The organism is Mesorhizobium sp. A623 (genome assembly GCF_054489405.1).
The window spans coordinates 56,124-111,124 of sequence record NZ_JBTMXB010000011.1; the positions used below are offsets into that span (position 1 = coordinate 56,124).

Sequence of the window (55,001 nt, forward strand, 5' to 3'; positions counted from 1 at the left end):
GCTTCCTGGTATCTGGCCACCTCGTCCTTGATGAACTCGGTGGACAATTTCAGGTCATCGGCCGTTTTCTGGAGGTCCTCAGGCGATCTCGGCAACTGGCGCGTCTGGTCGTTCCAATCCTTGAAAACCATGTTCTCGGGTGCCTGGATTTCGATCTCGGCTTTCGGGTTACCCCTCAGGATAGCCGCCGAAATGTTCTTGCAGATCAACCGTCCAGCGAGATCGTTATCCGGGGCGATGATACATTTTGCCTGCGGATTAGCCTTCGCAAGGATTTCGATGCCCTGAGCCGCATGCCCGGAAACCGTGCCGGCGACGGACAGCATGAGCCTGTCCTTCGGAATCTTGCTCACGATATCAGCCTTTTCGGCATCTGGTTTCGTTTTGAATCCTTGCGGCAGCTTGGTTTCCTGCCAGTGGGACAAGGCATCGACGCCGGATTCCAAAAAGACCATGCTCTTCGGGCCGTCCTTCTCACCCTTCATCTTGTTGCCCAGCATGCCGAGACCCTTGCCCTCCCCGTCGGAGAACTTGGTTTTCTTCATGAGTTCACCGCTCGAGGCGTAAGCATCCTGACGCTTGATCTCCAGCCCGGTGACGGTGCCGAATTTATTCACGTCACGATGAGCGATAGTGAGACCTGTCCGCCACTCTCCGGATTTCTGGTCCTTAAAGGATTCGCGCTTCACGTCGCCATCGAAGAACAGGATCGTCTCCCGCTCGAGGCCGCGTTCCTTGGCGTAGGTGTCCGTGGCCCAAGGCTTCTCCATCTGATATTTGAAACGGTATTCATGGCAGGAGCCACCCCTGTCCACGAGCTTGCGGACATCTTCGGCACGCTGCTTGTCGAATTTGTTGGCCTCCGGATCGTCGCCTTTGGCAATGTCGGCCAGCATCCGCTGAGCCGTGTTACCCTTGAGCCGTTCAATGTTCGTCGGCCGTAAAGTCTCGTCATCCGGATTGGCCTTCGAGACCGCCTCTCTCTGTTTCAGGTGATCGACTGCTGCCTGCAGGCGGTCCTCCGCCTTCGGCATCTCCGCGGTCTTTGGGAAGCCGGTCGACGCCAACTGCCTACTTACGGTATCCCGATAGGATTCGTATGTGGATTTTGGCTTCTCAGCCTGAGGTCTCGGCGCGTAATCCTTATCGCGGAGACCATCCGTACCGTAGTGGGCGCGCAGTTTGTGAGCTGCCTCGATTTTCGACGTCGACCCGCCCTTGTTGACCATCCAGTCGAGAATGGTGCCGCCGCTAGCGGGAGACTTGAACTGATTGTAGGCCCAAACGCCGCTGCCAAGTTTCGTGACTGTATATGTCCTCGACTTGTCCCCGCCGTCGCACATCTCATACTGGTTTCCACCATCCCTGGTCGCCAATCTGACCGCGCCGTTCTTCTCCATTACCGAAATCGGGTCTTCACGAACAAACCTGTGGAACTCAGCCTCGGAAATCCTGTTTGAAATACGAGGCTCGGCCTTCGGCGCAACGACATGCTTCTCGCGCTCAACACTCTCAACGACAGGTGCCGCTGCCATCTCGGCTGCGCGCTTCCTGGCAGCTTCCAGCAGGTGAGCGGGCGGCTTGACCTGCGACCGGAGCAGTACTCGTTTCTGGACAGTGTTACTCTCGGTTTCCATGTCATTACCTCCCGTTGACTTGAGTGCATCGATGTCCGGCACCAATGAGGGTGCCTTCAGATCGCGAAATGGATTTTGCGTACCCTCTACAGGCTTCACCGTATTCCGGTCGGCTGCAAGGGACGCGCCCTTCCGCGATGCGTTGTCCAGAATCCGTTGCTGGCGCATATCGATCTCGCCAAGTGTCTTCGCCTGCAAATCCCTGATGTGACCGATCAGCCAGTCATCGGTCTTCGACTTTATCAGGAGATCGGCCAAGGCTTCCGGGTCCTTGTAGAGATCCTGATCCGTGAAGTTTTTCTTGTTGTCCGTGATCGAGGCTTCGTAGACCAGGCGGCCGAACCACTGGTCGGGACCCATCTTGAAGTCCTCGGGCGCGACCATCTGTTCGTCTTTATCCTTATGCGGGATCGATAGCCTGCCGTCCTCCTCTACGATAACGACGCCAGCCTTGGCGAGCATGGTGTCTTCCATCCGGCCGATGTTGGCATATACGTGGACCTCGTGCCGATGCCTGGTCATCCCAACGTAGGAAAGTCGGTAATCCAAGCCATAAACGTCAGCGACAATTGCCCTATTGACTGTCGCGCCCTGCGAAGCGTGCACGGTGACGGCATAAGCGTGCTGGATGACGGGCAACGGCTTCCGATCCGAAAATCGATCATGGCTCACCAACTGGGACGGCTTAACCCGTCTGATGACACCAGGCTGCTTGTCGAACTCGACATCCATGGATGGCTCCTCGCCGTCCTTGCCCGGGTAAACATCGACAACAGTGAACATGTCCGAATTATTGATTTGAAACGGGATCCCAGTCTGTTCCGGATCAAGCTGTTTGCCGCCGAAGATGGCCCTATCCCGTGCCCTGAAACGGATTCTGTGGCCAACCTCGTCTTCCCGGTTATTTCGGGTGTACGCCTGAAAGGCAATCTCCGAAGTCCCCAGGTACCCCTGCTCGATCAGCGTGGCCCGGGCTTCCTTGTTGATCGCATGGATGCAGGAATTCCGATTTGTGATGATCAGGATTTCCTTCGGGTCCTTCTCGATCGCGAGGTACTCTTTATATTTGTCGGCCACAGCGTGATACGTCTTCTGCGCATCATCACAGTACGAAATCCTGCCCTCGTCTCGATAGATTTCGAGCGCCGCCTTAATGTGCGGGTTAATCTTCACACCCTTGGATTTGCCGTCGGGATCGTCGCGGTTTCCCTTCTTTGCCCGATAGATGCCCTCTTCTTCGGCCTTCACGAACAGGGCCGAAGCCTCGCGCATACGTGCTGTCAGCCGCTTGGTTTCAGGCGTGGAATCGTTTTTCTGACGCATGATGATATTCAGGCGATGGGCACCGTTAATGCGCATCGCCAATGTCATCGGCGACCCGGCAGCAACTGGTGCCACCTGCTGAACGTCACCTAGCATGTGAACACGGCCACCCTCAGCGCGCACTGCTCGAAGGATGTATTCGGCCTCTTCGATACCCATCATGCCTGCCTCGTCGATGATGACGACGGTCTTGGCATCGATGTGGACCTTGCCTGCCTTGTGCTGCGCTATCCATTTGGCGCAGGCGGTGGACATCTCTTCCTTCAGCTGAAGTTCGTCGCGCAAAATGCCTGCCGCTTTGTGAGCGGGTGCGATGCCGTAGACATCGAAGCCCGACTCTTCTGCGATCTCTTTCACCAGGGCCATGGTGAAAGTCTTACCCGACCCCGCGGCACCGTTGAAAAGTGTCAGCGGCGATGTCGAACGCAGCAGATATTGGATGCCAGCAACCTGCTCATGATTAAGGCCACGGACACCTTTCTCGGGATCGGGCTTGTGCTTGTCCAGGATCGCGGCAATCTGGGCTTCCGATCCCATCGGCGGAACCTCATCCATACTGGAAACCATCCGCATGAACGAGAGCTCGCGATCTACCAGATCACGGATACCCCAGCGCCGCCGGTCATCGTCATCGTATTCCGCGGCGACCAAGAAAGCCGACTTCACCAAATGAATGAGTTCCGGCACCTGGGCTGGAGCCAGTTCACCGATGGATGCCCGATAAGCGGCAGCCAAAACGTCCCGCTCGTCAACAAGGGTCTGCAGGTTCAGCTTCAGGCGCTGCACGGTCTCGTCGCCAAGGCGCAGCATCTTCTCGTCGTGTGACTCCTTGCTTAACTTCCGTTCCGTGAGCCCGGCGATGATGCCCTGCCCGTCGGTGTGGGTGTCGATGACACGTTTCCAGTGATCGACCAGTTCCGACACCGAAGGCGCGTCATCCTTTGACTTCCGTGAAGCCTTGGCAGCAATCTGGCGATTTCGGCGGGACTGGGTATCGAGACCTCGGGCTTCTAGATAATCGTCGATTTCCTGCGTACGGGTCGAGAACCCATCCACCAGTTCCTGTTTCACGCCGCCGATGCGGATGCCCTTGTCACCCTTGATGATCTCGATGTTTTCGAAACCCTCGATCTGGCGAATCTGATGATACAGCTCGGCCTTGAAGACGGAGTCGAGCACGGGGCGCATGTAATGGATGTCGATGTTGTTGATCGCGCCGACGGTGCCGTCTTCCCTGACACCCATGTTGAACATTAGCGAATGGGTGTGCAATTGGGGTTCATTATTGCGGTTCGTGCAGTGGAGGTAGTCCGCCGTAATGAAGTCGACGACAGGCACCAGAACCTCGACACGCTTGCCGCTTTCGTCCTTGGTGACGCGCCGACCCTTAGCGATCTTGTTGTCCAAAATGTACTGGTTCGTCACCGCTGTGGCCGCCATGATGGCATTCTCAATGGCCTTAGCTTTCTTGTCACCATTGATGACGGTATCGGCCCATATTGCTGACAGATCTTTTTCGACGCCCGACATCGTATTGTCGTAGGCAGCCGTCGGCTTCTTTTTTCCCTTCATCTGCTCGGGATACTTCTCGAATTTCTCATGGAACGCACAGGCCGTCGGGATGATCTTCTCGCCCGTCACAGGGTCCTTGCCCTGTGACAGTTTCCTCGCGTGTTTGGCTGAGATCACCTCCCCTGCCGTCAATCCCTCGGCAAAGCGGCGGCCACGGCCGACCCTCGGCGGCTTGCCGTCTTCAACGCCATCCTGCAATTTTGCGATCTCAGGAGACAGCTTCGGCCGATATATCCTGCCACCTGCGGAGTCCTGGTCCCGATAAGTAGAGCCACCAGGGCGCTTCTTGGAACCAACGCCACCGGATTCACCGCCTTTGGATTCCCTCTCGGTCTCTTCCTGTTTTCCGGACAGATATGCGATGTCGTCTATGGCACCTGAATCAAACACGAGGCCCCCTTCCCGCCAAGGCGAAGTGTTCACCTAGCAGCCTGTCGAATTCTTTCTCCAACGCGAAAACCTGTTCGAGGGCAGGTTCCGCCGAAAGCCGCCTGATCGCCTGGAGTGATCCGGCGAAAGCCGAGCCGCAAACGCTGACATCTTCCCCGAACGGGATGCCTAGATCGCCGGCGATATCCTCGAGATCGATGACGGCATCATTGAAGGCAACGAGCATCATCTCCGCGTCGATGCGATCATCGCGCTGCGCGTCGCGGAACCGTTGCGTATCCACACGGCCAGCCGTCAGAAGAACCCGCCACCCCTCGCGGCAGTCCACAAAGACACGGTGATGATCGCGGATACGGCTCATGGCATCGATTCCTCGACTGCGAAACGGAAAAAGTGATCCGTCATGATCCGGCCGAAGCTGAGCTCCATCGATCGCTTCTTGGCGACCATCCGACCGACGGATTCATGATTTCCGGTCATTAGCATTGAGAGACCGTCGGAGCCGACGATGACACGGCCAACAGCGGCCTTGAGATCGATGCCGAACTCGTTGACCTTCGAAATCATCATCATGTCGGCCGACAGATCGTAACCGGACGGCTCCAGATAAATGCCCACTTTCTCCAGTTTGCGGACGAAATCGGAAACGGCTTCTGCGAACGTGTCGATGAGCAAGGCGGCAAGATCGGGTGACGAATTCTCTTGGCAGACGTATTCATGATTGATTGCAGGCGACGCCCGAAGAACGATGGCGTAATCGCCATCGGCAGTCTGGCTACCGTTACCGCTCGATGTCCATATTCTATCCATTGTCGCCTCCCCTGCCCTTTGTTACGTCAGTATCTATGTTTATTCGTCCCCGCTCTTATTCATACATGTAGACCGAAGAGCGGATTCAAAATCAGCGTGGTCCCTTTATCCGTGCATGTTGACGGACGTCCATTTCAGGCTGCGTCCCAGTTTCCTCGTAGTCGTCATTGTCGCTCCCGAATTCCGGTTCGGCGCTTACATCCACGGATGCGATCTGGAGCACATGGGAGATGACCCCGATTTCCTCGCGCATCGCCAAAGTCTGCGCATTCAACTGCTGGAGGGCACCTTCAACGGCTGCGGTGAATTCCTTCATTCCCGCCGCCGTGATCTCGGGGAGTTCGCCGAAGCTTCTGACGGTGCCGATGACATGTACAAGAGCCTCGCCCTGCGTCATCCCTTTCGCATCGGCGTAAACCTTCAAGAGAGACGACACCTCGGCTTTTGCGGCAGCCGATTTCAGCTTCACCGAGAACGACACTCCGGTTTCCTTCTTCTTCGTCATGCAGCCTCCAATCTGCAGCGGGTCCATTTCGCAATGGAACACGTGCACCAACAAACGGTTTCAAATACAGGCAAGTAGAATACGGAATATGCCCGACTACAGACATGGTTTGTGTCGGCGGAGCAATTTGCAAGGGGTCAACCGCAAATAATTGCAGGAAACCGCATGAAATGCTGGATTCCAAGCCCCCCGCAGGGGACACAGATGCTCATCGCAGGTGCATCCTGTGTCTTCTCCGGTTATCCACGATAACCATCCCTATATATCGAAGACGAAGTACTTCTATTTATGAATCCATTTTCTCATTTTCGATAACTTCCATGTCGTCATCATCGAACAATGGAACCCATCATTTATGAACACGACATCATTCCTTTATCGACGTCATCCCCATCCTTCGAGGAAACCCACCGCCATACGACACCGAACCCCATCAGTTGGCATCTTCCCGAAACATGAAACCCTACCCTGACCAGGAAATCTCAAATCTGTTCGTTGCCTTTCATCTTCCCGACATCGACCTCGCCTCCCGATGCCTTGCCTCATTCCCGATATCGGCCGATACCTTGGGCATCCCTCGCCAGGCCGACACCGGTCATTGCGAATTCGTTTCTGAATCCAGGGGCGGTTTCTTTCGGGCGTGATGGATGCCTGCTGTTTAAATCAGTCGCCCGAACCCGCCCGCTTGAATCCGTGCGTGGTGTGCATTGTTGACATGGAGCCCGTTAGTGCGTGTTGCCGTCGAAATTCACGCCGAAGCCTGCCTCGATGGCTGTCTCCGCAATCGTGTTCGTGAGATCGGCATCCGTCATGGTGCAACCGGGCACGGCTTGGTGGACGGATTTCTTGACCGAGGCGACAGAGATGGCCTTGGCGTCCAGGCGTCCGCGGAGATGGCTCAGAATTGCCTGTCTGACTTCCAGGGAAAGTCTGTTCTTCGGGATCATGGCCGCCACCTCCTCGGACCACATCATATTCCCGGTTTGTGACGAGTCCATATCAACCGAGTCTACCTGACGTAATCTGTCAGCAGGCCGGACATTGTTGACATGGCGGCCGATGAAATTCCGGCTCCGGATACCTACATAGAAGTTGGCGACGTGATTTCGTCGTCATTCGCTTTTTCCCTGTCCCCATCCATTTTTGAAGGATTCCGCATGCAGCTTCGCTTTCGCGAACCCACTCTCATCGAACTCCTGAACGATCCCGTCATGAAGGCGGACGGCGTGTCGAAATCTGACATTCTTGAACTCTTCGATGCCGACCAGGACACCCTTGCCGACAGTCCGCCCGCTTATATCTGCAGCGGCCTTCTCGAGAAACTCTGTCAGGCAAATCTGTAGGGGTCGGCCGCGCAATGTCGTTGTCACCCCTCTCTGATCCTGATGCCGTCGCTCGATATGCGGATGGACCGGTTCGACAGGTTCCGGGTTTCCTCGACCTTCAAAAGATGACCAGGCTGCTTCTGGCTGAACGAGCCGGAGACGATGCTAATGTTCTCGTGCTCGGTGCTGGTGGCGGTCTGGAATTGAAAGCATTCGCCGACGCACAGCCTGGATGGCGTTTCTGTGGTGCCGATCCGTCAAAGGAGATGCTGAAGTTGGCCGAGCGCACGCTTGGTCCGCTGGCATCCCGTGTCGATCTCCACCAAGGCTACATCGATACCGCGCCCGCGGGGCCGTTCGATGCCGCGACGTGCATTCTAACCCTTCACTTCATTCCCGAAGAAGAGCGGCGACGCACGTTGACGGAAGTGCATCGGCGGCTGAAGCCAGGCGCACCCTTCGTTGTCGCCCACCACAGTTTTCCTCAAGAGGACGGCGAGAAGTCACAGTGGCTGGCACGCTATGCCGCATTCGCCGAAGCGTCAGGAATACCAGCATCACAAGCCAGGAGCGCTAGTGCTGCTATCAGTGAACGCCTGCCAACGTTATCCCCCGAGAAGGACGAATCCTTGTTGAAAGATGCCGGGTTCGTTGACGTAGCCCTGTTCTACGCAGGGTTCACCTTCAGAGGCTGGGTCGCCTACAAAGCCTGATTTCCCGAGACAGGACATTGTTGACATGGCGGACGCCCGTGCGCAGACATGTCCTCGGAACAGGGGCAACAGCAGATGGCGAATCCGGAATTGACCGCAGAGGTGCTGCTCAACATTGGCTTCGTCGACGTTGGCCGTTGGCAGCCGTCCGGAGATTTCATCGCCTACCAGCTTGACGGCTATGACGCCGCGGCGAACGAAGTCCTGCTGGACGCCGCGAACGCCCTCTATGCCTTCGTGAAGGGCGACGATGTTCTCTACATCGGGAAGACCGCCCGCTCGATCCGGAAACGGTATTTGGGCTACTGCCGCCCGGGAAAGCGGCAGGCTACGAACCAGCGCTGCCATCGCAACATCAAGGCCGCCATCGCCCAGGGAACCGAAATCCGCATTTTCGTTTTCACGCCGATCTCGCACCTCCGATACGCCGATTTCGAGATTAATCTGGCCGCGGGCCTCGAAGACAGCCTGATCCGTCAATTTGATCCGCCATGGAACGGCCGCGAGAGAGGCAAGCCGATTTCCGAGGAGGCAGAACGTGAAGAGGCCGAAGAAACCGAACCCGTGCAGGCTGGTGTCCCAGCGTCGGCCGATATCCTTCCGGAGGTGTCATCGGCATCTGGCCCGGCCATGGCGACTTTCACCATCGTGCTCGGCCCGACCTACTACAACAAGGGTTTCCTGAATCCCGGCGTCGAGGCCAGCCGTCATCTCGGCAAGGATGGAGATCCGATCCGGATTCGATTCAGCGACGGTAGCCCGATGGTCATCTCGAAGATCAACCGGACGGCCAACAGGACCGGTGCCGTTCGGGTCGTCGGCAACAATCAGCAGATCGCCCATTGGTTTCAGGAGAACTTCCGCGAGGGTGACACAGTGCAGGGGCGCGTGGTTGGCACGCATGAAATTTATCTTTCGTCAGTCTGACGCCTGCAACCTCACTGCGACCCCTGTTAGTCCGGGGTGGTTTGGTTTTTACTTTTATCAGAATCAGGCACTGCTTGTTCGGTACCGCCTGTGTCGACGCATCGCCATGAAGTGCGAATGCAGGCGATACCGGGCGTTGAGCATTTAACACCGTCGGCCGTAACGGCGCAGATACTGCATCCGTCATTGAATTGATGGCAACTTGGATTGGCTCTTATGCGTTCGCCAAGACTCTGTGCCGAGGCCGGAGGAATCAGCAGACCCAGCAAGGCAAAAAGCGCCACCCAGTATCGGGCAACTCTCAATTCGGGAGAGTTCCGCTCACTGTACACCGGAATACCCAATCATCCGGCCATCCGGATCAAGATTGATGAAAGCCCGCTTCCCTCGGCGACCCACAACCATGAAAACCAGACGGCCAGCGTGGGCTTCCAGAAAGCGCAGAGCCAGACCGTCGGGGTCATAATGGGTGATATCCTTCCCCTCAGTTTCCCTGAAGCCTTGGTCGGTCAGAAATTTCTCGTTGGCCTTCCCGACAGCAATCGCTTTCAATCGTTTGGGCCGCTGGATAAATCCAACCACAAGACCGATGCCAGCCATCACTGCGGTAGCTGCGAAACCGCCAAGCAGGGCAAGCGGTAACGGATTTTCGGGGTTGATCTTACCCATGACGACGATCTCAAAAGCCAGGAACGTCGCTGTGCAAAAGCCAACGGCAATCAGACTAATACTTCCGATAATCGTCAGAAAGATTGTTCCTAACACGCCTCGGTCATGCCCCCTGACCAAACCTCGACCGCCGATGAACGGACAGAAGATGACGGCCAGCAGCAAAAGAATGATTTCGAGATTCTTCTTCGACTTTTTGTAAATGTCCCTGCCGAAGGAGAGGCCGAATCCGGCAACTGCCGCTCCTCCAACTCCAGCCGCAACGAGCGCCAGCTTCGACCGCCTTCCAGCAAACATCACGTAGCTCCCCTCACCCGCTTGACCATACGATACGGAGTGCGGATCAAAGAATATAAAAACCACAGCGCACCGAGGACCCACCCCAGCACGCCAATCAGAATGGAAATCACCAGGTAAACCAGTTTGCCGAGTTTGATAGCGCTCTTGCCCAGAACCTTGATTACGGCCGACGTCTTGCCACCCATTCGTGTTGCCAATTTTCGAAACCGGGAGAGTTCCTTAGCGTCGTCGGCATATTTCATGGCTCCAAAGGCTGCTGTCACCCCTCCGGCCGACACGATACCTGTCATGGAACTCGCGAGTACGCCAATCTCGTCCACGGCATCGTTTCGGATTGCTCCGCTGAATGCCTTTTTCGCCGCCGTTATATCGACCGGCATCATCTCGGAGATCGGCTTCTTCAACTCCGAGAAATCGCCTTTAGAGACACTGCGCCAGTTGATGTTACCGAATGCCGCACGGATAGCGGAGAGAGATGGCCTTCTGAATTGAGGCAACGAAACCCTCGACAGGCCCCGTTTCAAGCCATCGATATCAACAAGCTTGGTCGCCGTCACCTTCAAGCGAGTGACCAGTTTCTTCGATAGCCTCCCGGCCTTGTTGGCAGTCTTCAGCAGGGAAAATCCGGCATCGACTGCTCCCGAACCAGGGACAACCGTGGCCAGTCCTGCTAACGCCAGACCAAGGGTAAGCCCGTCGTAGTCGTCTCCCCTGACTAGGCTGTTCCCTTGGATCACGACGTCGCGAACATCACCAACGCCGACATAATCGGCAGCCAGGACACCGCCTACGGAGGCCGTGCTCGTCACCTCACCGGTCGCCGCCCCATTTACGAAATCCAATGTGTTTCGTAGCCCGAACTCAAAAGGGTTTTCCTTTGTGCGTTCCACCAATTCCAATGGCAACTCGCGCCCGTTTTCCTGGGCAATGGCAACCAGAGATTGGGCGTCCGAAATATCACCTTCTTCAACGGATTGCTCGATTGCGGCCTTGTATTCCTCGTCGGAGAGCCTGCTCAGCCGATATTGCGAAATCGAGAATGGATCGTAGAAGCTGAAAGCCAGTTTCAGAGTGGCAAACTGGTTGGAAGAAAAGAAGGCGATGAACGAAGCGACCAGCATGGCCCCGCCGATTGTGCGTCGTCCAATCCGAATAAATCGAAACATGATCAAGCCCGTCCCCAATGAAGTCTTTATCAAATTGGATGGACTGATCAACGAGATAGTCAGGTTTTCATAACCGCTTTCTGTCACTGTTCGAATTCTTCGGGGACTTGGACAAAAGCAGAAAATGGATCAACCAATTGCCACCGATCCGTGGCGGGAGATACGCCTTCAGGTTCTCAAGCGCGACAATTACCGCTGCGTCTCGTGCTCGACCCCGGTAAAATCGTCGGAAGCCGATATCCATCATCTGTTGCCCAGATCGATGGGTGGAACCGACGAACTGTCGAATCTGGTCACCCTTTGCGACGGCTGCCATGCCGCCCATCACCCGAATCTCGCCGGCGGTCTTGCAAGGCGAGTAATCGAAAAATGGGCAGTTCGGTTGGCGCGGTGGTTGGATACAGACGGCCAGGTTTCCGAAGGCGTCGGGAATTTCGGCCCGGCTCTCCGTTTATTTGGGCTGGATCGCTTCCGGCAGGGTCAGTTGCCGATCGTTCTGACTGCGTTGTCCGGAAAATCGATTCTGGTCGTCAGTCCAACCGGATCCGGCAAGACGCTCTGCTTCCAACTGCCTGCCGTACTCCGACGCGGCCTGACCATGGTCGTAAGCCCTCTGAAAACGCTAATGTCGGAACAGGTCTCCGATCTCCTGACGAAGAAAATCCCGGCCACCTTCGTAAACAGTGATTTGAGCACTGACGAGAAGCAAACCCGGTTTTCGTTGCTGGGTCGAGGCGCGATCAAATTGCTGTATCTGGCTCCCGAGCGCTTCTTCGTCCGGAGCGAGGATGAACGCGCTCGCCTGAAACAGACGAAGCCATCATTCATCGTCGTCGACGAAGCCCATTGCGTCGATCAGTGGGGCCGAGACTTCCGGAGGGAATACGGCCGCCTGAAAGAAGTCCGTGAGAAATTGGGTTCACCACCCGTATTAGCATTCACCGCCACAGCGGGGCGCGAGATGCAGCAGCGCATCCTCAAGTCGCTGGGAATCGAGGATGCCGAAGTCTTCGTTAGAGACGTCGACAGACCAAATATCGCGTTGCTCCGGTGGCGGTGCGCGACCGAAAAGCGAGCGGAGGAAATCGCCTCTCTTCTTCGGCTGCCGCAACTCCAAGGACAGAAGGCCATGGTGTTTGTGCCGTCCACGAAGGTCGGCGAGGAACTGCAAGCCACTCTTCGGAATCTCGGGCTGGATGTGCCCTTCTACCATTCCAGATTGGGCAACGCGTGGGAGCGACAGGAACTCGTCAAACGCTTCCTGGGCCAAAGCAAGCCGCCCGTCGGCCAGATCATTTGCACGAATGCGTTTGGCATGGGCCTCGATGTCCCAAATGTTCGCTTGGTCATCCATTGGCAACAGTCAGCATCGGTTGAGGATCAGTTACAGGAATTCGGCCGCGCAGGCAGAGATGGCAAGCCCTCGGTGGCGGTAATGTTCCACAACGGCTCGAGTATCGGTCGCGACATATCGAGACTGCGTTTCATGGCCGAGAAGACGGTTGAATCGGCAAAGGTTCCCACGTTCGACCGGGAGCAGATGCTGGAGCAGCGTTACCATCAGATCGATCAGGTCGCTGAACTGATGAAGGCCCGGTCCTGCATGCGGGCGGCGATCTCCGAATATTTTCAGGGGCCCAAAACGACGAGGCGGCCCAGCCTCTCCGTCAGGATTCTGGATTGGGCGTTCGGTACCAAGGCGAAAATCAGGCATTTTCGGGCTTGCTGCGATCATTGCGACAAGGCGGAGATCAAACGGCGAGGAATGGCCGGATACGTTGCCCGGATCATCTCCAGATAGATTTATAAGTACGCGTTCACGGCGGGAATTAAGGACAGAGTCATTTTGACAAATCGGCAACTACTGGCGTGAGCACCCGCCCGTGCGCAAACCATTCGACGATATTGTCTACCACGAGCTTTGCTACATCGGCGCGTCCAGCGACTGTCGCGGCTGCCACATGAGGCAGGACGGTCACGTTATCCAAGGCCAGAAGATCCGTCGAGATGTCGGGTTCACTTGCAAACACGTCGAGGCCTGCTGCAGCGATCGTGCCCTTGCGTAGACAGTCTATAAGGGCGTGTTCGTCCACGGTTGATCCACGGCCAACGTTGATGAAAACGCCTTGAGGACCAAGGGCCGCAAGCACCTCTCTATTCACAGCCATGTCTGTCGACTTACTTCCTGGAGCGACCGCGATCAAGGTGTCAACTGCTTGCGCGAGCGCCAGAAGAGACGGGTGATAGTGGTAACCGACGTCGTCCAGCGGCCTTCGATTGTGATACGAGACGGGCAGCCCGAATCCCTCTACTCGCCGTGCTATGGACCGCCCAATACGGCCAAGACCGAAAATGCCAACTGATCGCCCTTTGAGCGAAAATGCCGAGAGAGGGTACTGGCTCCCGGGTTTCCATTCACCTTGGCGAAGCCAGGCTTCCGCCTTTGACAAGCCCCGCACTGCGTTGAGCAGAAGCCAGATGGTGGCATCGGCGACATCGTCGTCCAATACGCCTGGGGTGTAAGTCACGACGATGCCCTGTTCCGCGGCTCTATGAACATCGATACCATCATACCCGACGCCGAAACTCGCGATGATCTCTAGATTCGGCAACGTATCCATGAGATCCGAGTTGACGAAGCCCGCGCAAGCAATGGCGCGGATGTTCGCCAATCGCTCGGAAGTCGGCATCGTTGATGCGTTCTTATCCACTTCTACGACATAGAAATGGTCTGCTAATCCGCTCCGCACTCCAGGATGAAGTGAGCCGACGATCAGGACCGTAGGTTTGCTATCGTTGGTTTCCGTTTTCATAGGTAGCCGTTTCTCACCGCATACCGAGAAGATAGAGGGATCCCAAGCTTATGATCGGCACGTAAGTGATGAGAGCCAAGCATAGCAGAATGACCCCAACCAGCGGGACCAGGTAGGGGATCATCCGGTGCAAGGAAATTTTGGCCACGTCGCAGGCTGCGAACAAATTGACGCCGAACGGAGGGGTGATCATTCCCAGCGCAAGATTGGTAATCATGATCATACCGAAATGGATAGGGTCAATGCCGTACCGCAAGGCGACAGGGGCAAGAATAGGTGCAATCACTACGATTGACGCCGATGTCTCCACGAACATGCCAATGAAGAAGAGCAACACATTCACTGCCAGCAGGAAAGTGAACCCACTATTGAAACTGGCGACAATCCATTCGCCAATCGCAGCCGGAATACCCGCCCGTGTGAGAACGAACGAAAACAGGCCTGCCATCGAGATAATAAACAGGATGATTGCAGACGACAGGGTTGAACGGCGCATCACATCGGCTAGATCGCGGAGTGTCATCTCGCGGTAAACCAGCATGCTTACGACGAGAGCGTAGAATACGGCGACAACTGCAGCTTCAGTCGGCGTGAAGATGCCGCCATAAATACCTCCCAGGATAATCACCGGCATCATCAACGCCAGGAAAGCTCTCTGAAAACTTGGCAGGAACGCCTTCCTTGGTGCTGTTGTCGGTAATGGCTTATGTTTGAACCGTGACCAGACGATTACAAACGTACCGAGGGCGAGGGCGATGAGCAGGCCCGGCCCCAAACCAGCGACAAATAGATCACCCACGGGAGCGCCTGCTGACACGCCGTATATGATCATCGGGATGGACGGAGGGATGATGACCCCGAGTTCGGCCGACGTGGCTTGTAGGGAGGCAGCGAAACCAGTCGGATAATTCTGCCGTACCATCGCAGGTATCAAAATGGCACCGATTGCATAGGTAGTTGCTACGCTTGAGCCGGACACCGCCGCAAAGATCATGCAGACCAGAATACACGTGAGAGGAAGTCCACCGCGCACGTCTCCAATAATGCTTTCGACCAGATCGACAAGCCTCTTTGAAATCCCGCCGGCTGCCATGATGTTGCCCGCCACAATGAAGAACGGGATGGCAGCAAGAGGAAACTTATCCAGGGCGATAAAGGCCTGCTGCGGGACGACAATTAGAGGGAGGTTGGAGAAACCGATCGTCCCCATAATTCCGGCCAGCCCAATGGCCACGGCCACTGGAATGGACAATCCCATGAGTACGATCATCACCGCAATCATCGTCAGTAACATGGTCTATCCTAACCAGCATTCTCGATTCGGTGACGATCATCTGAAACATCGGGGTCAAGGGCATGGGCTGTGAGTGCCAGAACCGACAGCAATGATCCTGCTGGCAGCGCGGCGTAAGCCCATGACGCAGAAATACCCAATCCAGCGATGGTCTGGAACCGAACACGCCAAACGAGTTGGCAACCAAACCAGAGGAGAACGAACAAAAGAGAAAGCACCGCCACAAAGATCACAGCGCGAACCAGTTTGCGTAGTGGACCGGTGCTGATACTCAGAAGCAGGTCCACGGATATAAGCGTGCCGGTACGCATCGCTCCGGCAAGCGCTATATATGTCATCCAGATCAGCGATGTCTGAATGAGCGGTTCGGACCAAGACGACGGCGAATGAAGCACGAAGCGTGTGATAACCTGGTAGAACCCTGCCAGGCAGGCCAGCCCCATTCCCGCTGTTCCCAGTATGACGGCAACGCGAGTGATTTGCCTTTCGACGCCAAGAAAAGCAAACCGACAAGTCGTTGCGATGCTCATCAGTGTGTCTCTTCGATTGCCTTCAAACGCTCTTCACCGAAGCGCTTGGCAAACTCTGCATAGATGCCGTCCAGCTTCTTGCGAAACGCTGCCTTGTCTACGTCGGTAACGACAGTCATGCCTTGGGATTTCAAGGTTTCCAGCCCTGTCGTCAGGACCTTTTCAACTTCCTTGCGGTTGCGTACCATCGCGTTTTTTGCGGCAGTGACGAACACCTGCTTGTCGTCGTCGCTCAATGAAGAATATATCGACGGTGAAGTCAGCAACACCAAGGGCGTGAAGGCGTGATCGGTGAGGCTAAGATACTTCTGCACTTCACCGAAACGATTGTTGATGATCGCGCCCACTGGATTTTCCTGACCGTCAACGACACCCTGTTGAAGCGCCGTGTAGACTTCAGGAATCGCCATCGGTGTCGGCAATGCGCCTAGCTCACGCCAAACGGCAATATGCATTTCGTTCTGCTGCGTTCGGATCTTTAGACCTTTGACGTCTTCGGGAGTTTTCACTGGTCGGACGCTGTTCGTCAGTTCACGAAATCCCATGCCGCCAAATGCCAGCCCAACGAACCCCTTTTCCGGGAGCCCGTCCAAGAGCTCCTTTCCGATTGGCCCGTTCAGAACTGCTTCGGCATGGTCGAAATCGCGAAAGAGGAAAGGTATGTCGAAAATTGCAAAATCAGGATCGAAATTGACGAGGATCGACGTGCTGACCACCGTCATATCCACCGTACCAAGCTGAACTCCCTCGATGACCTCCCGATCACCGCCAAGAGCGCCGCCGCCCTGAATGCGTATTTCGATACGTCCGTTTGTCTTTTCCTTTATTTCGTCGGCGAACTGCTTCATGCCGATTGCCTCAGGCGCTTGCGTGCCTCCCACGAAGCCGAGATTGAGTGTCCTTTCAGGCTCGGCAGAGGCATATCCGGTAATGCCTGCCATGATTACGCAGGTCGCAATCAATAACTTTCTCATTGTCATTTTCATTCTCCTCCGTCTTCAATTTTCACAAACGTCAGTGCTCCAGAACCCAATGATCCGTTACGAAGTCGGCCAGTCGGTCGATCTCTATTTTTACGCCCAGTCCAGGACCGTTCGGGATTGAAAGTTTACCCTCCGAATCTGGTTTGGGGTCGTAGACTCGGTCTCGTAGCGGATTGAAACTCATGTCATACTCGAACAGCGGGTGGGGCACCCGTCCGCGCGCAGGCGTTAGCACCGCGGCGAACTGGAGCGAGGCGAGGAAGTTCACGCTCGTTCCCCACACATGCGGTGAGACCGGAACATCAAAGGCGTCAGCCAGGCCCGTGATGCGCATGCCCTCAGTTATGCCGCCACATAATGCAAGATCCGGCTGGATAATATCGAGCGCCCCGTCACGGATCACATCTCTGAAAGCCTGCACGCCGCAAAAAGACTCCCCACCAGCCAAAGGGACAGGCAGCAGTTTTGCGAGCCGTCGATAGGCAGGGAGGTTATCGTGAGGCACTGGCTCTTCTATCCAAGCGAGATTCTCAGCCGCGGCTAGGTGAGCAAGCGAAACTGCATCCTTGACGGTGGAAGACTCGTTCAAATCCACCATTAGCAGAGCAGCCTCACCAAGGAGGCTTCGTGCCTGCTTGATCGCACGTAAATCAGAGGCCGAAGAGATACCTATTCTGATCTTTACCGCTTGAAATCCTTCTTTCGCATAGCGTGCGACCTCTTCCTCGAACCCTGCATAGCGATCGGCCCCTTCAGGCAGAAGAGGGCCACTTGCATAGGTCATCACTCGGTCGCGCAATGCGCCACCCAATAGCTCGTATATTGGCTTTCCGGTTACTTGTCCGAGAGCGTCCCACATGGCGATATCGATAGCGCTGGCCGCCATATGAGCCTGACCACGACGATCAGGGACCGCGGCCCGCAGCAATTTTGCCTGTGCCGCCCGAGGATTGGAGATATCGGCACCGAGGATCATTGGCCCCATCACCGTTTTCAGCATGCTGCTGGCTGGCCCCGGATAGGCCCAGGTTTCCCCCCAGCCATGATGACCGGAGGAGGTCGTTATTTTGACCAGAAGAGCTGTGCGTTCGCGGAAGACTCTGAGAGCATTGCCTGCAACCGTCGGCATTGAGCAGTTAAGCTCAAAACCCTCAATCTTGATAACCCGCTCCCCATTTCCCGACACCCAATCCCTCCAAACTTGCCTTGCAGCTAATGGAATAGCCATTTAAGTTTGTGTCGACAAATGAGAAACACGCCGACAATTGATTGAGTTTCCAAATGAGTCGAGTCACCATCGCCCAGCTCGAAGCTTTCTACTGGACAGCCACATTGGGGTCGGTTGAGAAAGCGGCACGGCGACTGAACATGTCGCAGCCATCAATTTCTCTGAGGTTGAAGGCTATAGAGGCTCAGATAGGCTCACGCCTTTTCGACAGGGTAGGTCGGGGTATTTCCCTTTCATTGAACGGGCATTCGATTCTGCAGGATGCCCGCGACGTCCTGGAGAGTGTAGAGCGGATAAACGGCAGGAAAACAGAATCAGACGTTCGAGGGACTATCCGGGTCGGCTTCGCTGAAGGCTTTGCGTTGATCTGCCTGTCACCAGTCTTGAAAAGAGTCCATGAACTCTATCCTGATCTCCATCTGGAAGTCTCGGTATCCACGACGGCCTTCATCGAGCCTGATCTCCTTGGCCGCAAATTGGATCTTGCTTTCATGGTCGAGCCAGTCGAGCGCGAAGGCTTTACTCTTGTACCTCTCGGAGCGCAGGAGGCTTCGTGGATAGCAGCTGAATCCTGGAACTTGCCGCCTGTTGTCACGCCTCATGACATCGTCGACCACCCTATCATTTCCAACCCCATCGGAAGCATCAACTACAAACAGATACTCAGTTGGTTCGGCAGCGCTGGTCTGACGCCTCGACACCTCGACTTCTGTAACAGCGTGGGCATGCTCGGTCACCTCGTAACGACCGGAGTCGGAATAGGGATATTTCCGAACAAGATGGCGGACAAAGATGTGCGGGAGGGATGCGTCCGTGTTTTGACGACCGCGCCTCCGATCGGAGATACACCGATATTCGCGAATTTCCCGAAAGACGGAGAGGATATTAATATCCGTGCATTCGTGAACACGGTACGCGAGGTTCTTTCTGAAATGGAATACCTTAAATCTATCGGAGCCTGAGACCCATGAGCTGAAGCGTTGACACAGCGCGAGGCCACGGACTGTATCTTTTGTTGGAGACCACAGATGCCGTCAGAAACCCGCTCCCCACGCCTCGCCGTCCTGATCGATGCCGACAACGCCTCGTCGAAGATTGCCGACGGCCTGTTCGAGGAAATCGCCAAAATCGGTGAAGCCAGCGTCCGTCGCATATACGGCGACTTCTCGAGCACCCGCTCCAAGGGCTGGGCCGATATTCTTTCAAAGCACGCCATCATCCCGCAACAGCAGTTCGCTTACGCGACAGGCAAGAACGCCTCAGACATCACGCTGGTGATCGACGCCATGGACCTGCTGCACAGCGGGCGATTTGACGGTTTCTGCCTCGTATCATCAGACAGCGACTTCACGCGCCTTGCCGCGCGCATTCGCGAGCAGGGCGTCGATGTCTTCGGTTTCGGGGAGCAGAAAACACCAGAGAGTTTCCGCCAAGCGTGTCGCCGTTTCATTTATACCGAGAACCTGTCGGTGGCCGAGCAACCCGCCAACCAGGATTCCGTCCCGGTAAGCAAGGCTCTGAAATCGCCAAGTGCCGCGACGCCGACTATCAAGAAGGTGATTGCTCAGATGGAGAGTGAGGACGGCTGGGTCTCACTGGGCGTCGTCGGTAAGCAGCTTGCCAACCTGGCTTCCGATTTCGATCCTCGGACGTTCGGTTTCCGCAAATTGAGCGATCTGGTGCGGAAAACGAATGCTTTCGACATGGAGCATCCCGAAGGCGGTAGCATGCGGATTCGCATCAAGCCCACCACCAGCAACCGATCCTCACCGAAGAAGTCTCCGGGATCACGGCCTCAGGGTTGAAAGCGTGGGGAAGGTGGTAACGCATGACGTATGCCTTGTTCCAGATGTGGGGGGACTTTCGGCAATCCTTGATCAGAGGGCATTTGTTCTATGTCGAGCAAGCACGGAAGCGTTTGCTTACGCAGTTTGACAACAATGAAGCAGATGCCGACCAGGCCGCCCAGGAGTGGTTAGAGGAAAGTGGTCGGTACTTTGATCCAGACCGACATGACGAGGGTAGCTTCTACGAGGCGGCAAACGACGTCCGGATCGAGTTCTACGGTCTCCTGAGTGATATGCGCGAGAACACTCGCTTGAGCGTTGTCGCCGGGATGTTCCATGAGTGGGACAAGCAGTTACGTGGTTGGCTGGCTCGCGAGATTAGGCACTGGCATGGTGGTGATATTGCCGCCGCGAAAATGTGGTCAGTCAACTTCGACCAGATCGCCGAGTTATTAGCATGCTTGGACTGGCCTGTCCGTACCACGGATTATTTCAGCAAACTCGATGCATGCCGCCGTGTGGTCAATGTCTACAAACACGGCAAAGGCGATTCCCTCGATGATCTGAAGAGCCGATATCCGGAATATCTGCCCGATCCGTTCGAGGGTTCAGGGCGGGCTCTCTCAAACATGGAATATCGTGACCACACGCATCTAAAGGTAAGCGACGATCAGATGCAGGCGTTCTCTGACGCCATCGTTTCGTTCTGGCAGAATGTTCCCGAAAACATCTACGACACACAAGTCAACGATCTTCCGGGTTGGTTCGAAAAGGCCATTCAGAAGGATCGTGCCAATTCAAAGTAGGCGAGAAGGAAATGACAGACAGGTTCCCCGCATGATCCAAACGACAATTGCTCTTATCTTCACCACCGCATCGGTCGGCGGGCCGTGGCCGGTGTCGTCAAAACGTGATTGCATATGCAACTACAACCCGATAGAACGCATTCATGTTTGATGAGTGCATCTACTTCAACACGCAAGCGCTGGGTCGACAGCTTGAGCGGATTTGGACGAAGGCCTTCAAGCCATTCGATCTGACGCCGCCTCAGGGTTTCATGTTGCGCGCCATTCTGGCCAAACCCGGGATGCTGCCAAGCGAACTGGCGGCCGAACTGAAAATCGCTCGGGCAACCGCAACGCGTGCGATCGACGGGCTTGAGTCACGAGAACTTGTCGAGCGACATCCGACTAAACGGGATGGCCGTGAATGCGAGATTCGTCCGACAGAAAAGGCGCAAGAAATCAAGGTCGGACTGAACGCAGCAAGCGGTGAGATCACCAGGAGTTTGAAGGCAAAACTCGGCAATTCCGAATTCACGTCGTTCGTGGAACAGGTGAAAACAATTTCGGCCGATGTCGGCTGATTTTTCGGCAAAATAATTGCATAGCTAACTATAGGAGAGCAGAAATGCCCATCATTAACGTAAAAATCGGTGCCGCCCGTTCAGATCAGCTGACCAGCGAGATCGTGAAGCTCCTTACGGATCTCACGTCAAACATTCTCGGCAAAAACCCAGCGGTCACGGCCATCGCTATCGACTACGTTGACCCGCGTGACTGGTATGCCGCTGGCAAAAGTCTCGCAGAGCAGGGAAAGTCGAGCGTCTATTTCGACATAAAGATCACTGATGAAACGAACACGAAGGCCGAGAAGGCTCGCTACGTTCAAGAGGCATTCGATGGATTCTCGCGGCTACTCGGCGAGTTACACGAGGAGAGCTACATCTACGTACAAGACGTCCGGGCGGATGCGTATGGCTATGGCGGCAGGACTCAAGAATGGCGATATCATAATCCATCTGCATGAAGGGTTCACCCTGTCTCCTTCATAATCCTGACGATCTCGGCCACCACAGCCAAAATCCGCCGCCGATCATCCATCAGCCCCGCGTCCATGCCCGCCGTTCAACCGGGGAATGGAACGACTTCCTCGAAGCCTCCGTCGATGATGTGCTCAACATCGCACATGTTAAGGCGAAATCTGCGTGGTAACAATCGGTCGGTTACGATCAAGCAGCACGGGATGATGAAATACGAGTGGAGGATTCTCAGCCAGTCGACTGCCGTGGCTCCTACCATCGCAGCATGCCGAATGCGGCAGTGTGAGCACCCGCATCAAATCTTAGTCTGGCAATCGCCGGCGGCGGCTCCCTAGCCGCCGAAATACTAAATTGAAACCTCATTAAGTTGGCGCGAAAAGCACAATCAAGTGGAAGTTATGTCGTCCAAAGCCTCGTGAAGTTTTTCGATCCGGCTGATGTAGCCGTCCGCACTTTTTCTGTCGCGAATGCCCACCTGACTACAAAGAAAATTCACCAGGCTAAAGGCGGTGACATGAGAATCGAAGATCGAGGTTCCGTGTGAATGACAGCGCAAATGTACGATGTTATCGCCAGCTGGGCGAACAAGGCTGAGATCGCTCATTAATATAATGGGGACGGATTTTTCTGAGAGGGTTTTTATAATCCGGGCAATAACTGGCGGGCGTCGTCGAAAGGCTACAATAACGATGACATCGTCGGGCCCAATGCCCGCAAAGCCTTCGGCAAATTCCATACCTCCGTCCGGCAGTGAACGAACCTGGTGCCTTACATTGCTTAGAATGCTGGTAAGATACCGCGCAATCGAATAGCTGATCCGCAAACCCATAACCCAGACAGTCCGGCCACTGCCGAGCAATGTAATGGCTTGTTCAATGGTCGAGCGGTCAAGCGATGCGCTTGAACGACGCAAATTATCCATTTCGCGCGCCAGGTGCTTCTCAAAGGCATCCACCTCGCTTGGGGTCTCTTGGTCGAGGCCACGTAGTGGTGATCCCCAAGGCTCTTTGGCTGCCAGATACCGCGCATCCTCAAAGCGTTCGTAGCCCAGCCTCTGGAACAGCCGTACGGCCGTTGCCTTGGATACGTTGGCCTCACGCGCCAATTCAGCCGCCGAGAAATTACCGAACTCATTTCGGTGCTGAAGAATAACCTCAGCCAATCGCCGCTGCTGCGGCGTCAACTCGTCATATTGGTCAAGGATCCGGGCATCTATTCGTTGAAGGTCACTCATGGAAATCCTTGTCGCAATTTTGCCAACAGCCTGGAATCGAGGAGCTGTTAGTTCCAATGTCCAAGGTTCACTAACAGCCGATCCCTTGTGTTTTGTCACGCATCTAATCAGCAATTTCGAGGAATTGCTCCAAGATGACCGAAACGGACTTTTTCATCGCAGTTTCACAGGTTATGAAGTTTTGTCAAACCGATGAAACGCCGTTTCATCCACCTTGACAACGATCTTGGACATATACAGTATGAGGTTAAGCGGAATTCTGGTGACCCCGGCACCCGCAAAGAGGCGGGAGTGAAACGCGTTTCACAACTGTCACACCTAGACACGAGTTGCAGGAATAATGATGAATTTCCCCCGTCCTTCGCTAAAATCCTATGTGACGAACCCAAATTTCAGCAATGACCGGAATTATCCGGATAACCTGAAGTCAATATTGAGCGTGGCTCATGGCGAGGTCGCCCTGCAGGAGATCGAGACCTGGGCGGGTTACGAGAAAACGACACTTGTTTCGCTTGACGGATTGGCTTCAAAAATTGGCATCGGAGGCATTTATTACAAGGATGAATCCGGACGCTTTGAGCTCAACAGTTTCAAGGCGCTGGGAGGCGCTTATGCCGTCTTGCGCATTCTACAGAAGCGCGTCGAGGACGAGGCTGGGGTCAAAATTGGTTCAGCCGACCTGATCTCCGGAAAGTATTCCCACATCACCGAAAAGCTCACGGTATGCTGCGCTACTGACGGCAATCATGGCCGCTCTGTCGCATGGGGCGCTCAAATATTTGGCTGCCAATGTGTGATTTTCATTCATGCGACCGTGAGTGACAATCGGAAGACCGCGATAGAAAAATACGGGGCCAAGGTAATTCGCGTCGAAGGAAACTATGACGATTCCGTTCGTCGCGCCGATGCCGAAGCGACGACAAACGGCTGGACGGTTGTCTCTGACACTTCTTATGAAGGCTATATGGACATCCCTCGCGACGTTATGCGTGGATACACCGTTATAGCCGCCGAAATTGTTGAACAAATCGACGAGAATTCGATCCCGACGCACGTGTTCATTCAGAGCGGCGTGGGTGGATTGGCCGCTGCTGTTTGCGGCTATTTTTGGGAAGTTTGGGGAGACAAGCGCCCAACTCTGGTCGTTGTCGAACCACAAAACGCCGATTGCTTCACCAAAAGCGTTGCGGCGGGCCGCCTGACGTCGGTGCATGGCGACTTGGAAACCATGATGGCCGGGCTTTCTTGCGGAGAGGTGTCAACTCTGGCGTGGGATATCTTGAACGTGGGTGCGAATGCTTCGTTGACGGTTTCCGATGAAGCGGTTGCCGCATGCATGAAGCTGTTGTCCCTGGGGCAGGACGGAGACGCGCCAATTGTAGCAGGCGAGTCGGCCGTTGGCGGAGTTGTTGGCCTTCTGGCAGCCCTCGACGACGAAAATGTCAAAGCAGAACTGGGCTTGAACGCGAACTCTCGTGTGCTTTTCATCGGAAGCGAGGGGGCGACAGATCCAGAACTCTATAACGAAATCATCGGTCGAAGCACCAATGACGCATTGGCTGCGGTTTGACGTAAGCCTTAGGCATCTGAACGGCCTATTTAATGTGAATTACCCAACGGGAGGAACGAAAGTGAAGAATACTATTAAGACTATTTTGGCAGGAGCCATTATCGCGATGGGTTCCACTCTTGCGATAGCCCAAGACAAAATAACGGTAGCGGTCGATACAAACTTCAAACCTTTCTCATACAGGAATGACGATGGGAAGTATGTCGGCTTCGATCTGGATGTCTGGAATGCTGTAGGAGAAAAGCTTGGGGTCGAATACGAAGTTCGCCCCATGGACTTCAATGGCATCATTCCGGGTCTGCAATCCGGGAACATAGACGTGGCTGTTGCAGCGATGTCGGTGACGTCGAAAAGAGAACAGGCTATCGACTTCTCCTACCCCTACTACAAGGCTGGCTTGACCATCATGGTTCGGTCGGACGATGAGAAAATCCAAAAGATCGAGGACCTCACCGACAAGGTCGTGGCAACAAAACAAGGCACGTCGACGGTGCCCTTCTTAAAAGAAAACATCGATGCAGGAAGGCTCACTCCTAAGGAAATCAAGGAGTTCCCGAATATCACCGATGCGTTTCTGGAGTTGCGGGCGGGCGGCACCGACGCCGTGATGTTCGATTTGCCTCCGCTTCAGGATTATGCCGCAACAGTTGGTAAAGGCGCGGTGAAGTTGGTCGGGCCGCTATATCTCGGCCATCACTACGGTATCGGATTCCCCCAGGGAAGCCCGCTTCGGGATAAGGTCAATGTCGCTCTTCTTGAACTCCAAGAGTCAGGAAAACTCAACGAAATCCACAATAAGTGGTTTGGTACCGATTCCAAATAACAAGCTTTGACAACATGCGGTGAGAGGCATTGCTTCTCACCGCCACCACGAGGTTTCCATGCCACAATTTGAATTTGAATGGAGCGCGGCAATCCAAGCCGTGCCAGCGCTCCTCGTCGGTGCAAAGCTTACGCTTATCATTACGCTTGGCGGCTTGTTTTTCGGGTTTATTTTGGGTGCGACCGCCGGATGGATGAAGCTATCCGCGAATTCGATCCTGAGATTCATTGCAAATTTCTATATCGAGTCAATTCGGGGAACGCCTTTCTTGGTTCAGGTGATGTTCCTGTACTTTGGTGTCCCAATGGCGATGGGCTTTCGAATTCCGCCGCTAGCTGCAGCGATCATTGCCTTATCCCTAAACGCTGGCGCTTATATTGCTGAAATTGTTCGCGGTGCCGTGCAGTCAATCGATCGAGGTCAAGTCGAAGCAGGCCGCTCGATCGGACTGACGTCTCGCCAAACAATGATGTATGTCGTCTGGCCACAAGCATTTCGGCGGATGATACCGCCGCTGGGAAATCAGTTCATCATCTCTCTGAAAGATACTTCGATACTCGTCGTAATCGGAGTTGGTGAGCTGACCCGCACCGGACAAGAAATCATCGCCAACAACTTCCGTGCTTTCGAAGTGTGGTTCTCGGTAGCTGTCCTATATTTCCTGATGACGTATTCATTAACGCTGCTCCTGAAACGCCTCGAGTATCGAGTGTCCGCTTCTGAGCGTGTAAGGGCTGCTTTGAAATGATCCAAATCAAAGACCTACACAAGACCTTTGGCCAATTGGAAGTTCTTCGCGGCATTGACATCGACATTGCTGCTGGAGAGGTTGCCGTTGTCGTTGGTCCATCGGGGTCAGGAAAATCAACGTTTCTGCGGTGTATAAATCGACTGGAGGACGCGACATCTGGTAGCATTATTGTCGACGGGCATGACTTGTATGACCCAAAGACAAATATCAACCTGGTTCGCGCAGAAATTGGAATGGTTTTCCAATCCTTTAATCTGTTTCCCCATTTGACAGTTCTGGAAAACGTGACACTGGGGCCACGTAAGGTGCGTCAGATGTCGACCAAACAAGCCAATGACGTTGGCTATCAGATGCTCAAGAAGGTAGGACTGGCGGACAAGCTCGAATCATATCCTTCTCAACTCTCTGGCGGTCAGCAACAGCGTGTCGCAATAGCCCGATCGCTCACATTGTCTCCAAAGGCAATGCTGTTCGACGAACCGACATCCGCCCTTGATCCGGAACTGGTGGGCGAGGTTCTCTCGGTAATGCGCGATCTTGCCCGAGATGGCATGACAATGGTCGTTGTCACGCATGAAATGAGTTTCGCTCGCAACGTGGCAGATCGAGTGATCTTCATGGACGGAGGATATGTCGTCGAAGACGGCTCTCCCGAGGAGCTTTTTAAGAATCCAAAAAGCCCTCGCCTTCAGGATTTTCTCCGTCAGGTAGCTCAACACTAGCAACATCGCTCGATAACTGTCGGTTATCATTGCGAATTTACTCACTTGCGAGGCGTTTATGGTCGTTGATTTTCATAGAGTCAAAGAACTGTCAGAGTTTTACAGAGAGGATATCGCTCAGTTTTTGCGTGATATGGTGGCTATTCCAAGTGAAAGCTGCAACGAAGGGGCAATCGTCGAGCGCATCCGTGCTGAAATGGAAAAGGTGGGTTTTGATCGCGTCGAGATAGACCCGATGGGCAACATCCTTGGCTACATTGGCAACGGCAATCGTTTAATCGCCTTGGACGCGCATATCGATACCGTCGGAGTGGGCGACCTCGCGAATTGGGATAGTGACCCCTATGAGGGGTATGACGACAAAGACATCGTTTACGGTCGCGGAACGAGCGATCAGGCAGGCGGCATGGCCGCAATGGTGTACGCTGGTAAAATCATCAAGGAACTTGGGCTGGATGAAGGCTACACCCTAGTCTGCACGGGGACCGTACAGGAGGAGGACTGTGACGGTCTATGTTGGCTCTACCTGATCCAGGAGGGAGGCCTGAAGCCTGAATTCGTGGTCAGCACGGAACCTACGAATTGTAATGTGGCTCTCGGGCATCGTGGACGAATGGAGATCAAGGTAGAAGTGCGCGGCATCAGTTCCCATGGCGCGATGCCGCACCTTGGAGACAACGCCATTCTGAAGATGGCGGCCGTCCTCACCGATTTGGAGGAGTTGGCCGAGCGGCTTCCGACTGATGACGTGCTTGGCAAAGGAACACTGACAGTTTCAGAAATCTTCTCCGGCTCTCCCTCGCGTTGCGCTGTTGCCGATCGTTGCTGGATTTCGATTGATCGCCGACTGACGAAAGGTGAAACCCTGGAGCAGTCATTGGAAGAAATTCGCAGTCTGCCCTCCGTCCAACAGTCCAAAGCTGAGGTATCGCTTTATGATTATGCCAAGGCGTCGTGGACAGGGCTCGTTTATCCGACAGAGTGCTACTTTCCCGCTTGGCGCATCGAGCAAGATCATCCCGCTTGCCAGGCTCTGGTGAAAACTCATGAAGAGATTTTTGGTGAAACACCCAACATTGGGGTGTGGAATTTCTCAACCAACGGCGTTGCCATCATGGGCCGCCATGGAATTCCCTGCATCGGCTTCGGCCCTGGGAAAGAGGAGCAAGCCCACGCGCCGAACGAGATAACGTGGAAAGACCACCTGGTTCGTGCCACCGCGGTCTATGCAACGCTTCCATCCGTCTACGTGTCCACGACGTCAGGCAGCACGAACGCAAAATGAACTGGTGACGTGTGGATAATCGTAATCGAAGCACAAGTTCTGATAGGCGATGCCACAGTGGCTTTATCGCCTATCAGAAGGCGATCCGTCAGCGCTTCCCCTGCCCTGATCTCCACCAATTCTCACTTATTAGATATCTATCCGTCTAAGTCTGTCGCCCAAATCGACCAACGCATCCGCCGCCCTGATATGCCCCTTGGCTACTAGCCGCTGCCCCATCCATGAGGAAGGCATCCTCGCAAGTGCGACCACTTCAGGTCCGTTGAAGATCACATTGCCTTTCAAGTTCTCAAAATCGATATCGAAAAACAGCAGGTGATCCGCTCGGGTACCGACATGACGGAAAACGGGGCCTCGCCCTGTTCCTGTTGTCTTCACCTGCACGGAGCGGCCGTCTGAAGCGTGGCCATCAATTCCTGTGCCGTTTCCCGGAACGAGCGTAATCCCGAATATCTCAGCGGCAATAGCCTCGCCGATGTCGCCGACCAAATTGCCGTCGAGCGTGAACCTGAGGCCAGCGGTTTTGTAATGCTCCCGAAGTTTGTTCCTAGCGGCTACCAGTTCGGTAACAATCGGCGGCAGCGTGAATTCACGGCGGTGTGGCATGTCTCGATTCCTAAAGTGTTTCGGGGAATGCCATCACGTCCGAAAATTGAGAATTCTCCAGCGCGATACGCCTTCTCGATAAGGTCTCGTGATATTCCTGCGCCTCGATGTCCTTGAAGAAGGGTGCGCTTGGAGCGAGCTTCTTGACGGCTGCCTCGACGTCCTCAAGAGAGGCCCGAAAGAATTCTTTACGATAATTCTGGGCGTTTACACGCGTCGGCTCGAACTCCCCGTGTAGCGAGCGCTCTAATGTCGGAGCATCGTCGCTGTAAATGATTGCATGGGTATCGAACGTGAATGGGACGCTGGCATCGCCGAGCTCCCGAACCCGATCCATGGGATCCAGCCGCCTAGTCAGGCCGATCTTGACGACGTCTTTGCCAAACGATCCGATATTTGAAATGATGTAGACGTAGCCGGATCGAGTTTTCTCAGCCATCGCCTGCGCACGCTCGACTTTTGCTTGGGCTTCGGCAAGATCGCGTTCCAGCTCCTTAATCTGGTCACTGAAGGCATCAAGTTGCGGCCCGACAATCTTCGCCGCCTCAGCCTTGGCCTTGGCTAGAAGGCCAGCATAGTGCTGCTCTTTTGCCTCGGCGTCTTCCATATCGCGCAGAAGCCGTTGCTCTTCACGTGCTAGCCGAGCGGTCTCCGCCCTCTCGTCTCGTTCCGCCTTCAACTTCTCACGATATTCATGGGTGAGGTAGAGTTCCTGCAACTTCAGTTGCGCGTACTGGTTTTCGATAAATGTTGAATTTGACTCGTTCATTTTGTCGATTTGTACGCGCGCACGAACAATTCGCTTTTCCATCGCATTCACGTTATTCCAGCGCGTATTTGCGATGGCTGCCTCGCATTCGTTATTGAACGCTCGAAGGGTCAGACGGATATTCCGGTTGGTCATCGTCTGTCCTTTGGCAGCGCTACCATCGACAGCCCAGTTCGTCGTACAGATAACAGCGCTTTTGTCGGTCACCATTTGCTTCTGTTGTGCGCGGGCCCGAGTGATGGCCGATTTATATTCTTCGCTGTCGGTGAAATCGAAATGGGGCTCATAGACGCCCATTTCAGCGAACGCGAGGCGATCGTCAAAGATCGCGACCTCGGAGATCATGCGATCGTAGACCTGCTTCTTTTCCTTGTAAGCCGTCCGAAGTTGATCGATCTCACTGTTCAGGGCGGCGATCACAAGACCGAGGCGGACACTTTCGTTATCTAGATCGACAACCCCACCGAAGCGGCCCTCCAAATATCCGACGCGCGAGACCGCTTCCTTTTCGGACACCTGCAACGCTTTGATGGCAGCTAGGGCCTTGGCAACCAACGCGGTTTTCTCGTCCAGAGAAGCCTGCGTCGCCCGAGCGATCTTCGAGGTCCTCCACCATTTGTACGATGTGAACACCGAATAAAATGGCAAAATCAAAATGATAAGTGCGGCCATAACCGCGAATATTTGCGACCGATCCAAAGTATTCTCTCCCCACCAACAGGGAACCTCGCGCTCAGCCTTCGGATTGTCAATCAAGCATCGGGACGAGCTTCATTCCGGATGCCCTGGTCAGGTGTCAGATCATATTTCATGCTCACGTTATATGCTGAATAGCCAGATTGTAAATCATTGACTTAGACACCGGATTTTGCGATAGCATGCCCGGATTAGGGGGGCATTCAAAATGATGAAATCTGTATTCGCCGTGGCGATCTTGCTGACGGCAACGGCGGCAAACGTGCAGGCACGGGATCGCTTTGAAGGCGACTACTCGGGTGATTGCGGGCAAGGCGTCCAGTGCTGGGTCGAGGTTGAACATCTAAAGGGCAAGGATTACAAAGTGGTGTTCATCGTCGCCGACAGGGTGGACGCCACGAAAATCCGTTGCAAGGTAAGCAGCCTCATGGATCGCGGCGAGGTGCTGTATAGCCCCGAGGAGTCCTGGGATGACGCCCTTGGCGGCACCTTTCAGGATTCGAACACATATGCAGCTATCGGCCATGGTGGCAGCTTGATTCTGGGCGGCGGTCTGACGGCGGGGCAAGCCTGTGGAAAGTATTACTGGAAACAGGAGTATTATGCATTTGGCGACGAATGACGCGGTCGCCATCCGCAATCTGAACGACATCCTTCGGACGACGGGTGCCGGCGGCACCACTGTTTTCGTCGGCGCGCTGGGTCAGGCACCCGAGTCCGAAAGAATGGCGGTCTATTCGGCAGCTCGCGAATTCGACAGTTTCCCTGAAGGAGACGACCCTTACGGCGAACACGATTTCGGAACGCTGATGCTCGACGGGAAGAAATACACCTGGAAAATCGATTACTACGATAAGGCCATGGAATTCGGTTCTGACAATCCGGCCGACCCGTCGGTTACCAATCGGGTGCTGTCCATCTTTTACGCCGACGACTATTGATGACTGAGGACGAGGAAGAGCTGGCCGCCATCCAAAAAGGGATCGCGCAACTGGATGCCGGACTATCCGTTAATCTCGAAGAAGTCCTGCAGAAGGCGGAAGCCGCAGGCGTGAAAAGACAACGGCAGACCTTTTGGGAAAGCCTGCCGTCTAATCGACGTCCTGGTAGAGAGGGATAGGCTTGGGGTTGGTCGCCGACTGGCCTGATCCTAGTGCAAGCAGTCCAGCATCACCAGCCCTCGGTCTGCCGCTTGTAAGCCTCCGCCTTCGGGTCGATAACTTTCACGGTGGCCTCGCCGCCGCAACGGCAGCGGAATGTTTTGCCTACCCAAGCGCGATCCCGGTCAAAACGGCTGAGTTCCAGGAATTCATCGCGGCCGCAGTTCGCGCAGCTGCAGCGCATTTTGAATCCAGCGTCGATGACGTCACCGAAAGTCTTCATGTCCGTCATGATACGGATTTTGACGCTCGGACGCGACCGAATACTGTTTTGTGGTCACAAGCCCCCGGACGATATCGCCCGGGGGCGCTGGGTTTTCTATTTGCAGAGATCACTCACGTGATCGGCCACCTGCTCCAAGCTGTCCATCCTGCTTGCGCCTGCATCACCGTCCCAATCTTTTGCGAGCCGGATAGCAAATACGTTCTTGGAGAACATGGGGACAAAGTTTCCGCCCCACCCCATCATGGTTGGATAATAGAAACTGCAGCCGTTTCTTGAATCCATGTGGCCACGCCAGAAAGCCTTCCGGTAGAACGGCCGCTGCGGATCGCCTGTGTGGAGACCGACGGGCTTCTCGGCTGGCTTGATATCGGCAAGCATCTCTGCGTTCAGAATCTGCTTGTCGCCGAATTTTCCGCCGTTCTGGTATAGCTTGGTGATCTTCACAAGATCGCTGATTGTCGGGTAATACCCGTAAGCCATCAAGGGCTGGTTATTCTTGGGGTCGGCTTCGATCGTCTGGTTGATCGGCGCGTAATGGATACCGATCGGCTTGTAGACCTCTTCCTTGAGCATCTCCCAGATATTCGCGTACGATTCCCCCTTGCTTTTCATGTAACGGGTCATCGCCTCCCCGATCAGGAACATATCGTCGTCACGATACCTGGCAACCTTACCCGGCCCCCAAGAATACGGTTTTGTTGCCTTGAGCGTTGCCTCGATCTTCCCCTCTACGGTTTTGGCTTCATACCAAGCGTAGTAGGGGTCTCCGAAAGGATCGCTGATCTGGTACGGCTTCTCCTCCTGCGGTCCCCAACCCATACCGCTTGCCATGTTCAACATGTCGCCGAAGGTTGTCTTTTCCCAACCCGGGACGTCCTTGGCTTCGGTGATGTAATCGACGAGTTTCTCGTCAAAAACGCCAGGACCATATTTTTCAGCAAGGCGAAGCATGGCGCTGGCGTTGCTGGCCGCCTTCGTAACTGACCAGACGCCGAACCTCTGGCGGTCGCAATACGGAAGTTCGCCGGCCACCGTCGGGCATGACTTCAGGTAAAACGTCCCGTCCACCCCAATGCCGTCCATGACGATTTCGTCAGCATTGATATCGGAGTCAAACGCCTCGACATTCTCCTTGCCAAATTTCGCCTCGAGATCGGCCCAAGTACCCAGCTTTTCGGCATCGGCAACAGATTGCGCGTATGTAGCCTTGACCTCGTCCTCGTTCGCTATCTTGTCAGTGCTGAGAGCCGCGTCAGCCAAACCAACTGCCGTGAAATAGTCTTCGATGTAGAAGGGAGCCGTCTCCGTCAGCACTTGAAAGCGAAGACCGGAGACCTGACCATCTTTGTACAAGAACATGGCAACGCCATTGTGGGTCTCGCCCTCGATCGAATGCATCAATGAAAACGGAAACGATGCCCGCGACCAACCGTCATCGCCGGGTTCCGACCAAATCTTGCCTGCCTGTACGATGATGTCCCAATACGACTTCCCGTCCGGTGGCGATCCGTAGCGCAGCACATCCTGCGTTGTCGGAACCAGATCGCCTTCATGCGTCACGAACGAGAGCACGGCAGCCGGGAAAATCGCCGGGTCCTTTCCCATCACGTCATTAGTCTTGAATTTGGCAGGCTCCGTCGTCATCACCGTTTCGGTGAGAGAGATGGTACCCGTGAACGGCGCATGCGCGTCCTGGGCCTCGGCCGATGGCAGGAACGACGAGTTCTGAACGATTCCTGAGGGCTGCTGATCACTCGTGAGGTCGGCAACCGTCAGATCGGTTCGATCCGCCGCGTAAGAAACCGCTGGCCACCACAAACATGTTGCCAAAAGTGCCGCCTTAAAAACCCTCATATTTCTCTCCTCGTTTAAGCTCCCGCTAGGGAAGGCTATCAGCGTAGGGAGACCATCGCTTTGCGTTCCGCGAAATCCAGTTGACGATTCCCGAAGATGGTCCGTCGAGACGGATTTTGACCCGACACCGTCCCCGTATATGGATTTTGACACGGGTGGCGTGTGGACTACCGTTGCTCCGAAACCAGGCACGTAGCTCCCAATAAACCACGACAGGAGGCTTACGCCATACCTCTCGCAGGCAACAAGATCATCGTATCATCCCGATCGACAACGGAAATCCGTCCCACCATGTGTGGACCCCAAATTGCTGCGATGGTCACCACCGCTGCGAAATGGTTGTCAGCCTGTTCGCCGTCCAGCTTGTAAAATCGGCCGCTGGCGGTTCGCCCTGACATCGTATTCGGATCGAAATCCTGGATGGCGGTCGTGACCCGCCCCTTGTCTTCTGGTGTGCATCCAACAAAATGCATGTCGCCAGTGTCGTGAGCACGAATGATTATCCAATCCGTCAAGGTGACGTGCGGCTCTTCGTCGACTGGTTTGGCTTTTGTGATCATTGCCCCTCCTCGCGTTTCCGCCGCTCGAGGATTGCTGCCTTGAGCCGTCGAACCCGAACGATATTCTTCCCGTGCTCATATCGATCCGCCCAGGCGGCTTGCAGCCGACCACCGCGTTCCAGTACCTCGTCAGCGAGTTTCAGCACATGCAAGTTTGGAGCCGCATTGGGAACGAGTTGAAGGACGTGATCGACGGCCAACTCTTCTTCGCCAGGCTGCAGATAGTCGGCGAGGATGGCCATGGCGATTGCCGGAGATCGGCATCGGCCAGCGTGACAATGGATCAGAAGCGTTCTGGCACCCGCCATGGTCTCGCGTCCAAATGCAATCGCCGCCCAGACGTGATCTTTTGTAGCCATCAACGCAGACCCGTCATCGAAGTCGATGTCATTGAACGCGAGCACCAGGTGCGGCCGCCCGTCCTCGACCCGGAGCAACTGAAGGTTTCTGTCGGCGTTCTCGATGGTGAGAACGGCGTCGAACTCGTGATGCCTCACAAGGGCTGCTTTCATGCTCAAAACGGTGATCATGGTTTTGCACTCGCTGTCGACAATGCCACGGCGACATCTTCCGAACTTACGACGCTGAGACCGGATTTCTTGATGTCCCATCGATCTGTGATGAGGTCGATCACATCGGTAGACAGCAATCGGGCACGGTCGCCATGTACGCGAAAGCGGGAATTCCCATCGCTGCCACCCAGTCCACGCATGGTGTCGGGGTCGAATTCTGAAACGTCGCAGAGCCCCATCGTGATTGAACCACCGGGGGAAACGCTGTTTCCGACAACCATGAGTTCTCCGCCGGCGAATTCGACAAAGTTCCAGTCGACGAAAACCAGGTGGTCATCGGCCGTAACCGACAAGACGGCTTCCACCTCGATGGGCGATGCGGTGCAGATGCGGTCAGCCTCATATCCATGGTCCGCCATCCACTCGTTGCGGAGACAAAGGGCAGCCATCGTCAGCCCCAGACCGCCCTCGCCTACGAGCCGGAAACGGAAGCCACGCTCCGCTGTTCCAGACATCATTTCGACATCGAGAGTCTGAATCGTGGAGGCAATGCGCCCGCTGTCGCCGACATTGCCGACGAGGGAGAACTTGTTTCCGCCCTTGACCCGATAAATCATCCAGTCGTTCAAATCGATGTACGGCCGTTCCTTGGTCATTCTTCGCCCTCCAAATTCCTTGATCATCCAAAGCCTGGCGTGAGCAAGGCACAACGGATTGCCGCTGTAACCGGGCAAGCTGTCGACAATGAACCGACTTTCTTTATGCATAATAGCGTAAGATATTCAAATGGAATGTTCACGGAAAGAAATATGAATCCGGCATGTTGTGAGATGCGTGGGCCCGGGTTTCCATGATGGAACGAGCGAGAACGCCGACAGGAACGCGGCGGGAGGTGATGAATGAATGCATGGGCAGAATTGGCGAAAACCGCCCCGAAAAAGGAATGGAACCCCATCGGTGAGATGGGGAAAGCGCTCAAAGAGAACGAGCCTTCCGAAGCCCGTTTGGCAGACCTGATCCGAAAGGGGCACGGGCCTCACGCGATCTACCGTGCGTGGGGATTTGAAGGCGAGCAGGACTTCCCTGCTTTCGAACGCGCGCTGCGCGGTCTCCGCGAATTCATGAAGAGGGAGGGCAGCCTATGATTCCGAAACCGAACATCGAGGCCTTGAAGGCCTTGCTGGCATCGGAGCCCATTGTCGAACGCAGCGACAGCCGTAGCGCTGTCCGCAAGGCAATGGATTCCAATGCCATCCATCTGCGCGACTGCATCGAACGGTGTCATTCCGGTAGCACGATCGTTGGGACATTCATGGATGCCTTCCCCGGATTGCGGGAAAGCCGCCCCGATCTCGATGATGCTGCTTACCGCCTGCATGTCTGGAACACGTACAACACCATCCGCAGGCGTCTGGGCATCTCAAGGCCGAGGTCGGCCTCCATGAGGATCACGCCCAGGCCGACGACAAAGACAGTTGAGCAGAAGCAGACTGTAGTCGAGGCCGCGCCTGTTCCGGTGCCGGAGACGCAGGTGGAACGGCCGGAAGTCGTCGCCCCCAAGCGCACTCCGGTTGTCGAGCCTGCACCTGCAGTCAGCCCGATCGGCAGAAACAAAATCCGAAGCCTGGACGACATCTAAACATAAAGGGGAACCGAAAATGGAAGAATACAAAGCACCTGTAATGGCCAGCCCGACGCCGACCGGAACCGTGGTTGATATCGCCCACTGTGAAAAAGGCGGCACCCACAAGTCGACCGGCACCAGCATTAAAGTCGATATAATGAGGTCGATGACGGACCACCGTGTTGGATTCGTCGACGGCGATGAGGGCAACCACAGCACCTATGACCGTTTCGCGAGCAAGGACGAGGACGGCCGGATCATTGATGCCGCCGACGAGATGGAAGAACTCGTCAACGGGGCATGGCTCGTAAATCTGCGGTCGCCAAACGGCAGGGCAAAGCTGCTGGAAGCGATCGAGTACGGAAACCTGGACTACCTGTTGGCCGACGGCCCAGGCGGTGCCGACAGCAATTTCGGCGACATTTTCGGCGAAGGCTTCAAGCCGTCCGATTTCGTGGATTCCCTTAAGGAAGTGAACGCCGAGCTGGTTTTCAATGTACCCCTGGTTGCCGGAAACAAAAAGGCCGTGGAGTCCATCGCCAACCTGCGGGAGACGTTCCGGGGCGTCGACGGTGTTCGCTACGTCGCCACGATGAGCGGTTGGGGAAACCCGATATCCGACAACGTGGTCGATCCCAGGTTTGCGCTTTGGCTGAATTCGAAGACCCGCAAGTCCATGATCGATGCCGGCATACTGGCCGAGGTCCGCATCAACGAGATCAACGAGCAGATAATGGCGAAATTCGACCAAGCCCCGTTCCCGATTTCCAAGCTGATCACTCCGGGCATCGACAAACGGTACGGCATCGGAATCCGTGAACGTCAGGCACTGCGGACGATGCGGGACAACGTACATGAGCAGATGAAATCCGACCCGTCCCTCAAGGCGCTCTACCGCCTTTGAGCGGTGAAGGAGGGATGGAATGGACACCTTGGCAGCCAATGAACGGTATCAAGCACTCGGCAAGATTTACGAGCTCGACGAACGACATCTGAAAATCGCCTGGAAACGGGCGGTTGCTATGGGTGTCTCATTTGATGACGGCGACTATTCGCTGAACCAGATTCTCCAAAACGCCGCTCTCCAGCAGGCAATCGAGGAGTCCTCATCCCGGGAAGAGCAGTCCGCCGCCAAAATTGAAGCCGCGGTTGAGAAGATTGGTGCCGTCGCGAGCAACGCGCTTTCAGGCATAGAGGATGTCGTGCGCAAGGTGGTAGACGCGAAAAGCGACAGGCTGCTTCAGGAGAAATTCGCCGCCGCCGTTGAGACCACGGCCGCCAACCGCATTTCCGAAATCAAATCATCGATCCGGAATGCGAACTGGCAGACATGGGTCGCCACCGCGGTCGCGGCTGCCATGATATTTGGGATCGGGAACGCGATCGGAAACGTCAACGGCCGGGACAATGCACTTATCACCGCAAGCGAGTTCGTCGAATTCGCGCGGGATCCTGCATCAGTCGACTGGATCGCGGCAATGAAACTGAATTCGCCGGCGGTTTTCGCCGACTACTGCAGACGGGGTTCTTCCAACCTCGAAGATGTCGAAGGCAGGCTCCGCTGCACGGTGCCCTTGTGGGTGTCCGGAGAAACGGTCTCGCCGACGAAATACGCGACCGGAACACCGCGTCGCGTGATCTCCGTCATCTGGGGATGGGGTTCGACAGCCGCATTTGGCATCGTCGCCCTTCTTGGTGGCATGGCAGCCCTGATCGGCCGCCAACTCCTCGTGACGTACCCGATCTCGAAAGTGTTGGGCATTCGCAAGGACGGATGAATTCCAGGAAGTCGCCGGCGGCGAGCTAATCGGAAGTGGCATTCCCTCCCAGCGCTTACCATCTGGATTGGGTGAAAGCCAATTGCCACTCGGGAATTCGATCGACAATCAGGACATGATTTCACATTGCTGATCATCTGAAATCTGCAATGGCCCATCGATCTCGACCAATCTCAGTACGTAATCATTTGGCTTTGCCTGCACCTGATTTTTGAACGTCCGGATTTCTTTAAAGTGCTTTCCGTCGCCACGTAGTGCCGATATGCAAATCTCAATGCTGTCAGGCTGACCGCCGACAAATTGGATGTCGTTCACATCATACGAATTCGGCGCAAGGATGAAATCGCCTATTGAATAATCCAGTTTCTCCCCGCCTCTGATGCGAATGCGAATGTTTTTGTAAACGAAGGCCGTACTGTTTTCAAAAGTCGCTCTCAGATTATAGGGTTTCCCTTCCTGTCCTGATGACATCAAATCAGGAACAGATAACCACTGATCGGCCGCCAGCTTCAGAAACTTGGTGTCCCTTTCGATCTTCTCGGTTCTCTCGTCGATCCGTGCGACATCGCGCTGCACAATTCCGAGCTGCTGTTGTAAGGCACGGATTTCCGGAAACGCGGACGCGATCAAACCGTCATCATTGGACGCCTTTGCCGACAGAACTGAAAACCCGCCGACGAGCGCAGCCATGACCAGGCACGAAATCGCAAACGGCCGCGGTGAGAAATTTGGACGGATGTTGTCGGGCAAGGATTCCAGGATCGCCTTGTTGACCGAAGAATACCGATAACCCAAAAACGAAATCGCCGCCGTCAGGACAAGCAGCCCAACAAACAAATTGGCGATCATGGGTTGCTGCAGGATGTCGGACGTTGCGGAGGCAACCCCGCTGAGCGTCAAGAAAAACGGATATGCGTAGCCTGGCTTCATCTCGGTATGGTCCCCACCACTTGAGGGGGAAGACCTATCAGGAAATGGCTACGGGACGGTTACCGCAGGCGGCTAGAGCGTCATCGAGCAATGTTCAAGGTTTCGGTCCAGTGAGATTCAGGACAGCATCTACCTCTTCAGGCGACGCAGGCTCGATGTCGTTCTTTTTGTAGCCATTGAGATCCAGCCAGCCGTTCAGGGTTCCCAAGATGGGAATTCGCAATCCATGTCCACGCTCTCCATGAAGAAAATAGCAGCGACCACGCTCGGTAGTCCCTGACATCGTGTCGATATCGAAGGTTTGGAAAGTGCTCGAAACACGCGGATACGACGCATAAACGACGTTTGCATCTCCCGTCACGAGAAACGCGTTCAGCGGCTTCAGACGATAAAACTGCCAATTACCAAGATGGATATCCCCTTTTTCCTGATTCACGGTTTCGGCCCTTTCGAATTCAGAACATAATCGACATCCTCGGGTGTCGCAGGCTCGATATCGTTCTTCTTGTACCCGTTCTGATTCAGCCAGCCTTGCAATGTCCCGGCAGTGTGCAGGTGCAGCCCATGCCCGCCTTCTCCACGGAGGAAATAACGGCGGCCGCGTTCGGTAATCCCGCTCATCGTGTCGAGATCGAAAGTCTGGAAAGTGCTCGAAACACGAGGGTACGATGTGTAAATCTGGTCGGCATCTCCCGCTACGAAGAAAGCGTTCGTTGGCTTCAACCGGAATATTTGCCAGTGACCGAGGTGGATATCTTCTTTTTTTTCCATGTCCAATCCCTTCCCCCAATGCACTGAATTCAGCTTAAAGGTCCGCATGGGACAAGGCATTCCTCGCCAACCGCTCGTCCCGTGCGCGCATAAACGCCAGAGCCGTCATACCAATCTTTTCGGATTCCTCGTTGATCCGACGGCTGTCCAGTTGCTCCCGGATGTCCGCAGCACGGGCCTTCGGGGCGACGTGTTCGACAGTAATGAAACCCGTCCAGTCGGCGGATACGATGATGCCGCCGCGGTTGTCTGCATGGTCCTTGGCGTCGGCCAGTTCGTCGCCGTTGTAAGTACAGACGGCCCCTGCCCCGGTGGACGCGATGTCCTCGATATCGAAGACCATGAGTGTCAGTCGACCGTTTGGAAGATTATGTTTGTGAAATTTCATGATGGAATCCTTTCGGGGCGTCGGGCGGCAACCGATGGGAGCGCCGCCGATGTTGGCGTCAGGCTGCTTGCAGCATCTCGGTCAGGGCTGACCTGACCTGGTTCTTGTCGGCATCCGGAACGATACCGATATCCCGCCACTGGATTTCCCAGCCAGCCTGAAAGACGCCGCCAACCCATTTGCGGACATCGCCGGTCACGCGGCCGACAGCATCGATCGTTTCGGTGACCAGGAAGGTCTGGTTCTCGAGATGGATTGAATGTTCGCGCATGGTCTTGGCTCCTCTCCAAGATTTCGGGTTTTCGGCCCTCACCGGAACGGTTTCAAGAACCGTTCGGGGGAAGGCCGAAGGCACGTTGGCCTTCGGCGCTTGGATTAGGCGGCTAGTTTTTCGAAAGCGACATAGCGGCGGTACCAAGCTGCTGAATGCAAAGCTTCCTGAAGGGCGCTCTCTTTCGTGTAGCAATACGTGCGGCCTTTCTCGCCGGGGACATATTCTGAATGATCCGACGTGAAGCTTGTGAACCATCCACTCTCTTCCATGTCGCCGTTGGCGCGCTTGTGTCCGATGCGGACTTTGCCAACGCGAAGCGTGTTGTTGATTTCGCCAATCGATAGAGACGACGCCTTCGCCTCGAGTTCTGCAACTGTGAGAATCTTGTTCATTTGATATTCCTTCCGGGTTCGTGATCGCGTCTCGATCATCTATATATACTAATATAGTAAGTTATGATATAAATCAAGAGACGTATTCAAAATAATTTATTGACAAAGGAAGCTATACCGACATCAACTAAAAATATTTCTCAATAATATTTGGCAACTGTGCTCAGCAACGTCTTCCATGAGCCGGGCGCGGAACCCTGCTGCTACATCCCAGATCATGGCTCGGCCTTTCCAACTCTCCCAACCCAAAGATCAAGTCCTGCCCAACCCCCCTGTTCATCACCCGTTTTCTCCCTCCGTTTGTCGCTTGCATGACCTCCCCTGATCCTTGCCCGACGCGGAAACCATCCCGTCGGCAAGGGCGGCAATAACAAAGAAGGGGACGAAAAATGACAAGCAAACTCATCGCGCGGGGCGCTTTCCTCGCGGCTATCGGATTCATCTTGCTTGCAGTGGTCGGCATCTCACGTGCAGCTGAAACCTTTGTGCTGCCGACAGGCACATATGGGCAGCCGTACACCTACACTCTTACCGGGGATGACGGAGTTCCGCCCTACAGTTTCCACCGAGTCAGTGGGGCACTGCCTTCTGGCGTTTACCTGACATCAAACGGTGTCATTTCGGGTACGCCGACATCCACGGGCGTTTTCGAAATCCGTGTATCGATCGATGATTCCGCAGGTGCGCCGACAGAATACGGCGACCTGTCGATTACGATCAAAGGCCTCCCGCCGATCGTTTCCAATTCCTCGTCAACGCTCAGCTACAACGACACGAGTTGGAACCAGTCGTTTGACGATTTGATAGCTGGCCCGTGGGATGACGCTGTCATCGTAACCCAGCCTTCTCAAGGTACGGCATCGATTACATCGGGAACCCTGACATATACAAAGACGCCTGGCGCAACCGGTTCCGACAGCATCCTTTGGAAGGCTTCGCATGGCGGCGCTGGCTCAACGATTGCGACGGTAACGCTCGATCTGCTGCCTGCGCCGACAATCAGCGTCAATTTCACACCATATGACACCGTTGTAGGCGACCCCTACTCGGCAACGGTTGGGGGCTCGGGCGGTACGGGGCCGTACACCGTCTCCGTTATCAGCGGCTCACTGCCAGACGGCCTGACTCTGATAGGCGACACGGTTGGCGGATCGGCAACGAAAGAGGGAACCTACCCATTCACGATCCAGGTAACAGATTCCGACGGCTTCTCTGGCACTGGCGACTTTACGATCAATGTTGCCAGCAATCTGCCACCTCCTCCCGTAGCTTACGATTTCTTGCTCGATGACGTAACGCCAGATCCGAACATCGGCGTGAACCTGGACAAGGTGCCCGTCAGCATTCCTGACGAAGACATTGCAGTCGTAACGATCGTTAGCCCGCCCTCGAAAGGTACGGCCGACGTTGCAGGCCACGGCCTCAATTATTGGTCGAATGCAGGTGTCGAAGACACAACGGATTCGTTCACTTATTCGATCACCGACATCCACGGACAGACGTCAAATGTAGCAACGATTTCTGTTCAGATCAGCAAGAAACCTCCGACCATAACGTTATCTCCGACATCGTTGTCGGCTAAAGTCGGCGAGCCCTTTTCGCAGGTGATGTCGGCATCCGGTGCAAAGGCACCGTACACTTTCGAGGCGTTTGATTTTCCAAGCCCTTTGCCTGACGGCATCACACTGGTTGGCAACACCCTGAAAGGCACTCCGACAACCGAAGGCGTCTATGTGACTTTCATCTCTGCGATTGATGCGGACAATTTCGCTGGTGCTTCGATTGTCACGATTACGGTGACCGCTGCCGATCCGGCTGTCGCCGCCCCGGTCACCACAGACGCCTCGATCAATGTCGATTTCAATGCCGCCACGGCTGTCGATATCAACCTGGCGGCGCGCACCTCTGGAGATTTCGACAACTTCCAGATCGTCGGCCAGCCATCCAAAGGTGCCTTGCTCGAAAACGGAATGTTCGCCTCCTACACGCCGACCAAAGGCGCTACTGGCACCGACACCTTCACCTGGACTGCTACAGGGCCAGGCGGTGTCTCGAACGTTTCGACGGTGACCATTACGATCTCGGCGGCACCCGACATCGACCTCCCAGTCGCCGTTGATCATGAAGTCCACCTGTCTCCGACGGAAAGCGGCAGCGTCGATCTCACGACTGGTGCCACGGGTGCACCATTCTTGCGGGCCAATGTCATGGGCACGGTACCTGCCGATGTCGGCAAGTTCTCCTTGAGCGGCACCACGCTCAGGTTTACGCCGCATGTGGCTTTCGACGGCACCGCCAAGGTTGGCTACGTCCTCGAAAACGCTGCGGGGACATCGAACACGGCCGAGGTTCGCTTCATCATTGCTGCACGCGCAGACCCAACAAAGGATCCCGAAGTCGTCGGATTGCTGACCGCTCAGGCGGAAGCCGCAAAAAAGCTCACTGACGATCAGATCACCACGATCACCGGTCGTCTCGAAAGCCTTCACAATGAGGGCTATTGCAATCGGCAAAATGCAATCGATTTCAGGCTGGGATATGCCGCCGCCGGCGACAATCCCGATGACCACTCCAAGGACGGCGTCACCCTATCCGGAAAGGCGAAAGCCGATTGCAGGTGGGCAATTTGGGGCGGCGGATACGTCAGCCTTGCCGACTACGACAGGGACGACATCAATTTCTCATCGACATCCATCGGCCTGACGGCCGGTCTCGACTATCGTTTCACGCCTTCGTTCGTCGGCGGCATCGCCGTTGGCTACGGCAGCGAGGAGTCCTCGATCGGCTCCCATGGAACGACCTCGGCCGCTCAGGCAATGTCAGCCGCCCTTTACGCATCATGGCATCCGAACGGTGGAGTATTCCTCGACGGCATCGTTGGCTACCAGCACCTTTCTTATGACAGCAGGCGGTTCGTCACCGACAATGGTGAGTTCGCCAACGGCACGCGCTCGGGCAACCAGGTTTTCGGATCCCTGACGGCGGGCTACGAAATCCGGAAAGACGGTTTCCTCATTGCTCCATATGTCGGCGTTCGTGGATCACACGCCGTCCTTTCCGGGTTCTCGGAAACGGGCGGCGGCATCTATGGATTGAGCTACGGCGACCAGACCGTAACCTCGATATCCAGTGTCGTCGGCGTCCGTGCGGAATACGACATCATCAAGCCATGGGGCGTTCTCACTCCGTCAATTCGTGCTGAATACAGACATGATTTCGTCGGGGATTCCGATGTGAGCCTTGGCTACACCGATGTGGGGACAAAAACCTATAGGGCCGAAATCAAAGGCCGTGGCAAGGATTCCGTGACGGTCGGCGTCGGCCTGAAGGCCAAGGTCTCCAAAGGCTGGACGATTGAAAGCACCCTGTCGACGACCATCGGCAACGGAAAACCTTCGTATCGGATCGGCGTTCAGGCGACCTACAAGTTTTGCGGCCTCTTTACCCCGCAAAGCGCATGCGGCCCTCAGATGGTGGCGGAGCCTGTGAAGACAAAGGCTGCCAAGGCGAAAGGGAGGAAGGCGACCAGGTAATGATGGCTTTGCGATTAGTGCCCCGTCCGGGTAATCTACCTACGGCTTGGGCAATGTGGATTCGGCAACCTCATGGACTTTTTCTCTGACGATCAGAATCCATTTGCGCAACTCGTAGAGCTGAAGTCGAATCTAGCACCCAAGGACGGCATCGATGTCGGCCACGATCTCCTGATGGAGCTACGGATTAACCCAGACGAAATTGAGGAAGACCGGGTCGGGACAATCCGTGTCGAAATTCAGGAAGCCACTCTTTCCGTGGATCTCTGCGGCTTGGAAGTGGTTCCGAAAACCCGCCACGGCCAAGGTGAAACTGGTGGGAAAACCCGGAAGGAATTAAAACGTGATACCACCGTCACAACGACCAACGAGACCGACAAAAAGAGGGGCGCTGACGTTTCCGTCAGAGCATCTGCCGTAGGCCCTGAAGGCAAGGTGGGACTGGCTGGCAGCTCATTCAAACGAAATGCAGAGACGGTTACGCATCGAGAGAGCGAGACAGTGACGGAGGACTTCTACTCCGTCAGGGCGCTGACCGACGATCGTTGGAAAGTCACTAGCAAGGACGGAAGCCCTCTCGATGGTGCGTTCCTTGACGGTGATCGTCTCTGCGAGGTTTCGGAGGCGCGTGGAGCGAACCGTAAAGGCGTGGTCAGTAGCCTCACGGCCAAGCAGAAGCACATAAAGATCGAGCTGGAGCAAAAAGCCTCCCTTTTCACGTCCCCTCTTTCGACGACACAGCAGGCACTTATGAAAATTGTTATCGCCAAGGGCCTGCAGGAGCGGTCTGGTGGTGGATATTCAGGCTACGTCCTCTTCTCTCGGTCGACGATCTCCGATGAAGGATAGCCTGTACCTCTCCAACATCCTCTCGGAACCAGCCGTGTCAGGGATCGAAGCCCTGGCAGGAGCCCGCGCGGCGACATTTCAGCAGTTAGTCAAGTTGGCTGGCTTAGACCCTGCTCGAGATTTCCAGAATGCCGATCTTCGGAATATCGATCTCACCGATTCTGATCTGCGTGGCTTCAATTTCTCTGGTGCCGATCTCCGCGGGGCCATAGGCATTCGTGTTCAATGGGACGACACCACGATTTTCGACAATGCGGAATTATCCGTCTCGATATTTGCCGCCAAAATCCGGTTGAAGGTCTTCTTCGACACAGACGAGCGAGCGAATACCCTGCTGACCAGCATTTCACGTCAAAGCTGGTCCGATAAAATTCTATGGGCGTCCCAGAACCTGCTTACTTCAGGTCGTCACCATGATGTCGCGCTGCCAATCACAGAAGCCCTCTTCTATCAGGCAAAGGACGATGAATTCCTGCAGGCCGAACTCATGCGGTACTTAGCCCCCCGTATGCAGGCGCGGGAGGAGCTCCACGACATGCTGGTAGCCGCGCTGTCCGATGAACCCAAATCCGCCGTCGTCATTCGATCTGCATTTTCCATCCTTCAACGTAAACAGCTCACTAGCGCTGCCAATGTCCGGCAGCAGGTGCTTATGCTCGTCAAATCCAGAAAATCTGCCACTCAAGAAGCGGCAGTCCAATTTCTGATGAGGAACCATCCCACTCATGAGGAAATCGGTACGATCAAATCGGCAGCGGAAGCCTCTGGCGGATTTCTTGAGGGGCTATACGTGGCTGAACTTACCCGTTTGCTCGGCGGAGCATACGAAATTGTGACACGTAATCCAGTTTCAAACGCGACTCTTCCAATGAAGTCAATGATCAGTGCTTCCGACTTGAGGCTTATCGCCAGACGGTGGCTGCGTGCGGAGTCCAGCCGAAACGCTGTCGATGTTGAGTTGCCGCTACTTCAACGAAATGGTGGCGGCAATTACTTCACCCGGGTGGCGATCGACGAGAGAACGCTCAGGGTTCAGGAACTCTGGTCAAAACTGAAGCGTGCCGGGATCGATATTCAAGTCGAAGGAGACGCCGTCTCCACCGTCCACGGCACTGACAACCAATTCGTTGCTAACCGCTGACAACGAAAACTTGGCGTTGTCCGCCCCGACAGGCTAGTTAGCCTTTGGGGGCGAATGGTGGCGAGCGAGGCACCCGTCAAAAAGGAATGCCGTCGTCGTAGGTGGGGGGAACAGGCGGCACAAAAAGCCCCAGTTCTTTTTCGATGATTTCGAGCGCGATGCCTTTCTCCACATGGTCCTCGAATTCCCGCCTCGCCTCTTTCACATCGCTTCCCCACACACTGATGTCGTCGGTGTGTGGATAATTCAGAATTTCCGCATGGTACTCGAGACTCTCGAATGCGGCCGTATCCAGATATTGCGAGACGTGTTCGATCATCGATTTCATGTCGTCAATCGAGGGCGCTTTCGTTTCATAAGTTCGGATACGGTCGATAGGGAGATCAACGTAAGATGCGAATTCGGGATCGGTCCACTCGATGAACTCGATGATTTCCCGCAACTTGCGGTAGCCAGCCATCCGCTTTTCAGCGCTCGGCTTCCCCTCCAGGATATCCATCATCTCGTCGGTCGGCACCCGCCCGTTCGGGTAGTTGCGGACATACGAAGGGTGCTGCCCCAGCTTCTCAGCGATTTCGGCGTTGGATAATGGAAGCCTTGCCCGTATTGCGCGGTATCGGGAACGGCGGCGCTCGATCTCGGCGATTGGAGTTCTGGGGCGACCGGTGCGGTCGACTGCGAATTTGAAGGTCATGGTTCAACCTGCCATGATTTCATTCAGATCAGCTTCTAATACTCGCCCGGATTCGGAAACCGTTGCCGTTAGGAATTCACCATTTTCGAAATAGAACGTCATCTCACCATTGGTGACCTCGGCCAGATAACGGAGGGCATCGGCTGCCTGCTCTTCTGAGAAAGAGCGACTCTCGAGATGGCCGTCGATATGAATATGCTTGATCTTCTTCATTGTCATTGCCTTTCAATATTTGGTGGTCGTCAGGGGTGGGGAAGGCAGAAGGCGGGTGAAGCCTTCGGCGCTTAATCAGGCTGCGCGAGAGGTTTCATCCTTGCGGAGGTCATCAATCTCAAAGCCGTTCCGATAGACGCGGACGGAGTTCCAATCAAAAAAAACAGGCTTGGAATCCGATCCTCCGATGTCATTGCTTTCAGCCTCGATCGCTTCGGCGATATCCGCCTCATCGGCGTCGGCGGCGACTTCGAAAACAAAGAAATCTTTCTCACCGTTGACGGCTACGGAGATGGTGGCTTTCGATGAGAGCCACTCGCGGAGGCGTTCTCTGACCTCGTTAGCAGTATTGACATCGAGGTAGTTGTGCATATTCGAAGCGTGAGCAGCGCAGAGTGTGCCATCGTCATCTAGGCACTCAAAAGTCGAGGCTCCGTCATGATCAAACGCGATGACTGGAATGTTGTAATCGTTGTTGAATATGGCTTCGATGTTGGTGATCGTGGTCATTGTCCTATTCCTTTAAATCGTGACATCCGGGTCAATTCCCGGTGTCCGTAATAAAAGTATTGGAGCCGGCGGAGCATCTTGCAAGCATAAAATGGCCAAAAATGTTTATTTTTCATATTACTGATGAATAAACGCATTCTATACGACACCGCTACTGTCGTATAGACAGACAGGCAATGACATAAGCCAGCGTTGTCATGGGATTTCTGAGCCTTGTCGCGTTGTCCCTTGCGTGGTCATTACCCAAGATTCCCTCCTGAGAACAAAGGAGGGCTCTATCCATGAAAAGAATTCTGATCACTCTCGCAGCCGTGCTGATTGCCGGCACCGCATATGCAAGCGACGGCATCCCAACAATGCGCGACGCCACGACCAATTTTAACGTCGCCATCAAGGCGCAGACGCGCATGTCCATGTGCGGACGCTCCGAAGGAGATTTCCTGAGGCGAACCTACGCGATCAATGACGCTGCAGAGATTTCCGGCAGAGACGTCCTCGAGATCCTCGTTGAATCCAAAGGCTGGGCAAACGCCGTCATTGCGGCCGCCAGGCGCAAGGGAAATCTCGACAAGTTTTGCGATCCCTTCGCGAGTTCGTCATCGCTTTATTCGCGTATTCCTCTTGCCTCGAAGGCTTCCGAGCTGACCTTGGAAACCTTAGCCACCCTCAATCGCCTGATTGATGAAAGACGCGATGCCGACACCGCGCTCGCGCTCTGCGACATGTCGGGGACGGATGCGATTAAAACGCGTTCGTTCATCTTGCAGTCCCGCCAATGGTCTTACGAGGCTTCAGGCATCTGCTGGAGAGGCGAATGCCGGAATGGCGACCAACAGCTACGATCTGCCCTCGCCGCGGTGTCTGACAAGAAGGCTGTCTGCGCTGCATACGCGGAGTTCCTCGATAACCTGGATGACCATCCGATCAACCGTTACCGCTATGAAAATATGGTGTCCGAATGATCCGGGCGGCATCCATTGCCCTGGTTGCGATCTTGATTCCGTCGACAGGTTTCGCCGGCGAGATCGGGAAGCATTCTGACAAAGCGGAAATCAGGATTGGTCTTGGTTTCTATGACACGGGGCTGGCGACAAACCACACACAGGACGGCCCGTCGTTTAACGGCGAGTTCCTGCTGCCGTCGCCCGATCTCTTTTCCGGAATTGGTTCACCTCGGCCGTATGTCGGGGTCGATTTTTCCAACGTCGACGACGCAATCTCGGTTGGGTACGCGGGACTGACGTGGGATTACCACGTAACGCCGACGCTCTATGTGTCGGGATCCCTTGGTGGTGCCGTCAACAATGCCAAGGAATTGAAACACTCGTCGACAACGAGGAGCCTTGGCTCGAACTTCGGGTTCCATGTTGGAGCGGCCGTCGGCTATGATTTCAATGAAAGCCTGACGGTGCAGATGTATCTCAATCATTTTTCCAATGCCGGATTGGCGAAGCCTAATCAGGGCCACGAGACGACAGGGCTACGGCTGGGTTACCGCTTTTAGACAGTAAGTTGAACGGACTGACCGGGAGCGTGGCGCGGGCTGCGCTCCCTTCTTCATGCTCTGTATAAGGCTGTTTCGCTCTGCCTATCCACCCCTCCCAATCTCAAAGTCAGAGTTCGCTCAATTTTCCTTCATACTTTTTTGTATAAATGGATCTTGACGGGCCCTCACATTCGTGTATTTTCCCTCTCATCAAAGGGAGCCTGAATGTCTCATCGTCGCATCAATATAACCAGCATACGGATATGGGTTAGCACCGCCGCCTGTAGAACGACTGCTGTTTGCGACATAAGGAGACATCAACATGAGCGCACCTCACCCCTCGAATAAGCCATCCGGCCGTTACATCGGCCGCGTTTCGCCCTTCAAGGTTTTCTCACCCGAATTCCCGACGACCGACTACTGGTCCGCGACCGTCATCTTCGTTGACGCCGACGGCCTCGAGTACCGCACCGATTACGAGCATCCCCGTTGCCCCCGCTATCCCGGGGACTGGCATCTCGATAATTCCGTGCGTTCGCTGATGTCCTTCGACATCAACGCGATCGCGGCCGACTTCAATTCGTACATGAAGCGAACGGGCAACCGGTTCGAGCAGATGCATCCCGATTGGTGGGCACCTGGCGTGCGTGATCTGCCGCCGTTCTATGCCAATGACGACGACCCAGGCGACCCTCTGGCCGCCTGACAACCCTCACCTGAATTCCGACTTTTTACGCCGCGGCTTCCCCGGTGGGTTTTCGCGCGCCCAAAATCCCTGAAAGGATACCAACATGAGGAATCTGACTGAAATCCGTACCCCTAACGATGAGACACGGAAGAATGACCCCGATTTTCTCTTAGCTCAGGACGCCGTTGCGGCTTTCTGGCAAGCATATGAGAAGAACAGGTTGTGGTGGTCATTGAGCAGTACGAAGCCGATCATTAGCTGCTGCATCCTGTCCGCGCTTGCGGTGCGCGACATCCTGCATGGAGTCGGTCGCTGTGACGCGGAGGTCTTCCGGTCCGGCTTGGAACTCCTGAGCGATCGCCCTGATGGTGGCTGGCTCATGATCGGGGACCCCATGACTCCTGTAGTAGACGGATTGTGGCCTGCCCACATGACGGTAAAGCTCGGCGACTATCTTATCGACCCCGTCATCGGCCAGACCAAGAGGCCGTGGAACGACATGCCGAGATCCATGATTTTGCAGGCTGATCGCGACCCTGGCGTTCCTCTCGAATTGGGAAAAGGCGGCGCTGCCAAGATCTACACGTGGGCTTTCTGGAATGACGGCAACGCTGACTACCGGCTGTCGTATTTCAAGTTGACCCACGACATCCACAAGCGGACGCGTGACTGGAAAAGTTCCCCCGACGCCAATCCTGAACGCCGTGAGTGGATCGTCCGGGATGCCATTGCGCTTATGCAGCGGTCTCCGTTGAAGATCGCTGCATAATTCCTGATCTCGGGGCCGATGCCCCGAGATCTCTTCACCTGAATACTGACTTTGGCAGGGGTCGCCCCGCCACGGAAGACCCATGTCCCAACCTAAGAGGAAAATGAAATGAAAACTTATCTGGATACTTACGCTTACCGCTTGCAGAACGAGAACGCTATTACAGTCAGTTTCGATAGCGACGATATTGAAACGCACGAAATGAAGAGGACAAAATCGCAAACAGATTCCGCTTCAAATTTGCGGCACCAGGCTCTCGGGTCGGCTCACATTTTGACGAACAAGCCGTCCTGGGTTAATGCTGACATCGAAGAAACTGCCCGGTTCCGTTGTCTTATTGCTCCCTTTGTTATCGAGACGATGAATCGTCCGCTGGCTGCATCTCTTGACCGCGACCTGGTTGCCGATTTCCGTGGCCAGGTCGTAGAAGGCCCTATCCGGGCTGTTGGACTCGATGTGATCAGCGATCATGGCGTCACTTACATTGATCTGCCACACCGCTCATACATGATCGGGAACACCCTTCAGTTGCGTGCCCTATTCATCTATCTGACGCCTGATGCAATTGCGTTCACCGCCATTCTTACGACGCCCGGCATGGATTACGGTCGCCGTGTAACCTGGGCCGAAGGTCAATGGGCGAGAGGGCTACCCGGCCTTGCGGGTGACGAACTCACTTGGTCTTCCGGAAATGACAGCACGCGGATTGGCGGTGACGAAATCGAGACATATCTGACTGCCGTCGACGATAGGAAGACCGTGTTCACAGAAATCGAGCACTTCGCATGGCTGGCTCTGACGTATGTGCAAACAGAGCAAGAGAACGGTGTCGTATGGGAACGCCTTCCTCACATTCCGCATAGCGATCCACGTTGGAGTGGTCGCAAGGCGAGCCAGGTTGCAAAAAAATTCAGCCTGTTCTCTGTCATTCAGGTCAATGCACAGAATCTCTATCGGGACGCTGAGACCGAAGGCCGCGGCGGTTCCCTTCCTGGGCACAGGAAGCGCAAGCACCGTGTCCGTGGCCATTTTCGCCTGCAGGCTTATGGGCCTCGCTGGAGCAAGCGCCGCCTGCGTTGGTATCCGGCCCACTATAGCGGCACCATCGACCTCCCGGCTCAGGTCCCGCTCTATAAATTGCGGGGGCATCATCTCGAAGAAATGGCGGCCTGACGGCACGAATAAGGGCGGGTCTTGGTGATAGAGAGCCGCCCTCCCCTATTCCGGCAACCGAAACGCCCTCAGAAATTCCCGCATCGCCGCAGAGGATCGAGGCCAACTGTAGATGCCACGATCAAGCCAGCTCACCGTTTCCAACGCCGTCGTGTGTTTCCTCGCCCAGGCCACGAGGTCATTATGCGGCAACCGATATCGTGCACCATCGACGGAAATCTCGAGGGAAACACCACGGCCGACGAGATCTCTCCTGATCAGCGGCCTTTTTGTTTGAATCGCGTCGCCAGACGTGGTGCCGGCACCGTATGAATATGCGGGGTCTCCTGCAGGTCGGCCGAGGAAGGCATCAGGGTCGCAGTCTGCCAAGAACCGAGCCATGGTCTCCCCGTATCGACTGCGGTAGGCGTCGACCACCCATTCGATAATATCCTGGCGACCACCGTTGCGAGCCCATTCCTGTTTGGCGACCAGGAACACGTTGCAGGGGTGCAGGTTGACCATCATCCGCCGCGCGACCTCGTCGCGGGACCACGATTGCCAGTCGATATCTCGGTTCTTTGCCGTCAGAATATGGGCCGCATGAAACCCTGCCTGATTCAGGGTCTGAAACCTCGCCACATTGTGGAAATGGCACGGAAGGCCGGAGAACAGGGTTTCCGCATCGACGGGCAAAGTCTCCTCGGAAAGCAGGAAGGCATGCAGCCACCAAACAGGAGCGTTGTCCGTCGGCAGTATCCGGCTGCCGTCGGCCGTCCTGCAGGTTGTCCCGCGCTCCTGACCGCGAACGTATCGGGTCACATAGATTGGGTCGATGTCGGACAGGTGCCTGCGAAGCAGCTGATCGAACGCCTGAACCCTTGAGGCGGAAGGCAAATTCGGCTCGACGCAGAGCGCGAAAAACTCGGAAAACTTGCCGTCGAATTCTGCTGGTGGCGGGATCATAGTCGCCATCATCCCAAGATTGGACGAAGAATTTCCTAATATCGCACCACGCAGCGGGGCGCTTTTGTAAACATATTTGAGCTGAAAGCGCCCCGCCTGTCGGCTGATGATTACGAATGATAAAATTGGCTTATCATTCGTATTTTGAGACATCCCCAAACCGTGATCCCGATCTCAATTTTGGCACCTATCCGTGAACAATTCGTGTCCCTGCCTCTCGCTCGGCCGCCGGCGATTATCATCCGCCTGATTTCACTAATTTATCCATCGGCTTCAGTGGAAGCGAACGCCAGTTGGCTACCATTTGAGACGAATGCGACCTCGTCCGTTTACGATCCGTATCCCTGACTCTGGCACCTCTTCATCGCGTGGGCGCAACCCGGAGACGACGAATGCAATCCAATTTCGGCCACGCACGCGAGTTGCTCGAGCAAGCCTGGCTGCACCTACAGGGCGACGACGAAACCAGCGTGAAATCTCGCCTTGCGATCGATATCCTGGTTGAGGCGGTGGCGAGGGCCGAGCATTCGAAGCCGTACCGGCAGGCCGAAATCGTAGACTTCAGGACGGCGGAGCGGCGTTCGTGATCGGTGTCGGCTATTCCTGTCCGGCAGCTTGCCGCAGATTTTCGTCAAAAGTCTCGATCCAAAAGCCCATTGCATTAGCGGCGACCAGTTTGGGAGGGAGAATTGTACGATGTTGGACATCCCCGGTTACCGAGTCCGTGAAAGTGACCAGCTGACCGCCCTCTGCGGCATCGGCAATCTTAAAGTCGTGGCCATCGTGGATGCCTAAATAGGACTGCAACGGAGCGAGAAGAGTGCCATCGATTGTAGCGCCCGCGGATTCCGACTTTGCTATCGGCGCATAACGTGCGCTGGCTTCCTTATACAATTGCATCATCTCAGCTGCTGCTGCCTGTGCCTCACGAGTTTTGCCTCCGTCAGCCAATATCCGATAGGTTTCACCCATCGCCGTCATGTTTCGTTCAGCGGGCGGCAGCATTCCAGCATGGTCTACAGAAAGGGCAATTAACTGCATTAGATTTTGGGGAGTGCTGGGTAATTTCGCATCTGCGAGTATTTGCCATTCAAAGGTACCTGGTTCGTAACCCATCGCAAGCTCGGCGTATCTTTTGGGATCCATGATCTTCTGGCTCACAATTTCGCCAGATTGCTCGTCGGTGACGGTCACGGTGTATATGCCATTTTCACCCTTGGTGACTCTGAAATCGCTCGCGTTGGGGATGTTTGCGTATGCCGCGACAGCCGCTTTGGTTGCCTTATTTAGTTTGTCTTTCTGCAAAGCTGCTTGGGCGACTGATGGAAATTGACGGGCGGCATTCTGGTAATATTGGAGCATGAGTTTGGCGCTTTCCTGCGCCCGTGCAACATCGCCACGGTTAGTATAAAACTTGTACACCTCGGCCATGGCCCACATGTTACGCTCACTTACAGGCAGTTTGCGGTCAGGGTCGATCTTGTCGATGACCTGTCGCATCATTCCATCCGGCTCACCACTGTAGCCTTTGAGATAATTTTGGCGCAGCTTCTCCAATTCAGGGTCTTGGATCGCCTCATCATTTTCACGCGCGCGATCTTTTGCAGCCCGCTTTAAGCCCTCACGGACAGCACGGCGTCCCGCTTCCCACAGGTCGTTGGTGGGCGCTTCCACGTCTCCTTGCATCCCGCCATCGACGCGTGAAGACGGTAGAGGGGCATCCTCAGGTAATGCAGGATGACTGGTCTGCGCGATCGCGACCCCGGTGTAGGCCGAAGCGAGAGACAAAATAGCTAACAAAAAGAGCGGGCGGCCATTCATCTGCATTGAGACCTTCTAGAAGATTGTACAGTTTTGGGTTTGCAAAAAACCCGTGGAGCAGCCGAGATCGAGAAACCACGTTGGACCACTTCGCAAACGGATAACAGGTAATGCTTAGTCTCATTACTGCAAACCATCTCATCAAACCTCGTCATCCCGCCATCCTCGCCGTCGCCCCATTCGACTTAAACGCCGCCATGAGCATCGGGCCAACCGAAAACTCCCCTGCCCTCGCCTTCTCGGTCAGCGCCCGAAGATAACCGCCCGCCGAATTGATGTGCTGCGCCCTCTGCAGGATGCAGGCGACGACAATCGCCGCGGTTTCCGGCCCCATCGTGTGGCAAGCATCCTCGTACGCGGACGGCGAAACCCCAAGATATCCCCTCACCTGGGCTGTCGTGGCCATCAAATCGTGCCAACTGCCTATCCCGTCGACGGCGTAATCGACGATTTCCGGACA

The 55,001-nt window shown here is 55.1% G+C and carries 62 protein-coding genes (2 of these 62 cut by a window edge); 30 read left to right on the forward strand and 32 right to left on the reverse strand.

Going from position 1 to position 55,001, the window contains the following annotated elements; translation table 11 throughout:
* The 5 genes from mobF to ACX3P1_RS13435 all read right to left on the reverse strand — a co-directional run.
* Positions 1-4,922, reverse strand: the 5' portion of a protein-coding gene (gene mobF / locus ACX3P1_RS13415; protein ID WP_459080080.1) for a MobF family relaxase. The gene continues 265 nt to the left of window position 1, outside the view; only the first 4,922 of its 5,187 coding nucleotides appear in the window; the start codon lies at positions 4,920-4,922; its stop codon lies off the left edge, out of view.
* Positions 4,915-5,283: a hypothetical protein gene (locus ACX3P1_RS13420; protein WP_459080081.1), complete on the reverse strand. Its 369-nt coding sequence runs from the start codon at positions 5,281-5,283 to the stop codon at positions 4,915-4,917. The genes mobF and ACX3P1_RS13420 overlap by 8 nt, the downstream gene beginning before the upstream one ends.
* The gene (locus ACX3P1_RS13425; protein ID WP_459080082.1) at positions 5,280-5,732 is read right to left on the reverse strand and encodes a hypothetical protein; all 453 of its coding nucleotides are present in this window, start codon (positions 5,730-5,732) and stop codon (positions 5,280-5,282) included. Before ACX3P1_RS13425 ends, ACX3P1_RS13420 begins: the two co-directional genes overlap by 4 nt.
* Before the next feature lie 91 nt (positions 5,733-5,823).
* Positions 5,824-6,237 carry a hypothetical protein gene (locus tag ACX3P1_RS13430; RefSeq protein ID WP_459080083.1) on the reverse strand — a complete coding sequence of 138 codons (414 nt, stop codon included), beginning with the start codon at positions 6,235-6,237 and terminating at the stop codon, positions 5,824-5,826.
* 725 nt (positions 6,238-6,962) lie between these two features.
* Positions 6,963-7,184, reverse strand: a complete 222-nt coding sequence (locus ACX3P1_RS13435) for a hypothetical protein (RefSeq protein ID WP_459080084.1) — start codon at positions 7,182-7,184, stop codon at positions 6,963-6,965.
* A gap of 102 nt (positions 7,185-7,286) precedes the next feature.
* On the opposite strand from ACX3P1_RS13435, the gene ACX3P1_RS13440 reads away from it, so the two are divergent.
* From ACX3P1_RS13440 to ACX3P1_RS13450, 3 genes are all read left to right on the forward strand, one after another.
* Positions 7,287-7,580: a hypothetical protein gene (locus ACX3P1_RS13440; protein WP_459080085.1), complete on the forward strand. Its 294-nt coding sequence runs from the start codon at positions 7,287-7,289 to the stop codon at positions 7,578-7,580.
* A gap of 20 nt (positions 7,581-7,600) precedes the next feature.
* A complete protein-coding gene (locus tag ACX3P1_RS13445) occupies positions 7,601-8,275 on the forward strand; it encodes a class I SAM-dependent methyltransferase (RefSeq protein ID WP_459080216.1) in 675 nt (224 codons plus the stop codon).
* A 75-nt stretch (positions 8,276-8,350) separates the two neighbouring features.
* Positions 8,351-9,202 (forward strand): GIY-YIG nuclease family protein, encoded by an 852-nt coding sequence (locus ACX3P1_RS13450; protein WP_459080086.1) that lies wholly within the window; start codon positions 8,351-8,353, stop codon positions 9,200-9,202.
* A gap of 321 nt (positions 9,203-9,523) precedes the next feature.
* Here the strand turns inward: ACX3P1_RS13450 and ACX3P1_RS13455 are convergent, their stop codons facing one another.
* Positions 9,524-10,168 (reverse strand): hypothetical protein, encoded by a 645-nt coding sequence (locus ACX3P1_RS13455; RefSeq protein ID WP_459080087.1) that lies wholly within the window; start codon positions 10,166-10,168, stop codon positions 9,524-9,526.
* Complete coding sequence (locus ACX3P1_RS13460) at positions 10,168-11,424, reverse strand: hypothetical protein (RefSeq protein WP_459080088.1); 1,257 nt, start codon at positions 11,422-11,424, stop codon at positions 10,168-10,170. The genes ACX3P1_RS13455 and ACX3P1_RS13460 overlap by 1 nt, the downstream gene beginning before the upstream one ends.
* A 37-nt stretch (positions 11,425-11,461) precedes the next feature.
* Here ACX3P1_RS13460 and ACX3P1_RS13465 point away from each other — a divergent pair, with 37 nt between their 5' ends.
* Positions 11,462-13,138, forward strand: coding sequence for a RecQ family ATP-dependent DNA helicase (locus tag ACX3P1_RS13465; RefSeq protein ID WP_459080089.1), 1,677 nt, complete (start codon positions 11,462-11,464; stop codon positions 13,136-13,138).
* 40 nt (positions 13,139-13,178) lie between these two features.
* Here ACX3P1_RS13465 and ACX3P1_RS13470 read toward each other — a convergent pair whose 3' ends face one another.
* The 5 genes from ACX3P1_RS13470 to ACX3P1_RS13490 are packed head-to-tail and all read right to left on the reverse strand — an operon-like array spanning position 13,179 to position 18,185.
* On the reverse strand, positions 13,179-14,150 hold the full coding sequence (locus tag ACX3P1_RS13470) for a 2-hydroxyacid dehydrogenase (protein ID WP_459080090.1): 972 nt from the start codon (positions 14,148-14,150) through the stop codon (positions 13,179-13,181).
* A 13-nt stretch (positions 14,151-14,163) separates the two neighbouring features.
* Positions 14,164-15,444 (reverse strand): TRAP transporter large permease, encoded by a 1,281-nt coding sequence (locus tag ACX3P1_RS13475; RefSeq protein ID WP_459080091.1) that lies wholly within the window; start codon positions 15,442-15,444, stop codon positions 14,164-14,166.
* An 8-nt stretch (positions 15,445-15,452) separates the two neighbouring features.
* Positions 15,453-15,974: a TRAP transporter small permease gene (locus ACX3P1_RS13480; RefSeq protein ID WP_459080092.1), complete on the reverse strand. Its 522-nt coding sequence runs from the start codon at positions 15,972-15,974 to the stop codon at positions 15,453-15,455.
* Positions 15,974-16,954, reverse strand: coding sequence for a TRAP transporter substrate-binding protein (locus tag ACX3P1_RS13485; RefSeq protein ID WP_459080093.1), 981 nt, complete (start codon positions 16,952-16,954; stop codon positions 15,974-15,976). The genes ACX3P1_RS13480 and ACX3P1_RS13485 overlap by 1 nt, the downstream gene beginning before the upstream one ends.
* Positions 16,955-16,988: 34 nt before the next feature.
* Positions 16,989-18,185: a mandelate racemase/muconate lactonizing enzyme family protein gene (locus ACX3P1_RS13490; RefSeq protein WP_459080094.1), complete on the reverse strand. Its 1,197-nt coding sequence runs from the start codon at positions 18,183-18,185 to the stop codon at positions 16,989-16,991.
* A gap of 53 nt (positions 18,186-18,238) precedes the next feature.
* Here ACX3P1_RS13490 and ACX3P1_RS13495 point away from each other — a divergent pair, with 53 nt between their 5' ends.
* From ACX3P1_RS13495 to ACX3P1_RS13515, 5 genes are all read left to right on the forward strand, one after another.
* Positions 18,239-19,147: a LysR family transcriptional regulator gene (locus ACX3P1_RS13495; protein WP_459080095.1), complete on the forward strand. Its 909-nt coding sequence runs from the start codon at positions 18,239-18,241 to the stop codon at positions 19,145-19,147.
* A 66-nt stretch (positions 19,148-19,213) separates the two neighbouring features.
* Complete coding sequence (locus ACX3P1_RS13500) at positions 19,214-19,990, forward strand: NYN domain-containing protein (protein WP_459080096.1); 777 nt, start codon at positions 19,214-19,216, stop codon at positions 19,988-19,990.
* 23 nt (positions 19,991-20,013) lie between these two features.
* Complete coding sequence (locus ACX3P1_RS13505; RefSeq protein ID WP_459080097.1) at positions 20,014-20,778, forward strand: hypothetical protein; 765 nt, start codon at positions 20,014-20,016, stop codon at positions 20,776-20,778.
* 143 nt (positions 20,779-20,921) lie between these two features.
* Positions 20,922-21,338 (forward strand): MarR family winged helix-turn-helix transcriptional regulator, encoded by a 417-nt coding sequence (locus ACX3P1_RS13510; protein ID WP_459080098.1) that lies wholly within the window; start codon positions 20,922-20,924, stop codon positions 21,336-21,338.
* A gap of 44 nt (positions 21,339-21,382) precedes the next feature.
* Positions 21,383-21,781, forward strand: coding sequence for a tautomerase family protein (locus tag ACX3P1_RS13515; RefSeq protein WP_459080099.1), 399 nt, complete (start codon positions 21,383-21,385; stop codon positions 21,779-21,781).
* A gap of 398 nt (positions 21,782-22,179) precedes the next feature.
* Here ACX3P1_RS13515 and ACX3P1_RS13520 read toward each other — a convergent pair whose 3' ends face one another.
* Complete coding sequence (locus ACX3P1_RS13520) at positions 22,180-23,028, reverse strand: MurR/RpiR family transcriptional regulator (protein ID WP_459080100.1); 849 nt, start codon at positions 23,026-23,028, stop codon at positions 22,180-22,182.
* Positions 23,029-23,368: 340 nt separating this feature from the next.
* Between ACX3P1_RS13520 and ACX3P1_RS13525 the strand changes: the two genes are divergently transcribed.
* From ACX3P1_RS13525 to ACX3P1_RS13545, 5 genes are all read left to right on the forward strand, one after another.
* Entirely contained in the window at positions 23,369-24,598 is a 1,230-nt protein-coding gene (locus tag ACX3P1_RS13525; RefSeq protein ID WP_459080101.1) for a diaminopropionate ammonia-lyase, read from the forward strand.
* Between the two features lie 61 nt (positions 24,599-24,659).
* Positions 24,660-25,421, forward strand: a complete 762-nt coding sequence (locus ACX3P1_RS13530) for a transporter substrate-binding domain-containing protein (RefSeq protein WP_459080102.1) — start codon at positions 24,660-24,662, stop codon at positions 25,419-25,421.
* Positions 25,422-25,479: 58 nt separating this feature from the next.
* Positions 25,480-26,169, forward strand: a complete 690-nt coding sequence (locus tag ACX3P1_RS13535) for an amino acid ABC transporter permease (RefSeq protein WP_459080103.1) — start codon at positions 25,480-25,482, stop codon at positions 26,167-26,169.
* Complete coding sequence (locus ACX3P1_RS13540) at positions 26,166-26,894, forward strand: amino acid ABC transporter ATP-binding protein (RefSeq protein ID WP_459080104.1); 729 nt, start codon at positions 26,166-26,168, stop codon at positions 26,892-26,894. The genes ACX3P1_RS13535 and ACX3P1_RS13540 overlap by 4 nt, the downstream gene beginning before the upstream one ends.
* A gap of 58 nt (positions 26,895-26,952) precedes the next feature.
* Positions 26,953-28,179 (forward strand): YgeY family selenium metabolism-linked hydrolase, encoded by a 1,227-nt coding sequence (locus ACX3P1_RS13545; RefSeq protein WP_459080105.1) that lies wholly within the window; start codon positions 26,953-26,955, stop codon positions 28,177-28,179.
* Between the two features lie 129 nt (positions 28,180-28,308).
* Here ACX3P1_RS13545 and ACX3P1_RS13550 read toward each other — a convergent pair whose 3' ends face one another.
* Together ACX3P1_RS13550 and ACX3P1_RS13555 are read right to left on the reverse strand one after the other, a co-directional pair.
* Complete coding sequence (locus tag ACX3P1_RS13550) at positions 28,309-28,785, reverse strand: DUF6998 domain-containing protein (RefSeq protein WP_459080106.1); 477 nt, start codon at positions 28,783-28,785, stop codon at positions 28,309-28,311.
* 10 nt (positions 28,786-28,795) lie between these two features.
* On the reverse strand, positions 28,796-30,226 hold the full coding sequence (locus tag ACX3P1_RS13555; protein ID WP_459080107.1) for a DUF4041 domain-containing protein: 1,431 nt from the start codon (positions 30,224-30,226) through the stop codon (positions 28,796-28,798).
* Between the two features lie 232 nt (positions 30,227-30,458).
* Between ACX3P1_RS13555 and ACX3P1_RS13560 the strand changes: the two genes are divergently transcribed.
* Genes ACX3P1_RS13560 through ACX3P1_RS13570 form a run of 3 tightly spaced genes read left to right on the forward strand, consistent with a single transcriptional unit; the run spans position 30,459 to position 31,370 of the window.
* On the forward strand, positions 30,459-30,872 hold the full coding sequence (locus ACX3P1_RS13560) for a hypothetical protein (protein ID WP_459080108.1): 414 nt from the start codon (positions 30,459-30,461) through the stop codon (positions 30,870-30,872).
* Entirely contained in the window at positions 30,859-31,191 is a 333-nt protein-coding gene (locus ACX3P1_RS13565; protein ID WP_459080109.1) for a DUF3768 domain-containing protein, read from the forward strand. The genes ACX3P1_RS13560 and ACX3P1_RS13565 overlap by 14 nt, the downstream gene beginning before the upstream one ends.
* Positions 31,191-31,370 carry a hypothetical protein gene (locus tag ACX3P1_RS13570; RefSeq protein ID WP_459080110.1) on the forward strand — a complete coding sequence of 60 codons (180 nt, stop codon included), beginning with the start codon at positions 31,191-31,193 and terminating at the stop codon, positions 31,368-31,370. The genes ACX3P1_RS13565 and ACX3P1_RS13570 overlap by 1 nt, the downstream gene beginning before the upstream one ends.
* Before the next feature lie 50 nt (positions 31,371-31,420).
* On the opposite strand, the gene ACX3P1_RS13575 is transcribed toward ACX3P1_RS13570, so the two are convergent.
* The 5 genes from ACX3P1_RS13575 to ACX3P1_RS13595 form a co-directional block, all read right to left on the reverse strand.
* Positions 31,421-31,642, reverse strand: coding sequence for a hypothetical protein (locus ACX3P1_RS13575; RefSeq protein WP_459080111.1), 222 nt, complete (start codon positions 31,640-31,642; stop codon positions 31,421-31,423).
* 87 nt (positions 31,643-31,729) lie between these two features.
* Entirely contained in the window at positions 31,730-33,490 is a 1,761-nt protein-coding gene (locus tag ACX3P1_RS13580; RefSeq protein WP_459080112.1) for a serine hydrolase domain-containing protein, read from the reverse strand.
* Between the two features lie 221 nt (positions 33,491-33,711).
* The gene (locus ACX3P1_RS13585; RefSeq protein WP_459080113.1) at positions 33,712-34,050 is read right to left on the reverse strand and encodes a hypothetical protein; all 339 of its coding nucleotides are present in this window, start codon (positions 34,048-34,050) and stop codon (positions 33,712-33,714) included.
* Positions 34,047-34,580, reverse strand: coding sequence for a hypothetical protein (locus tag ACX3P1_RS13590; RefSeq protein WP_459080114.1), 534 nt, complete (start codon positions 34,578-34,580; stop codon positions 34,047-34,049). Before ACX3P1_RS13590 ends, ACX3P1_RS13585 begins: the two co-directional genes overlap by 4 nt.
* The gene (locus tag ACX3P1_RS13595) at positions 34,577-35,218 is read right to left on the reverse strand and encodes a hypothetical protein (protein WP_459080115.1); all 642 of its coding nucleotides are present in this window, start codon (positions 35,216-35,218) and stop codon (positions 34,577-34,579) included. Before ACX3P1_RS13595 ends, ACX3P1_RS13590 begins: the two co-directional genes overlap by 4 nt.
* A gap of 243 nt (positions 35,219-35,461) precedes the next feature.
* On the opposite strand from ACX3P1_RS13595, the gene ACX3P1_RS13600 reads away from it, so the two are divergent.
* From ACX3P1_RS13600 to ACX3P1_RS13615, 4 genes are read left to right on the forward strand one after another with little or no spacing between them, the layout of a single operon-like run.
* Positions 35,462-35,707 carry a hypothetical protein gene (locus ACX3P1_RS13600; RefSeq protein WP_459080116.1) on the forward strand — a complete coding sequence of 82 codons (246 nt, stop codon included), beginning with the start codon at positions 35,462-35,464 and terminating at the stop codon, positions 35,705-35,707.
* Positions 35,704-36,201: a hypothetical protein gene (locus ACX3P1_RS13605; protein ID WP_459080117.1), complete on the forward strand. Its 498-nt coding sequence runs from the start codon at positions 35,704-35,706 to the stop codon at positions 36,199-36,201. The genes ACX3P1_RS13600 and ACX3P1_RS13605 overlap by 4 nt, the downstream gene beginning before the upstream one ends.
* Before the next feature lie 19 nt (positions 36,202-36,220).
* Entirely contained in the window at positions 36,221-37,090 is an 870-nt protein-coding gene (locus ACX3P1_RS13610) for a hypothetical protein (RefSeq protein WP_459080118.1), read from the forward strand.
* A 19-nt stretch (positions 37,091-37,109) separates the two neighbouring features.
* Entirely contained in the window at positions 37,110-37,964 is an 855-nt protein-coding gene (locus tag ACX3P1_RS13615) for a hypothetical protein (RefSeq protein WP_459080119.1), read from the forward strand.
* A gap of 108 nt (positions 37,965-38,072) precedes the next feature.
* Here the strand turns inward: ACX3P1_RS13615 and ACX3P1_RS13620 are convergent, their stop codons facing one another.
* From ACX3P1_RS13620 to ACX3P1_RS13645, 6 genes are all read right to left on the reverse strand, one after another.
* The gene (locus ACX3P1_RS13620; RefSeq protein ID WP_459080120.1) at positions 38,073-38,894 is read right to left on the reverse strand and encodes a hypothetical protein; all 822 of its coding nucleotides are present in this window, start codon (positions 38,892-38,894) and stop codon (positions 38,073-38,075) included.
* 94 nt (positions 38,895-38,988) lie between these two features.
* A complete protein-coding gene (locus tag ACX3P1_RS13625; protein ID WP_459080121.1) occupies positions 38,989-39,330 on the reverse strand; it encodes a hypothetical protein in 342 nt (113 codons plus the stop codon).
* The gene (locus ACX3P1_RS13630) at positions 39,327-39,665 is read right to left on the reverse strand and encodes a hypothetical protein (RefSeq protein ID WP_459080122.1); all 339 of its coding nucleotides are present in this window, start codon (positions 39,663-39,665) and stop codon (positions 39,327-39,329) included. The genes ACX3P1_RS13625 and ACX3P1_RS13630 overlap by 4 nt, the downstream gene beginning before the upstream one ends.
* 34 nt (positions 39,666-39,699) lie before the next feature.
* Positions 39,700-40,053: a hypothetical protein gene (locus ACX3P1_RS13635; RefSeq protein ID WP_459080123.1), complete on the reverse strand. Its 354-nt coding sequence runs from the start codon at positions 40,051-40,053 to the stop codon at positions 39,700-39,702.
* A gap of 58 nt (positions 40,054-40,111) precedes the next feature.
* A complete protein-coding gene (locus tag ACX3P1_RS13640; RefSeq protein WP_459080124.1) occupies positions 40,112-40,324 on the reverse strand; it encodes a hypothetical protein in 213 nt (70 codons plus the stop codon).
* Positions 40,325-40,428: 104 nt separating this feature from the next.
* Complete coding sequence (locus ACX3P1_RS13645) at positions 40,429-40,719, reverse strand: hypothetical protein (RefSeq protein WP_459080125.1); 291 nt, start codon at positions 40,717-40,719, stop codon at positions 40,429-40,431.
* Positions 40,720-41,108: 389 nt separating this feature from the next.
* Between ACX3P1_RS13645 and ACX3P1_RS13650 the strand changes: the two genes are divergently transcribed.
* The 3 genes from ACX3P1_RS13650 (at position 41,109) to ACX3P1_RS13660 (ending at position 46,242) form a co-directional block, all read left to right on the forward strand.
* Positions 41,109-44,252 (forward strand): autotransporter domain-containing protein, encoded by a 3,144-nt coding sequence (locus tag ACX3P1_RS13650; RefSeq protein WP_459080126.1) that lies wholly within the window; start codon positions 41,109-41,111, stop codon positions 44,250-44,252.
* Between the two features lie 72 nt (positions 44,253-44,324).
* Positions 44,325-45,101, forward strand: coding sequence for a hypothetical protein (locus ACX3P1_RS13655; RefSeq protein ID WP_459080127.1), 777 nt, complete (start codon positions 44,325-44,327; stop codon positions 45,099-45,101).
* Complete coding sequence (locus ACX3P1_RS13660; RefSeq protein ID WP_459080128.1) at positions 45,091-46,242, forward strand: pentapeptide repeat-containing protein; 1,152 nt, start codon at positions 45,091-45,093, stop codon at positions 46,240-46,242. Before ACX3P1_RS13655 ends, ACX3P1_RS13660 begins: the two co-directional genes overlap by 11 nt.
* A gap of 76 nt (positions 46,243-46,318) precedes the next feature.
* On the opposite strand, the gene ACX3P1_RS13665 is transcribed toward ACX3P1_RS13660, so the two are convergent.
* The 3 genes from ACX3P1_RS13665 to ACX3P1_RS13675 all read right to left on the reverse strand — a co-directional run bounded on the left by ACX3P1_RS13665 (position 46,319) and on the right by ACX3P1_RS13675 (position 47,659).
* Positions 46,319-46,936 (reverse strand): hypothetical protein, encoded by a 618-nt coding sequence (locus ACX3P1_RS13665; RefSeq protein WP_459080129.1) that lies wholly within the window; start codon positions 46,934-46,936, stop codon positions 46,319-46,321.
* A gap of 3 nt (positions 46,937-46,939) precedes the next feature.
* Positions 46,940-47,149: a hypothetical protein gene (locus ACX3P1_RS13670; RefSeq protein WP_459080130.1), complete on the reverse strand. Its 210-nt coding sequence runs from the start codon at positions 47,147-47,149 to the stop codon at positions 46,940-46,942.
* A 75-nt stretch (positions 47,150-47,224) separates the two neighbouring features.
* Complete coding sequence (locus ACX3P1_RS13675; protein WP_459080131.1) at positions 47,225-47,659, reverse strand: hypothetical protein; 435 nt, start codon at positions 47,657-47,659, stop codon at positions 47,225-47,227.
* Positions 47,660-47,940: 281 nt separating this feature from the next.
* On the opposite strand from ACX3P1_RS13675, the gene ACX3P1_RS13680 reads away from it, so the two are divergent.
* The 5 genes from ACX3P1_RS13680 to ACX3P1_RS13700 all read left to right on the forward strand — a co-directional run bounded on the left by ACX3P1_RS13680 (position 47,941) and on the right by ACX3P1_RS13700 (position 51,775).
* The gene (locus tag ACX3P1_RS13680) at positions 47,941-48,621 is read left to right on the forward strand and encodes a hypothetical protein (RefSeq protein ID WP_459080132.1); all 681 of its coding nucleotides are present in this window, start codon (positions 47,941-47,943) and stop codon (positions 48,619-48,621) included.
* On the forward strand, positions 48,618-49,163 hold the full coding sequence (locus ACX3P1_RS13685; RefSeq protein WP_459080133.1) for an acyloxyacyl hydrolase: 546 nt from the start codon (positions 48,618-48,620) through the stop codon (positions 49,161-49,163). The genes ACX3P1_RS13680 and ACX3P1_RS13685 overlap by 4 nt, the downstream gene beginning before the upstream one ends.
* Before the next feature lie 304 nt (positions 49,164-49,467).
* Positions 49,468-49,851, forward strand: coding sequence for a hypothetical protein (locus ACX3P1_RS13690; RefSeq protein WP_459080134.1), 384 nt, complete (start codon positions 49,468-49,470; stop codon positions 49,849-49,851).
* A gap of 85 nt (positions 49,852-49,936) precedes the next feature.
* On the forward strand, positions 49,937-50,602 hold the full coding sequence (locus ACX3P1_RS13695; RefSeq protein ID WP_459080135.1) for a hypothetical protein: 666 nt from the start codon (positions 49,937-49,939) through the stop codon (positions 50,600-50,602).
* A 108-nt stretch (positions 50,603-50,710) separates the two neighbouring features.
* Positions 50,711-51,775: a hypothetical protein gene (locus ACX3P1_RS13700; protein ID WP_459080136.1), complete on the forward strand. Its 1,065-nt coding sequence runs from the start codon at positions 50,711-50,713 to the stop codon at positions 51,773-51,775.
* A 45-nt stretch (positions 51,776-51,820) separates the two neighbouring features.
* Here the strand turns inward: ACX3P1_RS13700 and ACX3P1_RS13705 are convergent, their stop codons facing one another.
* A complete protein-coding gene (locus ACX3P1_RS13705) occupies positions 51,821-52,720 on the reverse strand; it encodes a hypothetical protein (protein ID WP_459080137.1) in 900 nt (299 codons plus the stop codon).
* Between the two features lie 392 nt (positions 52,721-53,112).
* Here ACX3P1_RS13705 and ACX3P1_RS13710 point away from each other — a divergent pair, with 392 nt between their 5' ends.
* Complete coding sequence (locus ACX3P1_RS13710) at positions 53,113-53,307, forward strand: hypothetical protein (protein ID WP_459080138.1); 195 nt, start codon at positions 53,113-53,115, stop codon at positions 53,305-53,307.
* A 10-nt stretch (positions 53,308-53,317) separates the two neighbouring features.
* Here the strand turns inward: ACX3P1_RS13710 and ACX3P1_RS13715 are convergent, their stop codons facing one another.
* Positions 53,318-54,547, reverse strand: a complete 1,230-nt coding sequence (locus ACX3P1_RS13715) for a hypothetical protein (RefSeq protein ID WP_459080139.1) — start codon at positions 54,545-54,547, stop codon at positions 53,318-53,320.
* Positions 54,548-54,692: 145 nt separating this feature from the next.
* A protein-coding gene (repC, locus tag ACX3P1_RS13720; RefSeq protein WP_459080140.1) for a plasmid replication protein RepC crosses the window boundary here: on the reverse strand, positions 54,693-55,001 show its end. It continues 897 nt past the right edge of the window; only the last 309 of its 1,206 coding nucleotides appear in the window; its start codon lies beyond the right edge, outside the window — the gene reads right to left on this strand; its stop codon occupies positions 54,693-54,695.

Excerpts from the sequence above, each read along its gene's own strand:
- ACX3P1_RS13600 (WP_459080116.1), top strand. The coding sequence starts at position 35,462 with ATGAATGCATGGGCAGAATTGGCGAAAACCGCCCCGAAAAAGGAATGG.
- ACX3P1_RS13495 (WP_459080095.1), top strand. The coding sequence starts at position 18,239 with ATGAGTCGAGTCACCATCGCCCAGCTCGAAGCTTTCTACTGGACAGCC.
- ACX3P1_RS13485 (WP_459080093.1), bottom strand. The coding sequence starts at position 16,954 with ATGACAATGAGAAAGTTATTGATTGCGACCTGCGTAATCATGGCAGGC.
- ACX3P1_RS13605 (WP_459080117.1), top strand. The coding sequence starts at position 35,704 with ATGATTCCGAAACCGAACATCGAGGCCTTGAAGGCCTTGCTGGCATCG.
- ACX3P1_RS13690 (WP_459080134.1), top strand. The coding sequence starts at position 49,468 with ATGAGCGCACCTCACCCCTCGAATAAGCCATCCGGCCGTTACATCGGC.
- ACX3P1_RS13510 (WP_459080098.1), top strand. The coding sequence starts at position 20,922 with ATGTTTGATGAGTGCATCTACTTCAACACGCAAGCGCTGGGTCGACAG.
- ACX3P1_RS13640 (WP_459080124.1), bottom strand. The coding sequence starts at position 40,324 with ATGCGCGAACATTCAATCCATCTCGAGAACCAGACCTTCCTGGTCACC.
- ACX3P1_RS13505 (WP_459080097.1), top strand. The coding sequence starts at position 20,014 with ATGACGTATGCCTTGTTCCAGATGTGGGGGGACTTTCGGCAATCCTTG.
- ACX3P1_RS13560 (WP_459080108.1), top strand. The coding sequence starts at position 30,459 with ATGATGAAATCTGTATTCGCCGTGGCGATCTTGCTGACGGCAACGGCG.
- ACX3P1_RS13635 (WP_459080123.1), bottom strand. The coding sequence starts at position 40,053 with ATGAAATTTCACAAACATAATCTTCCAAACGGTCGACTGACACTCATG.
- ACX3P1_RS13515 (WP_459080099.1), top strand. The coding sequence starts at position 21,383 with ATGCCCATCATTAACGTAAAAATCGGTGCCGCCCGTTCAGATCAGCTG.
- ACX3P1_RS13615 (WP_459080119.1), top strand. The coding sequence starts at position 37,110 with ATGGACACCTTGGCAGCCAATGAACGGTATCAAGCACTCGGCAAGATT.
- ACX3P1_RS13550 (WP_459080106.1), bottom strand. The coding sequence starts at position 28,785 with ATGCCACACCGCCGTGAATTCACGCTGCCGCCGATTGTTACCGAACTG.
- ACX3P1_RS13535 (WP_459080103.1), top strand. The coding sequence starts at position 25,480 with ATGCCACAATTTGAATTTGAATGGAGCGCGGCAATCCAAGCCGTGCCA.
- ACX3P1_RS13430 (WP_459080083.1), bottom strand. The coding sequence starts at position 6,237 with ATGACGAAGAAGAAGGAAACCGGAGTGTCGTTCTCGGTGAAGCTGAAA.
- ACX3P1_RS13540 (WP_459080104.1), top strand. The coding sequence starts at position 26,166 with ATGATCCAAATCAAAGACCTACACAAGACCTTTGGCCAATTGGAAGTT.
- ACX3P1_RS13455 (WP_459080087.1), bottom strand. The coding sequence starts at position 10,168 with ATGTTTGCTGGAAGGCGGTCGAAGCTGGCGCTCGTTGCGGCTGGAGTT.
- ACX3P1_RS13520 (WP_459080100.1), bottom strand. The coding sequence starts at position 23,028 with ATGAGTGACCTTCAACGAATAGATGCCCGGATCCTTGACCAATATGAC.
- ACX3P1_RS13710 (WP_459080138.1), top strand. The coding sequence starts at position 53,113 with ATGCAATCCAATTTCGGCCACGCACGCGAGTTGCTCGAGCAAGCCTGG.
- ACX3P1_RS13420 (WP_459080081.1), bottom strand. The coding sequence starts at position 5,283 with ATGAGCCGTATCCGCGATCATCACCGTGTCTTTGTGGACTGCCGCGAG.
- ACX3P1_RS13475 (WP_459080091.1), bottom strand. The coding sequence starts at position 15,444 with ATGTTACTGACGATGATTGCGGTGATGATCGTACTCATGGGATTGTCC.
- ACX3P1_RS13680 (WP_459080132.1), top strand. The coding sequence starts at position 47,941 with ATGAAAAGAATTCTGATCACTCTCGCAGCCGTGCTGATTGCCGGCACC.
- ACX3P1_RS13645 (WP_459080125.1), bottom strand. The coding sequence starts at position 40,719 with ATGAACAAGATTCTCACAGTTGCAGAACTCGAGGCGAAGGCGTCGTCT.
- ACX3P1_RS13435 (WP_459080084.1), bottom strand. The coding sequence starts at position 7,184 with ATGATCCCGAAGAACAGACTTTCCCTGGAAGTCAGACAGGCAATTCTG.
- ACX3P1_RS13450 (WP_459080086.1), top strand. The coding sequence starts at position 8,351 with ATGGCGAATCCGGAATTGACCGCAGAGGTGCTGCTCAACATTGGCTTC.
- ACX3P1_RS13570 (WP_459080110.1), top strand. The coding sequence starts at position 31,191 with ATGACTGAGGACGAGGAAGAGCTGGCCGCCATCCAAAAAGGGATCGCG.
- ACX3P1_RS13440 (WP_459080085.1), top strand. The coding sequence starts at position 7,287 with ATGGCGGCCGATGAAATTCCGGCTCCGGATACCTACATAGAAGTTGGC.
- ACX3P1_RS13670 (WP_459080130.1), bottom strand. The coding sequence starts at position 47,149 with ATGAAGAAGATCAAGCATATTCATATCGACGGCCATCTCGAGAGTCGC.
- ACX3P1_RS13595 (WP_459080115.1), bottom strand. The coding sequence starts at position 35,218 with ATGACCAAGGAACGGCCGTACATCGATTTGAACGACTGGATGATTTAT.
- ACX3P1_RS13580 (WP_459080112.1), bottom strand. The coding sequence starts at position 33,490 with ATGAGGGTTTTTAAGGCGGCACTTTTGGCAACATGTTTGTGGTGGCCA.
- ACX3P1_RS13705 (WP_459080137.1), bottom strand. The coding sequence starts at position 52,720 with ATGATCCCGCCACCAGCAGAATTCGACGGCAAGTTTTCCGAGTTTTTC.
- ACX3P1_RS13590 (WP_459080114.1), bottom strand. The coding sequence starts at position 34,580 with ATGATCACCGTTTTGAGCATGAAAGCAGCCCTTGTGAGGCATCACGAG.
- ACX3P1_RS13660 (WP_459080128.1), top strand. The coding sequence starts at position 45,091 with ATGAAGGATAGCCTGTACCTCTCCAACATCCTCTCGGAACCAGCCGTG.
- ACX3P1_RS13675 (WP_459080131.1), bottom strand. The coding sequence starts at position 47,659 with ATGACCACGATCACCAACATCGAAGCCATATTCAACAACGATTACAAC.
- ACX3P1_RS13465 (WP_459080089.1), top strand. The coding sequence starts at position 11,462 with ATGGATCAACCAATTGCCACCGATCCGTGGCGGGAGATACGCCTTCAG.
- ACX3P1_RS13665 (WP_459080129.1), bottom strand. The coding sequence starts at position 46,936 with ATGACCTTCAAATTCGCAGTCGACCGCACCGGTCGCCCCAGAACTCCA.
- ACX3P1_RS13685 (WP_459080133.1), top strand. The coding sequence starts at position 48,618 with ATGATCCGGGCGGCATCCATTGCCCTGGTTGCGATCTTGATTCCGTCG.
- ACX3P1_RS13490 (WP_459080094.1), bottom strand. The coding sequence starts at position 18,185 with ATGGCTATTCCATTAGCTGCAAGGCAAGTTTGGAGGGATTGGGTGTCG.
- ACX3P1_RS13630 (WP_459080122.1), bottom strand. The coding sequence starts at position 39,665 with ATGGAAAAAAAAGAAGATATCCACCTCGGTCACTGGCAAATATTCCGG.
- ACX3P1_RS13545 (WP_459080105.1), top strand. The coding sequence starts at position 26,953 with ATGGTCGTTGATTTTCATAGAGTCAAAGAACTGTCAGAGTTTTACAGA.
- ACX3P1_RS13575 (WP_459080111.1), bottom strand. The coding sequence starts at position 31,642 with ATGACGGACATGAAGACTTTCGGTGACGTCATCGACGCTGGATTCAAA.
- ACX3P1_RS13585 (WP_459080113.1), bottom strand. The coding sequence starts at position 34,050 with ATGATCACAAAAGCCAAACCAGTCGACGAAGAGCCGCACGTCACCTTG.
- ACX3P1_RS13470 (WP_459080090.1), bottom strand. The coding sequence starts at position 14,150 with ATGAAAACGGAAACCAACGATAGCAAACCTACGGTCCTGATCGTCGGC.
- ACX3P1_RS13525 (WP_459080101.1), top strand. The coding sequence starts at position 23,369 with ATGATGAATTTCCCCCGTCCTTCGCTAAAATCCTATGTGACGAACCCA.
- ACX3P1_RS13620 (WP_459080120.1), bottom strand. The coding sequence starts at position 38,894 with ATGAAGCCAGGCTACGCATATCCGTTTTTCTTGACGCTCAGCGGGGTT.
- ACX3P1_RS13700 (WP_459080136.1), top strand. The coding sequence starts at position 50,711 with ATGAAAACTTATCTGGATACTTACGCTTACCGCTTGCAGAACGAGAAC.
- ACX3P1_RS13555 (WP_459080107.1), bottom strand. The coding sequence starts at position 30,226 with ATGGCCGCACTTATCATTTTGATTTTGCCATTTTATTCGGTGTTCACA.
- ACX3P1_RS13610 (WP_459080118.1), top strand. The coding sequence starts at position 36,221 with ATGGAAGAATACAAAGCACCTGTAATGGCCAGCCCGACGCCGACCGGA.
- ACX3P1_RS13655 (WP_459080127.1), top strand. The coding sequence starts at position 44,325 with ATGGACTTTTTCTCTGACGATCAGAATCCATTTGCGCAACTCGTAGAG.
- ACX3P1_RS13425 (WP_459080082.1), bottom strand. The coding sequence starts at position 5,732 with ATGGATAGAATATGGACATCGAGCGGTAACGGTAGCCAGACTGCCGAT.
- ACX3P1_RS13480 (WP_459080092.1), bottom strand. The coding sequence starts at position 15,974 with ATGAGCATCGCAACGACTTGTCGGTTTGCTTTTCTTGGCGTCGAAAGG.
- ACX3P1_RS13695 (WP_459080135.1), top strand. The coding sequence starts at position 49,937 with ATGAGGAATCTGACTGAAATCCGTACCCCTAACGATGAGACACGGAAG.
- ACX3P1_RS13650 (WP_459080126.1), top strand. The coding sequence starts at position 41,109 with ATGACAAGCAAACTCATCGCGCGGGGCGCTTTCCTCGCGGCTATCGGA.
- ACX3P1_RS13715 (WP_459080139.1), bottom strand. The coding sequence starts at position 54,547 with ATGCAGATGAATGGCCGCCCGCTCTTTTTGTTAGCTATTTTGTCTCTC.
- ACX3P1_RS13500 (WP_459080096.1), top strand. The coding sequence starts at position 19,214 with ATGCCGTCAGAAACCCGCTCCCCACGCCTCGCCGTCCTGATCGATGCC.